The 57397-nt window shown below is 71.7% G+C and carries 50 protein-coding genes and 1 pseudogene (1 of these 51 cut by a window edge); 32 read left to right on the top strand and 19 right to left on the bottom strand.

The features are described from left to right. The 7 genes from Ato02nite_RS10985 to Ato02nite_RS10955 form a co-directional block, all read right to left on the bottom strand. Positions 1–383 carry the 5' portion of a peptidase inhibitor family I36 protein gene (locus Ato02nite_RS10985; protein ID WP_213006338.1) on the bottom strand. 202 nt of this gene lie to the left of the window's left edge, so only the first 383 of its 585 coding nucleotides appear in the window; its start codon is at positions 381–383; its stop codon lies beyond the left edge, outside the window. Between the two features lie 79 nt (positions 384–462). Further along, a complete protein-coding gene (locus tag Ato02nite_RS10980; RefSeq protein ID WP_213006337.1) occupies positions 463–3243 on the bottom strand; it encodes a M36 family metallopeptidase in 2781 nt (926 codons plus the stop codon). A gap of 258 nt (positions 3244–3501) precedes the next feature. Then, positions 3502–4971: a cellulose binding domain-containing protein gene (locus tag Ato02nite_RS10975; RefSeq protein WP_213006336.1), complete on the bottom strand. Its 1470-nt coding sequence runs from the start codon at positions 4969–4971 to the stop codon at positions 3502–3504. 51 nt (positions 4972–5022) lie between these two features. After that, positions 5023–7761 carry an ATP-binding protein gene (locus tag Ato02nite_RS10970; protein WP_246606444.1) on the bottom strand — a complete coding sequence of 913 codons (2739 nt, stop codon included), beginning with the start codon at positions 7759–7761 and terminating at the stop codon, positions 5023–5025. Next, on the bottom strand, positions 7728–7922 hold the full coding sequence (locus Ato02nite_RS10965; protein WP_213006335.1) for a hypothetical protein: 195 nt from the start codon (positions 7920–7922) through the stop codon (positions 7728–7730). Before Ato02nite_RS10965 ends, Ato02nite_RS10970 begins: the two co-directional genes overlap by 34 nt. A gap of 597 nt (positions 7923–8519) precedes the next feature. Beyond that, entirely contained in the window at positions 8520–9812 is a 1293-nt protein-coding gene (locus tag Ato02nite_RS10960) for a M1 family metallopeptidase (RefSeq protein ID WP_213006334.1), read from the bottom strand. After that, on the bottom strand, positions 9809–13621 hold the full coding sequence (locus Ato02nite_RS10955; RefSeq protein ID WP_213006333.1) for a Pls/PosA family non-ribosomal peptide synthetase: 3813 nt from the start codon (positions 13619–13621) through the stop codon (positions 9809–9811). Before Ato02nite_RS10955 ends, Ato02nite_RS10960 begins: the two co-directional genes overlap by 4 nt. Before the next feature lie 122 nt (positions 13622–13743). On the opposite strand from Ato02nite_RS10955, the gene Ato02nite_RS10950 reads away from it, so the two are divergent. Further along, on the top strand, positions 13744–14877 hold the full coding sequence (locus Ato02nite_RS10950; protein WP_246606501.1) for a glutamate--cysteine ligase: 1134 nt from the start codon (positions 13744–13746) through the stop codon (positions 14875–14877). Here the strand turns inward: Ato02nite_RS10950 and Ato02nite_RS10945 are convergent. Further along, positions 14874–16004, bottom strand: a complete 1131-nt coding sequence (locus Ato02nite_RS10945) for an LLM class flavin-dependent oxidoreductase (protein ID WP_213006331.1) — start codon at positions 16002–16004, stop codon at positions 14874–14876. The two genes, Ato02nite_RS10950 and Ato02nite_RS10945, sit on opposite strands and share 4 nt — an antisense overlap. A gap of 178 nt (positions 16005–16182) precedes the next feature. Between Ato02nite_RS10945 and Ato02nite_RS10940 the strand changes: the two genes are divergently transcribed. The 3 genes from Ato02nite_RS10940 to Ato02nite_RS10930 all read left to right on the top strand — a co-directional run bounded on the left by Ato02nite_RS10940 (position 16183) and on the right by Ato02nite_RS10930 (position 19039). Beyond that, the gene (locus tag Ato02nite_RS10940) at positions 16183–17751 is read left to right on the top strand and encodes a methyl-accepting chemotaxis protein (RefSeq protein WP_246606442.1); all 1569 of its coding nucleotides are present in this window, start codon (positions 16183–16185) and stop codon (positions 17749–17751) included. 150 nt (positions 17752–17901) lie between these two features. Further along, positions 17902–18468, top strand: a complete 567-nt coding sequence (locus tag Ato02nite_RS10935) for a hypothetical protein (RefSeq protein WP_213006329.1) — start codon at positions 17902–17904, stop codon at positions 18466–18468. A 7-nt stretch (positions 18469–18475) separates the two neighbouring features. After that, complete coding sequence (locus Ato02nite_RS10930) at positions 18476–19039, top strand: hypothetical protein (RefSeq protein ID WP_213006328.1); 564 nt, start codon at positions 18476–18478, stop codon at positions 19037–19039. Positions 19040–19071: 32 nt separating this feature from the next. Here the strand turns inward: Ato02nite_RS10930 and Ato02nite_RS10925 are convergent, their stop codons facing one another. Genes Ato02nite_RS10925 through Ato02nite_RS10915 form a run of 3 tightly spaced genes read right to left on the bottom strand, consistent with a single transcriptional unit; the run spans position 19072 to position 22033 of the window. Next, positions 19072–20259 carry an ABC transporter permease gene (locus tag Ato02nite_RS10925; protein ID WP_213006327.1) on the bottom strand — a complete coding sequence of 396 codons (1188 nt, stop codon included), beginning with the start codon at positions 20257–20259 and terminating at the stop codon, positions 19072–19074. Beyond that, on the bottom strand, positions 20256–20885 hold the full coding sequence (locus tag Ato02nite_RS10920) for an ABC transporter ATP-binding protein (RefSeq protein WP_213006357.1): 630 nt from the start codon (positions 20883–20885) through the stop codon (positions 20256–20258). The genes Ato02nite_RS10925 and Ato02nite_RS10920 overlap by 4 nt, the downstream gene beginning before the upstream one ends. A gap of 26 nt (positions 20886–20911) precedes the next feature. Continuing rightward, positions 20912–22033: an efflux RND transporter periplasmic adaptor subunit gene (locus Ato02nite_RS10915; protein WP_213006326.1), complete on the bottom strand. Its 1122-nt coding sequence runs from the start codon at positions 22031–22033 to the stop codon at positions 20912–20914. Between the two features lie 90 nt (positions 22034–22123). On the opposite strand from Ato02nite_RS10915, the gene Ato02nite_RS10910 reads away from it, so the two are divergent. The 4 genes from Ato02nite_RS10910 to Ato02nite_RS10895 all read left to right on the top strand — a co-directional run bounded on the left by Ato02nite_RS10910 (position 22124) and on the right by Ato02nite_RS10895 (position 28347). Further along, entirely contained in the window at positions 22124–22819 is a 696-nt protein-coding gene (locus Ato02nite_RS10910; RefSeq protein WP_213006325.1) for a response regulator transcription factor, read from the top strand. Next, the gene (locus Ato02nite_RS10905; RefSeq protein ID WP_246606440.1) at positions 22816–24612 is read left to right on the top strand and encodes a sensor histidine kinase; all 1797 of its coding nucleotides are present in this window, start codon (positions 22816–22818) and stop codon (positions 24610–24612) included. Before Ato02nite_RS10910 ends, Ato02nite_RS10905 begins: the two co-directional genes overlap by 4 nt. Positions 24613–24761: 149 nt before the next feature. Beyond that, positions 24762–25694 (top strand): glycosyltransferase family 2 protein, encoded by a 933-nt coding sequence (locus Ato02nite_RS10900; RefSeq protein WP_213006324.1) that lies wholly within the window; start codon positions 24762–24764, stop codon positions 25692–25694. A 232-nt stretch (positions 25695–25926) separates the two neighbouring features. Beyond that, complete coding sequence (locus Ato02nite_RS10895; RefSeq protein ID WP_213006355.1) at positions 25927–28347, top strand: immune inhibitor A domain-containing protein; 2421 nt, start codon at positions 25927–25929, stop codon at positions 28345–28347. Between the two features lie 18 nt (positions 28348–28365). Here the strand turns inward: Ato02nite_RS10895 and Ato02nite_RS10890 are convergent, their stop codons facing one another. Then, positions 28366–29169 (bottom strand): hypothetical protein, encoded by an 804-nt coding sequence (locus Ato02nite_RS10890; protein ID WP_213006323.1) that lies wholly within the window; start codon positions 29167–29169, stop codon positions 28366–28368. Next, positions 29166–29486: a PadR family transcriptional regulator gene (locus tag Ato02nite_RS10885; RefSeq protein ID WP_246606438.1), complete on the bottom strand. Its 321-nt coding sequence runs from the start codon at positions 29484–29486 to the stop codon at positions 29166–29168. The genes Ato02nite_RS10890 and Ato02nite_RS10885 overlap by 4 nt, the downstream gene beginning before the upstream one ends. Before the next feature lie 125 nt (positions 29487–29611). On the opposite strand from Ato02nite_RS10885, the gene Ato02nite_RS10880 reads away from it, so the two are divergent. From Ato02nite_RS10880 to Ato02nite_RS10855, 6 genes are all read left to right on the top strand, one after another. Further along, a complete protein-coding gene (locus tag Ato02nite_RS10880; RefSeq protein WP_213006322.1) occupies positions 29612–31150 on the top strand; it encodes an alpha/beta hydrolase in 1539 nt (512 codons plus the stop codon). Positions 31151–31249: 99 nt separating this feature from the next. Next, a complete protein-coding gene (locus tag Ato02nite_RS10875; protein WP_213006321.1) occupies positions 31250–31645 on the top strand; it encodes a YbaB/EbfC family nucleoid-associated protein in 396 nt (131 codons plus the stop codon). A 29-nt stretch (positions 31646–31674) separates the two neighbouring features. Next, positions 31675–32001, top strand: coding sequence for a WXG100 family type VII secretion target (locus tag Ato02nite_RS10870; RefSeq protein ID WP_213006320.1), 327 nt, complete (start codon positions 31675–31677; stop codon positions 31999–32001). A 3-nt stretch (positions 32002–32004) separates the two neighbouring features. Further along, on the top strand, positions 32005–32532 hold the full coding sequence (locus Ato02nite_RS10865) for a WXG100-like domain-containing protein (RefSeq protein WP_213006319.1): 528 nt from the start codon (positions 32005–32007) through the stop codon (positions 32530–32532). Beyond that, positions 32480–32851, top strand: coding sequence for an EndoU domain-containing protein (locus Ato02nite_RS10860; RefSeq protein ID WP_213006318.1), 372 nt, complete (start codon positions 32480–32482; stop codon positions 32849–32851). The genes Ato02nite_RS10865 and Ato02nite_RS10860 overlap by 53 nt, the downstream gene beginning before the upstream one ends. A gap of 18 nt (positions 32852–32869) precedes the next feature. Continuing rightward, positions 32870–33313, top strand: coding sequence for a hypothetical protein (locus Ato02nite_RS10855; RefSeq protein ID WP_213006317.1), 444 nt, complete (start codon positions 32870–32872; stop codon positions 33311–33313). An 8-nt stretch (positions 33314–33321) separates the two neighbouring features. Here the strand turns inward: Ato02nite_RS10855 and Ato02nite_RS10850 are convergent, their stop codons facing one another. Then, positions 33322–34320, bottom strand: a complete 999-nt coding sequence (locus tag Ato02nite_RS10850; protein WP_246606436.1) for a helix-turn-helix transcriptional regulator — start codon at positions 34318–34320, stop codon at positions 33322–33324. 85 nt (positions 34321–34405) lie between these two features. Here Ato02nite_RS10850 and Ato02nite_RS10845 point away from each other — a divergent pair, with 85 nt between their 5' ends. From Ato02nite_RS10845 to Ato02nite_RS10805, 9 genes are all read left to right on the top strand, one after another. Continuing rightward, on the top strand, positions 34406–34810 hold the full coding sequence (locus Ato02nite_RS10845) for a VOC family protein (RefSeq protein ID WP_213006315.1): 405 nt from the start codon (positions 34406–34408) through the stop codon (positions 34808–34810). A gap of 83 nt (positions 34811–34893) precedes the next feature. Continuing rightward, positions 34894–36669: a hypothetical protein gene (locus Ato02nite_RS10840; RefSeq protein ID WP_246606434.1), complete on the top strand. Its 1776-nt coding sequence runs from the start codon at positions 34894–34896 to the stop codon at positions 36667–36669. Positions 36670–36767: 98 nt separating this feature from the next. Then, positions 36768–38708, top strand: coding sequence for a peptidoglycan-binding domain-containing protein (locus Ato02nite_RS10835; protein ID WP_213006314.1), 1941 nt, complete (start codon positions 36768–36770; stop codon positions 38706–38708). Beyond that, a complete protein-coding gene (locus tag Ato02nite_RS10830) occupies positions 38705–39376 on the top strand; it encodes a hypothetical protein (RefSeq protein WP_213006313.1) in 672 nt (223 codons plus the stop codon). The genes Ato02nite_RS10835 and Ato02nite_RS10830 overlap by 4 nt, the downstream gene beginning before the upstream one ends. Further along, positions 39369–39806, top strand: coding sequence for a hypothetical protein (locus Ato02nite_RS10825; protein WP_213006312.1), 438 nt, complete (start codon positions 39369–39371; stop codon positions 39804–39806). The genes Ato02nite_RS10830 and Ato02nite_RS10825 overlap by 8 nt, the downstream gene beginning before the upstream one ends. A 202-nt stretch (positions 39807–40008) precedes the next feature. Further along, the gene (locus Ato02nite_RS10820) at positions 40009–42384 is read left to right on the top strand and encodes a sensor histidine kinase (protein ID WP_246606429.1); all 2376 of its coding nucleotides are present in this window, start codon (positions 40009–40011) and stop codon (positions 42382–42384) included. Next, positions 42381–42788, top strand: coding sequence for a roadblock/LC7 domain-containing protein (locus Ato02nite_RS10815; protein ID WP_213006311.1), 408 nt, complete (start codon positions 42381–42383; stop codon positions 42786–42788). The genes Ato02nite_RS10820 and Ato02nite_RS10815 overlap by 4 nt, the downstream gene beginning before the upstream one ends. Then, positions 42778–43143 (top strand): DUF742 domain-containing protein, encoded by a 366-nt coding sequence (locus Ato02nite_RS10810; RefSeq protein ID WP_213006310.1) that lies wholly within the window; start codon positions 42778–42780, stop codon positions 43141–43143. Before Ato02nite_RS10815 ends, Ato02nite_RS10810 begins: the two co-directional genes overlap by 11 nt. Before the next feature lie 9 nt (positions 43144–43152). Continuing rightward, the gene (locus Ato02nite_RS10805) at positions 43153–43713 is read left to right on the top strand and encodes a GTP-binding protein (RefSeq protein ID WP_213006309.1); all 561 of its coding nucleotides are present in this window, start codon (positions 43153–43155) and stop codon (positions 43711–43713) included. On the opposite strand, the gene Ato02nite_RS10800 is transcribed toward Ato02nite_RS10805, so the two are convergent. Continuing rightward, entirely contained in the window at positions 43691–45061 is a 1371-nt protein-coding gene (locus Ato02nite_RS10800; RefSeq protein WP_213006308.1) for a tryptophanase, read from the bottom strand. The two genes, Ato02nite_RS10805 and Ato02nite_RS10800, sit on opposite strands and share 23 nt — an antisense overlap. Positions 45062–45077: 16 nt before the next feature. Beyond that, positions 45078–46166 carry a tryptophan dimethylallyltransferase family protein gene (locus tag Ato02nite_RS10795; protein ID WP_213006307.1) on the bottom strand — a complete coding sequence of 363 codons (1089 nt, stop codon included), beginning with the start codon at positions 46164–46166 and terminating at the stop codon, positions 45078–45080. A 213-nt stretch (positions 46167–46379) separates the two neighbouring features. Here Ato02nite_RS10795 and idi point away from each other — a divergent pair, with 213 nt between their 5' ends. Both idi and Ato02nite_RS10785 read left to right on the top strand, forming a co-directional pair. Further along, the gene (gene idi, locus Ato02nite_RS10790) at positions 46380–46952 is read left to right on the top strand and encodes an isopentenyl-diphosphate Delta-isomerase (protein WP_213006306.1); all 573 of its coding nucleotides are present in this window, start codon (positions 46380–46382) and stop codon (positions 46950–46952) included. A 19-nt stretch (positions 46953–46971) separates the two neighbouring features. Then, entirely contained in the window at positions 46972–48297 is a 1326-nt protein-coding gene (locus Ato02nite_RS10785; RefSeq protein WP_213006305.1) for a cytochrome P450, read from the top strand. Between the two features lie 1386 nt (positions 48298–49683). Here Ato02nite_RS10785 and Ato02nite_RS10780 read toward each other — a convergent pair. Together Ato02nite_RS10780 and Ato02nite_RS52960 are read right to left on the bottom strand one after the other, a co-directional pair. Further along, on the bottom strand, positions 49684–50526 hold the full coding sequence (locus Ato02nite_RS10780) for a ricin-type beta-trefoil lectin domain protein (RefSeq protein WP_246606428.1): 843 nt from the start codon (positions 50524–50526) through the stop codon (positions 49684–49686). Between the two features lie 161 nt (positions 50527–50687). Continuing rightward, positions 50688–50927: pseudogene (locus tag Ato02nite_RS52960) on the bottom strand (discoidin domain-containing protein); the annotation flags it as partial. 388 nt (positions 50928–51315) lie between these two features. Between Ato02nite_RS52960 and Ato02nite_RS10770 the strand changes: the two are divergent. The 7 genes from Ato02nite_RS10770 (at position 51316) to Ato02nite_RS10740 (ending at position 56496) form a co-directional block, all read left to right on the top strand. Then, positions 51316–51648, top strand: a complete 333-nt coding sequence (locus tag Ato02nite_RS10770; RefSeq protein ID WP_213006304.1) for a PadR family transcriptional regulator — start codon at positions 51316–51318, stop codon at positions 51646–51648. Continuing rightward, entirely contained in the window at positions 51645–52424 is a 780-nt protein-coding gene (locus Ato02nite_RS10765; RefSeq protein ID WP_213006303.1) for a hypothetical protein, read from the top strand. The genes Ato02nite_RS10770 and Ato02nite_RS10765 overlap by 4 nt, the downstream gene beginning before the upstream one ends. A 92-nt stretch (positions 52425–52516) precedes the next feature. Continuing rightward, on the top strand, positions 52517–53065 hold the full coding sequence (locus Ato02nite_RS10760) for an RNA polymerase sigma factor (RefSeq protein WP_213006302.1): 549 nt from the start codon (positions 52517–52519) through the stop codon (positions 53063–53065). Beyond that, positions 53062–53838, top strand: coding sequence for an anti-sigma factor family protein (locus Ato02nite_RS10755; protein ID WP_213006301.1), 777 nt, complete (start codon positions 53062–53064; stop codon positions 53836–53838). The genes Ato02nite_RS10760 and Ato02nite_RS10755 overlap by 4 nt, the downstream gene beginning before the upstream one ends. A 2-nt stretch (positions 53839–53840) precedes the next feature. Then, on the top strand, positions 53841–54641 hold the full coding sequence (locus tag Ato02nite_RS10750; RefSeq protein ID WP_213006300.1) for an ATP-binding cassette domain-containing protein: 801 nt from the start codon (positions 53841–53843) through the stop codon (positions 54639–54641). Further along, positions 54638–55903 carry a hypothetical protein gene (locus Ato02nite_RS10745; RefSeq protein WP_213006299.1) on the top strand — a complete coding sequence of 422 codons (1266 nt, stop codon included), beginning with the start codon at positions 54638–54640 and terminating at the stop codon, positions 55901–55903. The genes Ato02nite_RS10750 and Ato02nite_RS10745 overlap by 4 nt, the downstream gene beginning before the upstream one ends. Then, on the top strand, positions 55900–56496 hold the full coding sequence (locus Ato02nite_RS10740) for a hypothetical protein (protein ID WP_213006298.1): 597 nt from the start codon (positions 55900–55902) through the stop codon (positions 56494–56496). The genes Ato02nite_RS10745 and Ato02nite_RS10740 overlap by 4 nt, the downstream gene beginning before the upstream one ends. Here the strand turns inward: Ato02nite_RS10740 and Ato02nite_RS10735 are convergent. Beyond that, positions 56493–57397, bottom strand: a 905-nt coding sequence (locus Ato02nite_RS10735; RefSeq protein ID WP_213006297.1) for an FhaA domain-containing protein, incomplete at its 5' end; no start/stop codon positions are given. The genes Ato02nite_RS10740 and Ato02nite_RS10735 overlap by 4 nt on opposite strands.

Raw genomic sequence — 57397 nt, 5'->3', positions numbered from 1 at the left:
CCGCCGCGCGGGAACGCCATGTTCCCGAGGTTCTCCACGCCGAGGCCGCACCGGGTGAAGTGGATTTTCGCGCCGACGAAGTCGGAGTGCTCCCACATGCACAGGTAGTAGAAGGCGCAGTCGGCGATGCCGCCGGCCGCGGCCGCCTTGGCCCCGACCTTGCGGACCGCTGCCGGGTCCTCGAGCGTGACGAACACGCCCGGCTTCATCTCGATGGTGAGCCGGTCGATCCGCTTGGCGCCGGGCGTGCGGTCGAGCACGCTGGCAACCTGCTTCTCGATGGTGCCCGCGTCGGCCAGGGCGGCCGACGCGGGCTGAGCACCGGCCGCGACGATGATGCCGCTGACCGCCACCGCGATCAATACTTGGAATGCCTTACGCATCTGCTTCAGCTCCCCGTGTTCGTGCTTACGGTTGTGCGGGAAGCGTCACAGCGCGGGTTTGCACATTGTTTGCACGGGCTCAGGCGCTCGCGCCGTACACCCCCACCTCGACGGTGTCGACGTACGAGCAGCCGCTGTAATCGCCGGGGCAGGAACCGCCCTCGTCGGCCACCTGGGTGCCGAGCATCGTGTACCGCACGAATCGCACACCGGTCGTTCCGGCGGTCAGCGGCACCGCGTTGGCCCGGTCCCGGTCGGCCGGCCCGAAGTGCCCGCTCGCCGCCACCGTCCAGGCGGTGCCGTCGGGCGAGGTCTCCACCCGGTAGTCGCCGGTCGACGCGCTCGGGTCGTCACCACAGTTGCCGGTCGGGTTGACCTCGATCGACGACACGTCGATCGCCCCCGGCAGCTGGACCGTGATGAACCGGGGCCCGGCCGCGTCGGTGCTCCAGCCGGTGCCCTGGGACATGTCGATCGCCTGGTTCGGACCGCAGCCGAAGTCGCTGTAGTCGTCGCCGTTGAAGTCGACGAGCTGCGCCCCGCCCTGCGACGCGGCCCAGTCCCGCCGGACCGTCCAGTCCACCGTGCTCGGCTTCGCGGTCACGGTGACCGTCTTGACCTGTCGTTCGTAACCGGCACCGCTGGCCGCGACCTTCGGATACGTACCCAGGAAGATGTTCTTGATCTCGTAGTGGCCCTTCGCGTCGGTCACGGCGGCGTAGGAACCAGCGAAACCGGAGCTGTGCCCGCCGAACGTCACCGCCACCCCGGCGGCCGGCTGCCCGGAGCCCTGGTCGGTGACCGTGCCGGCGATCGAGCCCCGGGCCGAGCCGGGCGCCGGCGGCGTCGAGAAGTCCTCGATCGGCGCGGTGTCCGAACCGTCCACCGTGGCGGCGAAGAAGCCCATGCCGCGCTTCGCGAACACCTTCCAGATGTCCTTCTGGTGCCGGCCGCCGGCCACCACACGGTCGGCGATCAGGATCGCGTTGCGCATGTCCAGGTAGGACGGATCGGCGGGGGAGAGCTCCATGGCCCGGGTCACCAGCGACTCGGACAGCCGGTAACCGAGCTTGGTGCGCAGGTCCCACAGGGTCTGCGCCCAGATCTCGCCGTCCGCGTGCACCTCGGCGCCGCGCCGGGAGATCTTGCCGAAGTCGCCGTACGTGTACCCGCCGGAACCCGCGGTCGCCGTGCCCGGGCAAACCGCGGCCGGGGCGCCGACCGCGCAGTCCAGCGGCGCGGTGCGGATGGTGTTCGCCCCGCCCGTGGAGTATTCGAAGACCACCAGCTCGCCGGGGGCCCTCGTGTCCTTCTCCAGGCCCTCCTTCTGCAGGTAGTCGTAGGCGTACCAGTCGCTCCAGGCCTCACCCATCGCGCCGGACTGCGGACCGTTCAGGGTGGAGACGCCGGAGGCGTCGACGACCAGGCGGTTGGACAGGCCGTGGGTGTACTCGTGGTAGACCGAGGAGGCCTCGTTGCCGGTGTCGGACGGCACCCACGGGTCCTCGTCCGGCGTCGTGTTCGCGGCCGGCTGCAGGTACATCTGCATGGTCGGCGGGGTGCCGTCCGGCGGGGTCGCCATGTTGGCGTTGTCGACGTGGTTGGCGTCCGGGAAACCGTTGTCGGTGTTCGCACCGTCCAGGTCGTTGGCCTCGACCTGGTCGCCGTCGCGGGCCTCGAAGTTGCCGGCCGCGCGGGTGAAACCGATCGGCGCGGCCAGCAGGTGGTCGTGGAACACCGAGTTGAAGTACAGCAGCTGGGTGGCGGCCATCGCCCGGTTGTCCTGCCACGAGTACGCCACCGCCGGGTCCCACGTGCACTGGAACTGCGCCGAGCACATCGGACCGGTGAACTGCTTCAGCGGGTAGACGAAGCGACCCGGCGAACTGGGCCCGACCTCCTCGCCCGGGTCGGCGGCGTCGTTGTCGTTCAGGTCGGAGAACACGTGCGTCGAGTTGCCGCGCAGCGTCGTCGCGGCAGGGCTGAGCCACCTACCGAGCGAGACCCGCCGCTGCTTGCCGCCGGCCGGTGCGCCCGGGTAGTTGTCCCACACCAGCGCGTCCGGGCCGGCCTCGTGGTCGACGAGGCTCTGCCGGTAGAGGATGCGGCCGGTCGCGGCGTCCACGACGTGCAGGTAGCCGGTCTGCATGGTGAGCGTCTGGTAGCCCAGGCGCAGCCCGCCCGCCGTCGGCATGGCGACCAGCTTCGCACTGTCGCGGGCGGTCGACCCGGTCTCCTGGACGTCCTTGCGGGCGGTGTCCAGCGCCTGGCCGCCGGTCAGTTTGGCCGCACCCAGATCGGCGGGCACCTGCCGCACCGGCGAACCGGTCACCTGGATGAGCGAGCCGTCCTTGGCCACGTCGGCCCGGATGCCGTTGCCGAACACCGGCACATCACCGACCTGCTGCAGGAAGCTCAGGTGGTGGGTGCCCTCGATGTCCCGGTAGTCGCGGCCGAGCTTCAGCGTCGCCGGGTCCACCCCGAACAGGTCGGCGTGCGCCTTCAGGTAGTCGCGGGCGATCCGCTCGGCCGGTTTCCGCGACGGCCCGGTGAGGAAGCCGTCGAGGCGGGCCACCTGCCGGGGCGTGCCGGTCAGCGAGTCGATGTCGACGATGCCCTGCTGGCCGAGCGCGGCGCGCATGCCGCTGACCGCCGCCGACGGCTTGGCCGCCAACAGGGTTGCCCGGGTGCCGGCGGTGGCCGGGTCGTGCCGAGCGTCGTAGTTGTCCGGAGCGGGGTTGACCCGGTGGGATGCAGCCGGTGCCGCCGTCGCCGGCCCGGTGCCCGCGGCGGCCGGGACCAGCCCGACGGCGAACACCGAGACACCGGCGAGGAGCGTACGTCTGAGGTCTGTCTTCACCCGGCCAGCCTGGCAAAGCCATCGACTCAGATCAACAGCTCAATCGACTCATATCGACACGACTGTGATGCGCGGGCGCTGCGGGGGCCGGCCCACTGCGCCCCGAGGCCTGGCTTGACCGGAACGAACCCTCGGATGTTTTGTGCCGACCGCGGGGGAGACGTGACGGCACGGCGAGCTTTCCGCGTCCGAGCGTAGGAGGCAGAGCCGGACACTGCACCGATGTCGGCGGTATCCCGTGGGCCGGCGGTGCGAGGGTTACCAGGTCAGGGGCAGGCCGGCCAGGTGCTGGGTCAGAGTGTCGGCGAGGATTCGGTGGTCGTGCTGGGACGGGTGCCAGTCGCAGCCGAGGAGGTCCAGGCCGAGGGCGTTGTTGTCGTAGTAGAGGGCGGACACCCGGGTGTCGCCGGCGCTGGTGCGGGCCGCGACGAGCTGCTGCACCGAGTCGGCGAACGCGGTGGTCTGGTAGGACAGGTCGGGGTAGGTCAGGACGATGAACGTGTCGCTGCCGTAACGGGCGCGCAGCTTGTCGAGGAACGCCGCGTAGGCGGTGCGGTAGTCGGCGGCCAGCTGGTCGATGGTCGTCCACCTCTCGCCGGCGTTGAGCGCCGTGGAGAAGTCGTTGATGCCGAGCCCGATCACCACCACCTGCGGGCGCCAGGTGCTCGGCACCGGCCAGGTCTGGCTGTTGTAGACGGCCTGCAGGTCGGTGTCGTAGTAGGTGCGGAAGTTGTCGGTGCCGCCGCCGTTGTAGTTGCGCACCATGCCCAGGCCCGACCACGCGTTGATCTGGTAGTCCGCGTTCAGGCCCTGGGCGGTCAGCGCGCCGAAGGTGACGTCCGCATTGGAGTTGCGGGTGACGCCGCCGTTGCCGGTGCAGTCGCGGGTGGTGGACATGTCGCCGTAGCCGGCGGTCCACGAGTCGCCGATGAACTCCATCTGCCGGGCCCGCGGGGTGGCCTTGGCCAGGATCGCGCCGCCGGTGTCGGCGACGAGACCGCCGAACTCTCCGGCGGCGTACGGGCTTTCGGTGCGCTTGGCCAGCCGTACGGTGTGGTCGCCGGCGGCCAGGTTGCGCACCCAGTACGTCTGCTGGCCCGGCGTCACCAGGGTGGCGACGGTGACGCCGTCGACCTGGACGACGTAGTCGTTGTTGGCGTCGTTGAGGACCAGTCCGACGCCGGTGCCCCGGAACCGTCCCTCGAAGTACGTGCCCGGCCAGGTGTACTGCACCGCGTTGCCGGCCGCCCGGACCCGCCCGACCGTGCCGACCTGGTCGAGGGCGCCGGCCGGCGGCGTGCTGGGGGTGTTGCCGGTGCACGGAACGCCGTTGAGCGCGAAGTCGCTCGGTGCGGGATTGGCGCCGGTCCACGCGCCGGTGAAGCCGACCGAGGCCGTGCCACCGCTGCCGAGACCCCCGTTCCAGCCGGCGTTGGTCACGGTGACCTGCGATCCGGTCTGGGTGATCACGCCGTTCCACAGCTGCCCGACCGTCTGCCCGGCGCCGAACGACCAGGTCAGCCGCCAGCCGGTGAGGGGATCGCCGAGGTTGGTCACGTCGACGGTCGCGCCGAAGCCGCCCGGCCACTGGCTCGTCACCTGATAAACGGCGCGGCAGCCGGCCGCGGCGTGCGCGGCGAGGGCGGTGGTCAGTACGCCGCCGCCGGCGACGGCAAGGGCGACGGTGGCCGCGAGCACCGGCCGGTACGAGGAGCGCGCGTGCCGCATAGGTATCCCTCCCGGAGAAAGCAGATCGAGATGTATCGATCTCTTAACCGGTTAAGATACACCGCCGACGAAGCGGGCGACCTCGGTGCGGGAGGAGACGCCCAGTTTTCGCAGGATGTTGGAGACGTGCACGGCGGCGGTCTTCGGGGAGATGTAGAGGCGGCGGGCCAGCTCGGTGTTGGTCAGGCCGTCGCTGATCAGGACCGCCACCTCGCGCTCGCGCGGGGTCAGCGCGGCCGGGCCGATGACCGCGTCGGCCGCTCCGGCCGGCGCCATCCCCAGCTGGGCGCGGACCTGGGCGAGCTGAGTGACCCGCCAGCCGCCCCACTGCGCCAGTCGGGACGCGGCCACCTCGGCCTCGGCGGTGGCCTCCGCGCGCCGGTCGGCGGCGAGCAGGCAACGGGCGGCGCCCACCCGCACGGTGCCGCGGACCGACGGGGACAGGATGTGGGCCTCGGCGATGGACGTGTAACCGGCCAGCGCCTCGGCCGGCCGGCCGTGCGCCTCCGCGAGCTGGGCATCGACGAGCGTCCGGTAGGCGTCCCAGACGTCGGCGTCGAGCAGCGTGGTGGCGAACCGGTCCAGCCGGTCGGCCGGCAGGCCGATCTCCAGGGCGGCGGAGACCAGGTCGTGGGCCTGTTCGCCGCTGCGCCAGGGCTGGTCGGCCAGGGCCTCGACGAACTCGTCCATGGCCGCCTCGGCGCGCGGGAGATCGCCGCGGCGGCAGGCGAGGTGGAACGTGAGACTGGGGATGACGGGCGGCGGGTTGCTGGGCAGCGCAGCCAGGTCGGCGATGAGCTGCTCGACCCGGTCCAGCTCGCCGGCCTCCAGGTAGAGACCGGCCAGGAACACGCCGTGGTAGTCGGCCCAGCGGCCCCGGCGTTGATAGCCGCGGTCCAGCGTGCGGCCCTCCTCCAGCGCGTCGATCGCGGCGCGCAGGTCACCGGCCCGCACCGCCAGCCGGGCCCGGCCCTGGAACCAGGTGGCCACCGCGAGCGACTCGAAACCGGCCCGCTCGGCGTCGACCCGCATCCGCTCCAGGATCTCGGCGTACTCGGCCGGTGCGGTGGGCGGTTCCGACATCAGGATGTTGAGGGCCCGGGCGGCGAGGACCCACTCGCCGGCCTTCTCGGTCTCGTCGACCAGGGCGGACAGGATCTCCCGGCCCTCGGCGGCGGTCTGCGAGCGTTCGGCGAGCGTCGCGCCCTTCTCCAGCAGCGCGGTCATCCGGACGTCCGGCAGGTCGAACTCGGTCGCCATGGCCAGCGCGCGGTCGGCCCAGAGCAGCGCGGCGTCGAGGTCGTCGCGCAGGTAGGCCGACTGGGCGATCGCGGTCATCGCCCGCGCCTGCCCGGCACCCGGCGGGAGCTGCGCGATCAGCGTCTCGATGTCCTGCGTCGCGGCGCGCATCTCGTCGGTGACCCGGGTCTCCCAGGCCAGACGGACCAGCAGGTAGAGCGCCTCGGCCCGGTCGGCTGCGGTGCCGGCGAGGTCCCGCCAGCGCCGGGCGTAGCGCAGGGCGTCGTCGAGCAGGCCGGCCAGCCAGGCCGACCGGGCGGCGGCGGCGAGCAGCTCGGTGTCGTCGGGGACCTCGTCGAGGCCGATCTCGGCCAGTTGGAGGGCCTGGTAGGCGGAGCCGATCGACAGGTAGAGTGCGGCGCCGCTGCGGGCGGCGGCGACCATGTCGTCGTACCGCCCGGCGCCACGCGCGTGGTGCGCCACCATCGCCGGGTCCGAAGCTCCCGCACGCAGCAGCACGTCTAGCGCCGCCTCGTGCAGGCGACGGCGTTGGCGGCCGAGCATCTGGTCGTTGATCGCCTCGCGGACCAGGGCGTGCCGGAACGCGAACTCGTCCTCGCCCGACTCGACCAGCACGCCCCGGGTGACCAGGTCGCGCAGCACGGCGATCAACTCGTCCTCGCCGGCCCCGGTCACGTCGGCGAGCAGGTCGAACGGGATGCGGTGGCCGAGCACGGTGGCCGCCTCGACGATGCGGTGGCTGACCGGTTCGAGGTCGTCGACCTGGCGGCGCAGCACGTCGGCGAGGCTCCACGGGAGCGGCTGCTCGACGAGCGCCTCCACGTCGTACCCGGGAAGGGCGCGCAGCAATTCCTCCAGGAAGAAGGGATTTCCGCCGGTGCGGTGGTGCAGCGCCGTCGCGGCGCGCAGCGCCACCGGCGCGCCGGTGGCCGCGGCCAGCAGCGCCGCGGTCTGTGCGGGGGTGAGGCGATCGAGGCGTACGTGGGTGACCACGTGCCGGCGTTCCATCCGGGCCAGCAGACCGGCGACCGGTTGCCGGCGGCTCACCTCGTCCGGCCGGTACGTGCCGATGAGCAGCCGCTGCCCGTGCTGGTCGGCGATCCGCTCGAACAGCGCCGCGCTCTCCGAGTCGGCCCAGTGCAGGTCCTCGAAGACGACGACGGCCCGGGAGTCGCCGATCAGGTCGGACAGGATGGCCAGGCCGGTGTGCAGGCGTTCGACCGGGCTGCGCCGCGCGTCGGCCAGGGCGGCCAACTGCTCCTCGTCGACCTCGGGCCGGCCGTCGATGGCGTCCAGCAGCACCTCGTAGGGGCGGGACAGCGAGCCCGGTTCGGCCTGGCCGACCAGCACCACGGTGCCGGCCGGCACGGTGGCGAGCAGCTCGTGCACGAGGCGGGTCTTGCCGATGCCGGGCTCGCCGGCGATCAGCGCGACGGCCGGCTCACGCGCGGAAGCGAGCCGCGCCAACCGGCGCAGCTCGCTCTCCCGCCCGATCATCACCGGGCTGGCACCGCCACGGAGGGTTCGCACGGTGCCAGGCTACCGGTGGGCTGCCCGCGCACCGCCGGGACTTTCCTGGCCCGGCGGGCCTCGCGGGCGCTGGTGAGGACGCGGCGCCGGTCGGCCTCGGCGATCAGTTCACGGTGCCGCTCGTTCGCCAGAACCAGCATCAGATCCGCGTGCATCAACATGGCCCTTCTCCTTGTCGCCGTCGATGTATTGATCCTCGTTCGGCGGGAGAGCTGTCACATCGGGAGCACTTGCGTATCTTCGCTGGTCACCGTGGTTCAGACGGGGCGCAGAGGTGGCCTAGGTATACCTAGACCAGCGCACTGCGGAGGGCGGATAGGGGCCGTCGGTATCCGGATAGCGGTGCGGCGATCTGCGATGGGCGTCGGAGTCTGTCGCTACGGTGAGGTCGTGGGGCCCGAGCTCGTATATCTGGACGGTCTGATCTTCTACGCGCCGGGCGGTGCGGTCGCCTTGCGCTGTATCGCCAGGCTGAGTAACGGTCAGCGATGCCGGGGGAAAGTTTGTGGCGGTCTACGTGGCCGGTGGGTACCGGTCCGCACTCCGCTGGGGGAGATAGCGGTGTACCGGCCTACCGCGGACGCCGCCACCGTCTCCCGATGGCTGAGTCAGCACTGCAAGATGCACAGCCGCGCCGGCATCGTCGACGCCGTCCCGCGAGAGTGGGACCGGTTCTCTCCGCGGGACCGGCACGCCTGGCTGGTCGCGTCCCCGACAACCGCAGCTGAACTGTCACGGAAAGCGGTCCTCGGATCCCTCTAGAGTGGAGGTAGTTGCGGGCGGTCGAGCCACGCGGTCAGCAGGTCGTCCTGGTCGGCGTGGGCGCGGAACTGGCCGGTGGTCACGGTCGAGTGCCGGTGCTCGGCCACCCAGGAGCGCAGCAGCGCGAAGAACGCGGCGTCGCCCACCTTCGTGCGCAGGGCGTGCAGGGTCAGCGCGCCGCGCTTGTAGACCATCGGATCGAACATTCGGTCCACGCCCGGGTCCGCGACCACGATCTGCACCCGGTGGGTCGCCAGCCAGGCGTGCCACTGGGCCGCGTGGGCGGCCGCCGGCGGACCGCCGGAAACCTCGGACCACAACCATTCGGCGTACGTCGCGAAGCCCTCGTTGAGCCAGATGTGCCGCCAGTCGGCGACCGTCAGGCTGTTGCCGAACCACTGGTGGGCGAGTTCGTGCGCGACCAGCCGCTCGTGGGTGCGCCGGCCGTCGACGTGGTTGCGGCCGAAGACGGCCATGCCCTGCGCCTCGATCGGGTCGTCCAGGTCGTCGTCGGCGACCACCACGACGTACTCGAGGAACGGGTACGGCCCGAAGAACCGTTCCATCGCCGTCATGATCTCGCCGTGCCGGCCGAAGTCGTGCCGGAACAGCGTCCGCAGCCGGGGCGGGATCGCGGCCCGCTGGATCACCCCGCCCGCGGCCAGCTCGACCAGGTCGTACCGTCCGACCTGGACACTCATCAGATACGCCGGGGTGGGCTCGTTCCGCTCGTACACCCAGGTGCGGGTGCCGGCACCGCGGCGGCGGGCCACGAGGTCGCCGGTGACCAGCGCGGTGTACGGCGCCGGCGCGGTGATGGTGACCAGGTAGGTGGCCTTGTCGTCGGGCCGGTCGTTGCACGGGAACCAGGACGGCGCCCCGTTCGGCTGGCTGGCGACGAGCGCCCCGTCGGTCAGCTCGTCCCAGCCGATGTCCCCCCACCGGCCGGAGATCGGTACCGGCGTCCCGGCGTACCGGATCTCGGTGGTGAAGGACGCGCCGTACCCGATCGGCTTCTCCGGTTTGATCCGCAGCTTGCCGTTCTGGTGGGTGTATTTGGCCGGCCGCCCGTCGACCCGCACGTCGGAGATCCGGAAGCGGCCGAGGTCGAGGCTGAACCGGGACAACCACTGCCCGGCCCGCGCCGTCACGACCGCCCGGCCGGCGAGCCGGTTCGAGGTGACCCGGTAATCGAGGTCGAGGTCGTAGTGGAGCACCCGGTAGCCGCCGTTGCCGTGTTCGGGAAGGTACGAATCGGTCGAACGGTCAGCTCCGGGTGTTGCCGTCATACCCAATTCGCGATCGGGTTGCCCAGCCACCGGCTGTCCGCCGGCACCGCGTCGCCGCGGGTGACCAGCGAGCCGGGCCCGACCGTGGTGCGGGCGCCGATGCTCGCACCGGGCAGCACGATGCCGTGCGGGCCGAGCGTGGCGCCCGCGCCCAGAGTGACCTCATCCATGCTCATGATCCGATCATGGAACAGGTGAGTTTGCACTACGCAGCCCCGGTTGACGGTGGCGCCCGCGCCGAGCCGCACCAGGTCGTACTCCGGCAGCCAGAACGTCTCCAGCCAGGCACCCCGGCCGATCTTCGCGCCGAGCGTCCGCAGCCACACGTTCAGCAGCGGCGTGCCGGTGGCGAAGCGGAACAGCCACGGTGCGGCGAGCACCTCGACGAACGTGTCGGCGAGCTCGTTGCGCCAGACGAACGACGTCCACAGCGCGTGCTCGGTGACCCGGAACCGGCCGACCAGCAGCCACTTCGCGGCGGTCGCCAGCAGCGCGGCGGAGATCGCGGCGGCGAACAGCACCGGACCGGCGGCGAGCGCGGCGGCCCAGACGCCGGCCGCCTGCCAGATCGCGGCCAGCGCGGCCAGCATCCCGACGGCGAGGACGCCGGCGACCATCACCGGGACGATGCGGCACAGCTCGATCGCGGCCCGGGCCGCCTTCAGCCGCAGCGGCGGGGCGTAGGTGCGGGCCGCGTCGCCGGACGAGGCGGTGCGGCGCAGCGGCATCGGCGGCGAGCCGAGCCACGACGAGCCCTTCTTCGCCTTGCGCGGCGCCGAGGAGAGCACCCCGACCAGGCCGCGCTTGGGCACCGACCGGCCGGGCGCGGCCATCCCGGAGTTGCCGAGGAACGCCTGCTTGCCGATCCGGGCCGGGGCCACCCGCAGCCAGCCGTGGCTCAGCTCGTAGGTGGCGACCATGGTGTCGTCGGCCAGGAACGCGCCGTCGTCGACCGTGGTCATCGCCGGGAGGGCGAGCACCGTCGACACCTCGGCGTTGCGGCCGATCTTCGCGCCGAGCAGGCGCAGCCACACCGGGGTGAACAGGCTTGCATACATCGGGAAGAGCGCGATCCGGGCCATCCCCATCAGCCGCTCGGTGGTCCAGACCTGCCAGGCCACCCGGCCGCGGACCGGGTGGAAACCGGCTCGCAGGCCGGCGCTGAGCAGCCGGACGGCGGCCAGGACGAGCAGCGCGTAGCTCACGAAGTAGGCGACCGCCGCCACCGGGGCCGCGAGCAGCGCGGCGCCGAGGGTGGGCCGCCCGGCGAGGATGGCGAGGGCCGGGAGCACGGCCACCACCGGCAGCAGGCCCAGCAACTGTGCGGTCAGGCTGTACAGGGCCACCCAGAGCCGGGAGCGGTGCGGGGGACGCTCGGCCGGCCAGGTCGTGCCGTCCCGGCCGCGCTTGTTCGCCCGTACGGCGCCGGTGACGGTGGTGCCGGCGTCGATCCGCGCGCCCTTGCCGATCCGGGCGCCGGGCATCAGCGTGCTGCGGGAGCCGACCCGGGCGCCGGCGCCGATCCGCACCTTGCCGACCCGGACGACATCGCCGTCGACCCAGTAGCCGGACAGGTCGACCTCCGGCTCGATCGCGGCACCGCGGCCGAGTTTGAGCAGGCCGGTGACCGGCGGCGCCGAGTGCAGGTCGACGTCCGGGCCGATCTGGGCGCCGAGCGCCTTCGCGTAGGTGATCATCCAGCCCGCCCCGGCCACGCCGGTCGCGCCGGTCAGGTCGGCCAGCCGCTCGGCCGCCCACAGCCGCACGTGCACGCCGCCGCCGCGCGGATGGTCGCCCGGGCGGACACCCTTCAGCAGCAGCCGCGCTCCGGCCGCCGCGGTGGCGATCCGGCCGGGCGGGCTGAACAGCAGCGCCCAGCCGGCCGCGATCCACCACCAGGACACCTGCGTCACGGGCAGGGCCACGATCTTGGCGAAAGCCGCGAGGACGGTCAGCCAGCGCAGCCCGACCAGGGCCAGCATCGGCAGCATCAGCAGACCCTGGAACAGCCCGGCCCGGCGCGGCGTGGGCCGCACCTCCCGGCGCACCGCCGACGTCGTGACCAGCGCGTCGAGTACCGCGGCCAGCTGCGACAGCCGGGGGTGCTGGTAGACGTCGGCCACCGACACCTGCGGGTGCTCGCGGCGGATCCAGGCCACCAACTGGGCGGCGTTGAGGCTGCTGCCACCGCTGGAGAAGAAGTCGGCGTCGGCGGCCTTCGGCCGTACGCCGAGGATCTCCTCCCAGCCGCCGGCCAGCCATTCCTCGGTGACCGACAGCTCGCCGATCCCGCCGCCGGAGGCGAGCGGCCAGGGCAGCGCGGCCCGGTCGACCTTGCCCGAGGTGCGGGTGGGCAGCGCGTCGACCTCGGCCAGCAGCGGGACCAGCGCGGCCGGCAACTGCTCGCGGATGCGCAGCGCCGCCGCCGCGGCGTCGAAGCCCTCGCGCGGCACGACGTAGCCGACCAGGAGCTGATTGCCCGCGGCGGTCCGCTTCACGGCGGCGGCCGCACCGGCGACGTCCGGCAGGGCCTGCAGGGCGGCGTCCACCTCACCCAGCTCGATCCGGCGCCCGCCCAGCTTGACCTGCTCGTCGCCCCGGCCGAGGAACAGCAACCCCGCGGGCTCGGCGCGGACGATGTCGCCGCTGCGGTAGGCGCGCGCCCAGCCCAGGGACTCCAGCGGCGCGAACTTCTCGGCGTCCTTGGCGGCGTCCAGGTAACGGGCCAGTCCGACCCCGCCGATGACCAGCTCGCCGGTCTCGCCCATGGCGACCGGATCGCCGGCCGCGTCGACCACCGCCAGCTCCCAGCCGGCCAGCGGCAGCCCGATGCGCACCGGGCCCTCACCGGTCATCCGCGCGGCGCAGGCCACCACGGTCGCCTCGGTGGGGCCGTACGTGTTCCACACCTCGCGGCCCTCGACCGCGAGGCGTTCGGCCAGCTCGGGCGGGCACGCCTCGCCGCCGAAGATCAGCAGCCGGACGTCGTCGAGCGCCTCGACCGGCCACAGCGCGGCCAGGGTCGGCACCGTGGACACCACGGTGATGCGCTGCTCGGCCAGCCACGGACCCAGATCGACGCCGCTGCGCACCAGCGAGCGCTCGGCCGGCACCAGGCAGGCGCCGTGCCGCCAGGCCAGCCACATCTCCTCGCAGGAGGCGTCGAAGGCCACCGACAGGCCGGCCAGGACGCGGTCGTGCGGGCCGATGTTCTCGTCCTCGAGGAACAGCTGGGCCTCGGCGTCCACGAACGCGGCCGCGGCGCCGTGCGAGACGGCCACCCCCTTCGGGGTGCCGGTGGATCCGGAGGTGAAGATGATCCAGGCGTCGTCGGCCGGTCCGGGCCGTCCGGGACGGCCCTCGGGGGTACGCCGTAGCGACACGGTCAGGTCGTCGGTGATGACGGCACTGACGCCGGCCTCGGCGAAGACCAGCTCGGCGCGTTCCTCGGGGTCGTCCGCGTCGACCGGGACGTACGCGGCGCCGGCGGCGAGGACACCGAGGATGGCCAGGTAGAGCTCGGCCGTACCGGAGGAGACGCGGATGCCGACCCGGTCGCCGGCACCCACGCCGTGCCCGCTCAGCGTGGCGCGCACCGCCTCGACCTCGTCGGCCAGCTCACGGTAGGTCAGCCGGGTGGCACCGGCGTCGATCGCGCGGGCTCCGGGATGGGCCAGCACGGTCGCGTCCAGGATGTCGAGCAGGGTGCGGCGCACTGGCGCGGATCGGGAGCGGAACAGTGCCGGCGCCTCGGGAGCTGAGGTGACCTCGGGAAGATCGATCAGTTGCAGATCAGTCGTCACGGTCACCTGGCGTGCTCCATTTCCACCTCACGGGTCGAGTGCAGCCCTCAAAGTTACGGGCCGGCAACGGGAAACAACGGTTCTATTACCGATAGGTGTCGACTGACACACTCTCGGCGACCGGCATAATGGGACGAGTGCACATCGACTTCGCCGGGTCGGCGCGATCACGGCTGGGGATCGAATGGGAAATAGCCTGCGTCGACCGGCGTAGCGGCGAGTTGACCGCCGCCGCCCCGGAGCTCCTGTCGAAGATCGGTGCCGTGGAGGGTTTTCCGCACGTCACCAACGAGTTGCTCACCAACACCCTGGAGATCGTCAGCGCCCCGCACCACCGGGTGCGCGACGCGGTCGCCGATCTCACCGGCCTGGTCGAGCGGGTCGCCGGGTTCGCCGAGCCGATGGGTGTCGACCTCATCTCGTCCGGTACCCACCCGTTCAGCCAGTGGTTCCAGCAGCAGGTGACCCCGGACAAGCCGCGCTACGCCACCCTCATCGACCGCACCCGCTGGTGGGGCCGGCAGATGATGATCTGGGGCGTGCATGTCCACGTGGCGGTCGAGGACCGCCGCAAGGTGTTCCCGATCATCGACGGCCTGCTCACCTACCTGCCGCACTTCCAGGCGCTCAGTGCGTCGAGCCCGTTCTGGTCGGGGGAGAACACCGGGTACGCATCCAACCGGGCGCTGATGTTCCAGCAGTTGCCGACCGCCGGCCTGCCGCCGCAGTTCACCGACTGGGCGCAGTACGAGGCGATGGTCGCCGACCTGAAGCACATCGGCGTCATCGAGGACCTGACCGAGCTGCGCTGGGACATCCGCCCCTCGCCGAAGTGGGGCACGATCGAGGTGCGCACGTTCGACGGCATCCCCACCACCCGGGAGATCGGCGCGATCGCGGCCCTCACGCAGTGCCTGGCCGAGCACCTGTCGGCCGAGCTCGACGCCGGCCGGGAGGTGCCGACCATGCAGCCGTGGTACGTCCGGGAGAACAAGTGGCGGTCGGCCCGCTACGGCATGGACGCCATCATCATCCGTAACTCGGCCGGCGACGAACGGCTGGTCACCGAGGACCTCGGCGAGCTGCTGCCGGCCCTGGCCCCGATCGCCGACGCGCTCGGCTGCGCGGTGGAGCTGGAGCAGGTGCGGGACATCATCACCGGCGGAGCCAGCTACCAGCGGCAGCTCCGGGTGGCCGCGGACAACGACGGAAGCCTCAAGGCCGTCGTCTCGTCCCTGGTGCGGGAGCTGCGCGAGGGCTAGGCCTTCTCGATCTCGGCGGCCGCGTCGGCGACCGTGCGACCGGCGGCCGCGGGCCGGCCGCCGTACGGGTCCTGGTCGCTCCAGAGCGTGGTCGGCGCGGCCTTGCGGACCACCGGGATCACCTCGGTGGGGAGCCGTTCGAGCATGTGCAGCTGTTGCTCGTGCGGGATCATCGTGGGCAGGCTGAACGACTGGAGGTCGTGCCCGAACGCCTCGTGGAACCAGAGGATCTTCTCGGTGACCTGCTGCGGCGACCCGACCAGGACCGGCCCGCGGGCGATGGCGTCGTCGATGCTCCCGAAGGTCATCTCGTTGCCCGGGGTGTGGTTGCCCGGCTGGTTGAAGTAGGCGACGAGGCGCTCGTAGGTCGGCCCGAACGCCTCCCGCGCCTGCTGCGTGGTGTCGGCCAGGTAGAGGAAGCCGGCCCCGGCCGCGACGTAGGCGAACCGCGGATCGTGGCCGTTCTCGGCGTACCGCCGCCGGTAGTGGTCGATGAGGACGGTGTAGTTGTCGCGCGGCTGGATCGCGTTGGCCGAGAACAGCGGGTCCCCCCACTTGGCCGCGAGTTCCGCCGAGGTCAGGGTGGTCGCCGAGCCGTGCCAGACGCGAGGACTTCCGGCGTACGGCCGGGGCAGGCTGGTCACCGCGTCGAGCGGCCCGCGGAACCGGCCCTGCCAGGTGACGTCCTCCTCCCGCCACAGCCGGCGCAGCAGCTCGTACTTCTCGGCCAGGGCGTCCCACTGATCGCCGTTCTCGATGCCGAACATCGGCAGCTGGCGCAGCTCGTTGCCCTTGCCGATGACCAGCTCGAGCCGCCCTCGGGAGAGCTGGTCGACCGTGGCGTAGTCCTCGGCGACGCGCAGCGGGTCGTGGATCGACAGCACCGAGACGCCGGTCTGGATGCGCACCCGGCTGGTGGTGGCGGCGATCGCCCCGAGCAGCACGGTGACCCCGCTGGACAGGAACTGGCCCGCGTGCCGCTCGCCGAGCGCGACGGCGTCGAAGCCGAACTCCTCGGCGTAGCGGGCGGCGGTCAGGGCCTGGGAGAACCGCTCGTCCACCCGGATCGCGCGGCCGGTGACCGGGTTCGTCAGGTGCGGCAGGATGTCGAGAACCTGGAATCTCACCCCTCCACCCTAGTCATTCCTATGACGCCTACGGAACTAGTGGGTTTTGGAAAGTCTGACGTTCCCAAGACCGCAAATCGGGTACCGGCCGCCCTTCTCACCTTTTATCGTGAGATCTCAATCGCCGTGAAAGGTCCTGGTGACGGGCATGGTGTCCATCGGCAAGCGCGTGAGTTCGATGAGCATCCGCTCGAACCTGCTGGTAGCGGCGGCGATCGGCCTGGTCGTGGCGATCGCGGTCGGCGTCGTCGGGATCACCCGGATGTCGGCCATCGCCGACAAGGCCGACGCGATCTACCGCCAGGCGCTCCAGCCGCTCGCCGTGGTGCAGGACATCCAGCAGATGATCTGGCACTCGCGGTGGGCCGGTGTGTCCGGCTCGACCTCGACCGACCCCACCAAGGCGAAGGCCTACAACGCCGAGGCCGCCGAGTACATCGAGTCGGTCACCCAGCGGATCACCGACTACGACAGCCTCGACGTCAGCGCGGCCGAGAAGGCGGGGATGACCCAGGTCAAGACGTCCTGGGAGTCGTACCTGACCTATCGCGCCCAGGCCGTCGCCCTGCAACAGGCCGGCAAGTTCGACGAGTGGCAGGCCCTGCGCACCAGCAAGCTGAACCCCGCGATCGTCGAGGCCGTCGGGCACATCGAGGACCTGAAGACCCTCACCCAGGACAAGGCGGCGGCGGCCGCGGTCGCGGCACGCTCGGCCGCCTCCTCCGCCCGCACCACCATCATCCTGACGCTGATCGCCGGCGTCCTGCTGGCCGGCCTGCTCGCGCTCATGGCGGCGCGGGCGCTGTCGCGCCGGCTGGCCGACCTCGAGGCGGTGATGGCCGCGATGGCCGACGGTGACCTGCGGGCCCGCACGGTGGACAGCGGCACCGACGAGATCGGCCGGATGTCCCGCTCGGCGTCCGCCGCGGTCGGCCACATGCGCGACGCGATGCAGACGCTCTCCGAGGCCAGCGCCGGTGTGGCGCAGCGTTCCGAGGAGATGCAGCAGGCCAGCCGGAACCTGGCCGGCGGCGTGGAGCAGACCTCCAGCCGGGTCAGCTCGATCGACCAGGCCGCCGAGGCGGTCACGGCGGGCGTGCAGGCGGTCGCCGGTGGCGCCGAGGAGATGGGCGCGGCGATCCGGGAGATCGCGATCAGCGCCGGCGAGGCGGCGAACGTGGCGTCCAGCGCGGTCGGCGTCGCCGCCGAGGCGGAGACCCTGATGACCAAGCTCGGGGCCTCGTCGGCCGAGATCGACAGCGTGGTCAAGACGATCACCGCGATCGCCGAGCAGACCAACCTGCTGGCCCTCAACGCCACCATCGAGGCGGCCCGCGCGGGGGAGACCGGCAAGGGCTTCGCGGTCGTCGCCGGCGAGGTCAAGGACTTGGCCCAGGAGACCGCGAAGGCCACCGAGGAGATCAGCCGGCGGATCGAGGCGATCCAGCGGGACGCCAAGGAGGCGGTCGAGTCGATCTCCGGCATCGGCCAGATCATCGGCAACATCAACGACTTCCAGACCACCATCGCCTCGGCGGTGGAACAGCAGAGTGCCACCACCAAGGGGATGACCGACGACCTGGGCCGGGCGGCCGGCGGCACGTCCGACATCAGCTCCCAGCTGGCCGACGTCGTGCACGTCACGGCGACCACCCGGGAGGCCGCGGACGCCACCGAGACCGCCGCCACCGACCTGGCCCAGATCTCGACCCGCCTCCAGCACGTCATCGGCACCTTCCGCTACTGATGTCACCCGGTGCGGCCGGCGCCACCGCCGGACCCAGCCGCGAGTGCCGGCCGATTCCTTGTCCGGCGAACCTGACACGTTCCTCACGTCCGGCCGGGAGGCTGTCCGACGCCCGGGATCGGCCCGGGCACCGGACAGAGAGGCAACTCCATGCGGAGAAGTCAGGTGCTGGTGGTGGCCACGGTGGCGCTCGGCCTGCTGTCGGCCTGTGGATCCCCGAAAGAGAAAGAGGCTTCGCAAGGTACGAAGGTGGCGACCCTGGCCAGCAGCGCGGCCACACCCTCGGCCGCGGCCACCGCGCAGCGCCCGCGGGAGCGGCTGGACACCACGCCCGAGGAGTTCGAGGCGATGCTGGGCCCCTACAACAAGTGCATGAAGGAGCACGGCTTCACGTCGAAGGGTCAGGTGGCCGGCTCCGAGGCCCGGCCCGCCACCGAGAAGGAGAAGTCGGCCGCCGACGAGGCGAACCGGATCTGCGAGCCGCAGTTCTACCCCCTGCCGCCGTGGGAGAAGGACCCGGCCAACCCGGAGGCCCGCGACTTCGCCCGGGACGTGGTCAAGTGCCTGAAGAACAAGGGCATCAAGTACGTCGAGGTGGCCGACGACGGCATCAGCCTCTCCCTGGGTGGCGAGCAGAACGACCCGACGTCGATCCGCCGGGGCCTGGACCTGGCGCCGGAGTGCGAGCGCACCGTCGCCGCGGCGATGAAGAAGTAGCCGGGCCATGCGGAGAATCCACCTGGTGCTGCTGGTCGCCGTGATCGCGCTGTCGGCCTGCGACTCACCCGAGCCCGAGCCCGACCAGGGCGGCGGCAAGGTGGCGAGCCTGACCAGCAGCGCACCGAAGGCATCGGCCAAGCCGGAACGCCCGCGCGAGCGGCTGGACGGCACGCCCGAGGAGTACGAGGCGATGCTGGGCCCGTACAACAAATGCCTGAAGGAGCACGGCGCCCTGCCGAAGAGCGAGTGGTACCAGGGCGATCAGGTCCCGGAGAAGAGCAAGCTGGTCGAGCTGGCCGAGAAGGCGACGGAGGCGGACCGGATCTGCGGGCCGCTGTATTCCCCGCTGCCGCCGTGGGAGAAGGACCCGGCCAACCCGGAGGCCCGCGACTTCGCCCGCGACGTGGTGAAGTGCCTGAAAGGCAAGGGCATCAAGTACGTCGAGGTCGGCGATGACGGCGTCGAGGTCGAGCTCGGCGGCGCGAAGAACGACGTGCCGTCGATCCGCAACGGCCTGGACCTCATGCCGGAGTGCGAACGTCAGGCCGCCGCGAACCTGAAGAAGTAGCGGCCGGGGAGGCGGCGGCCCGGCCGCCGCCTTCACACCGTGGCGAGCGCCTGCGTCGGGGTCAGGCGGGCCGCCCGTATGCACGGGTAGACGCCGGCCAGCACCCCGATCACGATCGCGCCGCCCACCCCGAGGCCCGCCGACTGCCCGGGAATCACCAGTGGCCAGTGCTGCCAGGCCGCGTAACCGACGGTGGCGAGCAGGCCCAGGGCGGTGCCGCCGAGCCCGCCGATCGTGGCCAGCAGCACCGACTCGGTGAGGAACTGGCCGCGGATCTGGCCTCGGGTGGCGCCCAGGGCCCGCCGCAGGCCGATCTCGGAACGCCGCTCCAGCACCGACACGACCATCGTGTTGGCCACCCCGATCCCGCCGACTGCGAGCGCGACCCCGGCCAGCGCCAGGAACAGCACCGAGAAGCTGCTCTCGGTGGCCCGCTTGGCGGCCAGCGCGTCGGACGGCCGGGTGACCATCACCGCCCCGGGCCGTTCCGGCGAGACGGTCTCGGCCAGCACGCCGCGCACCGCCTCGATCTGCGACTCGTCGCTCTGCACGTAGAGGACCGTCGGGTGGCCGTCGAAGCCCAGCTCGGACTTCGCCGCCGGCCAGCCGACCAGCACCGACCGGTCGATGTCCGGGGCGAGCGGGGTGGTGGCCAGGATGCCGACCACGGTGAACCGCCGGTCGCCGATCACCACCTGGGGTGCGGGCACGCCGGCCGGCAGTCCGGTCACGCCGAGGCGGCCGGCCGCGACCGAGCCGAGCACCACGGCCGGGAACCGCTCGGTCGCCGCGGTCAGCCAGGCGCCGGCCCGGATCCGCGCGTTGATGGTGGGCAGCAGGTCGGTGCGGGCGGCCAGCACGGTCAGGCCGGAGCCGTCGCCCGGGTCGGTGCGGTCGTTACGGCGTACCAGGGTGTGGGTGTTGGCGACCGCGCTGGCCGCGGTGACCGGGCCGATCCGCCGGACCATGTCGACTGCCGACTCCGGCAGCTGGGCCGGCGGGTTCACGTCGGGCAGGGCCACAGCCTGCAGGGTGTTGGTGCCGAGCGCGCTGAGCTTCTCGACCAGCGCCGCCTGGCTGGACGACGGGATGCCGGTCACCACGATCATGGTGGCGATGCCGATCGCGATGCCCAGGGCGGACAACGCGGCGCGAGCCGGCCGGGTGCGCAGGCCCAGCAGGCCGAGCGACAGGAAGTCGGCGAACGACAGGTGGATCACCGGACCAGCCGCCCGTCCCGGATCTCGATCCGCCGGGGCAGCGACGCCGCGATGTCCCGGTCGTGGGTGATCAGCGCGATCGTGGTGCCCTGCTCGTTGAGCCGCCGCAGCAGGTTGAGCACGACCTGGCCGGTGGCGGTGTCCAGGGCACCGGTCGGCTCGTCGGCCAGCACCAGCGACGGCCGGTTGACCAGCGCGCGGGCGATGGCCACCCGTTGCCGTTCGCCGCCGGACAGCTGCTGCGGGCGGTGCCCGGCGCGGTGCGCGAGACCGACCCGGGCCAGCGCGTGCAGGGCGCGGTCCCGCCGGTGCCGGCGCGGCACCCCGGCGTAGAGCAGGCCGGTGGCCACGTTCTCCACCGCGGTCAGCCCGTCGGTGAGGTGGAACTGCTGGAAGACGAAGCCGATCTGGCGGGCCCGCAGCGCGGACAGGCGGCGGTCGCTGAGCGTGGCCACGTCCTGCCCGGCGATCCGGACCGTGCCCGAGGTGGGCCGGTCCAGCGTGCCGATGATGTTCAGCAGGGTGGACTTGCCGGAGCCGGACGGGCCGACGATCGCCACCAGCTCACCCTCGGCGATGTCCAGGTCGACGGCGCTCAGTGCGGCCACCCCGCCGGGATAGCGCATGCTCACGTCGCGCAGGGAGAGGACGGTCACGACGCGACCACCACGTCCACGCCCTCGGCCAGGCCGTCGCCGGTGATCTGGACCCAGCCGTCGGCGAACATCCCGGTCTTGACCGCCACCAGCCCGTTCGGGCCCTGCACCGCGTAGCCGCCCTCGGTCAGCGCGATCAGCGCCTCGATCGGCGCGGCCAGCACGTCCTTCGCGGTCTTCCCGGCCACGTTCACCGCGACGTTCGCCGAGTCCAGCTTGGCGATGGTCTTCGGGTCGTCGACGGTCACCGACACGGTCAGTTTGGGCGGGCCGTCGGCGACGCCGCCGTCCGCCGCCGCGAGGGTGCGGCCGACCGACAGGATCCGGGCCTTGACCGTACGGTCGTCGGGCAGCGTCACGGTCACCGCGTCCCCGCGGTCCAGGGCGGCGGCGTCGCTCAGCTCGGCCGACACGGTGATCACCTTGCGGGTGGAGGTGACCGACATCAGCGGGGCGTTCGCGGGGGAGCCGGGCTGCACCGCGATCGAGTCGACCCGGACCGCGCCGGCCAGCACCTCGACGTCGCCCACCGCGATGGTGCCGGTGACCGGGAGGCCGACGTCGTCCTGCCACCGCTTGATCGCCGCGATCAGCCCGTCGGTGAGCGTGCTCGCGCCGTCCTTCACCGGCAACCGGCCGAAGTCGTACCCGAGCGCCCGCAGGTTGTCCGCGATGATCCGCACGTCCCGGCCGGCCAGGTTCTTGCCCGCGATCGCCCGATACAGCGGCATGCTGCCGTAGAACAGCACGACCGGCTTGTCGTCCGCCCGGAACAGCTGTCTGCCCCGCTTGATGGTGGCGCCGACGGCGGGCAGCCAGGTCACGGTGGCCGCGGTGTGCCCGGCGAGCGGGCGCGGCGGGCCGAAGCCGATGGTGCCGTCCAGCTTCCGGGTGGTGGACAGGTCGCGGCGCTCGAGCGGCACGGTCTCGACCGCGGTCGTCTGGTCGGCCACCGGCTCGGCGGACGCCCGGTGCCGGGTGACCGCCACCGCCGCGCCGGCCCCTAGCGCCGCCACGACCACGAACCCGGCCAGCCACTTCGCCCAGGTCCGCCGGCGCGGCGGTGGGTCCGGTTCGAGCGGGATCACTTCGGTCGGGGGATCAGCCGTCGGGTGCATGGCGACGAGCGTGGCCGGGGGCCGTTAGAAAGCTGTTAGGTATCCCGGAAGTTCTCATCGCGGGTGCGTGGCGCACCTATCATCGCCGCCATGTGTGCTCAGGTCCTGGTCGCGGAGGACGAACCCCGCCAAGCCGAAGTGGTGCGGCGGTACCTGGCCGCGGCCGGTCACGAGGTCCTCGTCGTGCACGACGGCCGGGCCGCGCTGGACGAGGCCCGCCGGTGGCGCCCCGACCTGGTGGTGCTCGACGTGATGATGCCCGGCCTGGACGGCCTGCACGTGTGCCGGACGCTGCGCCAGGAGTCGGACGTGCTGGTGCTGATGCTCACCGCCCGGACCACCGAGGACGACCTGCTGCGCGGCCTGGAGCTGGGCGCCGACGACTACCTGACCAAGCCGTACAGCCCTCGGGAGCTGATGGCCCGGGTGCGTACCCTGCTGCGGCGGGTGTCCCGCGGTGCCGCGCCGGCCGGTCCGGGGCCGCGGCGGGTCGGCCGGATCGGGGTGGACCCGGCCCGGCACCAGATCACCGTGGACGGCGTCCCGGTCGAGTGCACCCGCGGCGAGTTCGCCATCCTGGCCGCGATGTCCGAGCAGCCCGACCGGGTGTTCACCCGGGCTCAGCTGCTGCACCACACCCGCGGGATCGACCGGAGCTCGACGGAACGGACGATCGACGTACACGTGATGAACCTGCGCCGGAAGATCGAGGCCGACCCGCAGCGGCCGGCCCAGCTGATCACGGTGCACGGCGTCGGCTACAAGCTGGCGGCGGAGACGCCGTGACCGGCGGCCGGGTGGCGGTGCGGCACAGCCTGGTGACCCGGCTGCTGGTCACCTCGGTGCTGATCGCGATCGCCGCGATCGTGTCGACCGCCTGGCTGGCGGCCAGCACCGCGACCCGGGCCATCCGGCAGGAGCAGGGCCGGTCGCTCACCGAGGACAAGGGCGTGTACGACATGCTCGTCGGGTACGCGGCCGGCCACGCCGACTGGTCCGGCGTCTCGGCCCTGATCCAGCAGCGGGCCGCCAAGCTGGGCCGCCGGATCACCCTGACCACCCCGGACCGGGCGGTGATCGCCGACTCCGGTCCGGGTCCGTCGCTGGCGGCCGCCCGTCCGTCCGCCACCGTCGACCCGCTCAACCTGGACCTCGCCCTGACCGGTGGCACCGAGCGGATCGACGCGCGGGTCACCGGCCCGTTCCGGATCCCGCCGGACCAGCGCGACTCGTTGCGGAAGATCGCCGCCGACGAGGTGTCGTGCCTGCGCAAGAACGGCGCGGACGGCAAGGTCACCGAGCAGCCGAGCGGCCGGCCGGTGGTCACCGTGATCGGCGCGGACGCCGGCAAGATCGAGCTGTACTGCGATCGGCGGGTGCCGTTCGAGATCACCAGGTCCGAGGTCAAGCCGCTGCGGAACCTGAGCACCCTGGTCTCGCGCTGCGTCGGCATGCCGGCGAACTACGAGGTGGGAGTGTGGCCGGACTTCTCAACGTACTTCGCCAAGGTCGACGCGGCCAACGGGACGGCTGCGGAGATCCCGGCCGCGGCGCCGATGCCCGACACCGGCATCCCGGCGACCGCCTCCCGCGTGCGAGGCTGCGTGGAGAAGTCCCGGCGGACCATGCTCCAGCCGTACGTCGCTCCGGCCGCCCTGCTATTCGTCACCGACCCGGGCACCGGCGCCGACCAGACCCGGTTCACCCTGTCCCGGCCGAACACGATCCGGATCGTGGCCACCACGGGTGCGGTTCTGCTCGCCACCATCCTGGTCACAGTGCTGGTCGGCCGCCGCCTGGTGCGGCCGCTGCGGGCGCTCACCGACGCCGCCGACCGGCACCACCCGGCCCCGGTGTCCACCCAGGACGAGATCGGCCGGCTGGCCCGCGCGCTCAACGACTCCACCGAGCGGCGGGACCGGGCCGAGGCGCAGCGCCGGGCCATGGTCAGCGACGTGGCGCACGAGTTGCGCACCCCGCTGACCAACATCCGCAGCTGGCTGGAGGCGGCCCAGGACGATCTGGCCCCCACCGACGCCCAGTTGCTCGGCCTCCTGCACGAGGAGGCGGTGCTGCTGCAGCACATCATCGACGACCTGAGCGATCTGGCCGAAGCGGACGCCGGCACGCTGCGCATCCACGCCGAGCCGGTGCACCTGCGAGACGTGCTCACCCAGGTGGTGGACGGGCACCGCGCCCCCGCGCACGCGGCCGGCGTGCACCTGAGCGTGGCGGTCGACGGCGATCCGGTGGTGGCGGCCGACGCGGTGCGGCTGCGCCAGCTGGTGGGCAACCTGGTGTCCAACGGCATCCGGTACACCCCGCGGGGCGGTTCGGTCACGGTCGGCGCGGACGGTTCGGAGATCACCGTACGGGACACCGGGGTGGGTATCGTCCCGGCCGACCTGCCGCGGATCTTCGACCGTTTCTGGCGGGCCGACGAATCGCGCAGCCGGTCGACCGGCGGCAGCGGCCTGGGGTTGGCGATCGCCCGCAAGCTGGCCGAGGCGCACGGCGGCACCATCGAGGTGGCGAGCACCCCCGGCGAGGGCACCGTCTTCACGATTCGGCTGCCCTGAGGGGCTGGTGTGACCGGTGGGCCGAGGCTCTGACCAGGCGTATCGGCCAATTCCAACCTTTCGGTCATGTCATGAATTATCGCGTCTTGTTAGGTTTGTAGTCGGCCCGCGCCCCCTTGATCGTCGGCGCCAACGACGAAGGACCCCCCATGACGCAGGATCGCCGCAGCACTCTCCGCTCGACGCCGGACCGCCGGAGCACCCCACCCGGCCACCCGCGCCGCCCACCCAAGGTCAGCGTCGTCATCCCGACGCTGAACGAGGAGCTGAACCTGCCGCACGTGTTCGAGGCGCTGCCGGCCGGCCTGCACGAGGTCGTCCTGGTCGACGGCGGTTCGGTCGACAACACCGTGGCGGTCGCCCGCCAGTTGCGCCCCGACGTCGTCGTGGTGCAGCAGACCCGTACGGGAAAAGGAAATGCTCTGGCCAGCGGTTTTGCCGCCTGCACCGGGGACGCCATCGTGATGATCGACGCGGACGGCTCCACCGACCCGGCCGAGATCCACCGCTTCGTCGAGGCGCTGATCGAGGGCGCCGAGTTCGCCAAGGGCTCGCGCTTCGGCAAGGGTGGCCACAGCGACGACATCACCCCGCTGCGCCGGGCCGGCAACATGGGCCTCAACCTGTTCGTCAACACGCTCTTCAAGACCAAGTTCACCGACCTGTGCTACGGCTACAACGCGTTCTGGCGCCGCGCCGTACCGGTGATGGACCTGCCCTCGACCGACCTGCCGGCCCCCGCCGACGGTCGCAAGCTGTGGGGCGACGGCTTCGAGATCGAAACCCTGATCAACATCCGGGTCGCGGCCGGTGGCCTGCGGATCAAAGAGGTGTCCAGCATCGAGCACCTGCGCATCCACGGGATGAGCAACCTCAACACCTTCCGGGACGGCACCCGGGTGCTGCGGACCATCCTCAGCGAGTACCGCCGGCTCGGTGCCCAGCGCCGCGCGGCGGCCAAGGCCGCGGCCGCCGCCCAGCGCGGCAAGGTCGTCCCGGTGCTGGCGGTTCCCGGCGGCAACTGGTACGGCAAGGTCGACGCTCTGCTGGCCGCGGAGACCCAGGCTCAGCACACTCCCTGACGGCTACCCGATCGGCACCGCCGACCCGGCTCATTCTGCCGGGTCGGCGGTTTTGTCATGTCCGGTCGGATGGAAAATTGGATCGATATCGGTCTACGTCTTTCGCTCATGACGCATCGATGCCTACGTTCCTAGGCGGGCCCGAACGGTCCACAGTGCATCCGGGTCGCGCCCGCACCACCGGCGGGTGTGGCACCACCGCTCCGGAGGTAAATCGATGCGAAAAGTCGTAGTGGGATTGCTGGGCTTGAGCCTGGCGTCCGGATTGGGTGTTTCGCTCAGTCCGGCCGCCGTGGCCGCCCCATCGGCGGAAACGCCGGCCGCGGTCCCCTCGGACAAGAATGCGGCCAGCGATGAGCTGGTCGGTCCGCTCGAACAGAAGCGGAGGGCGCTGCGGGAAAAGGCCGTCAGCGATGTCGCCTCCGGCCGTGCGAAATTGGAGAATCGCAACGGCAGCACGGTCGTCAAGGTCGGCCAGTCGGCCGGCGGTGGCGCGTTCGGCGGCAAGTCGCGCAGCCGCGGCGGAGGCCGGGACAACCGCGACCAATATGTGGAGCTCGCCCGGGAAAAGACCGACCGGATCTTCGTGATCCTCGCCGAGTTCGGTAACGAGCGCGATCCGCGCTTCCCCGACCGGGACACCGACCCCACCACGGCCGGGCCGCAGCGGTTCGACGGACCGCTGCACAACCAGATCCCGGCGCCGAATCGGGCGGTCGACAACACCACCGTCTGGCAGTCCGACTACAACCAGCAGCACTTCCAGAACCTGTACTTCGGCAAGGGCAAGAACGTCGAGTCGGTCAAGACGTACTACGAGACGCAGTCGTCCGGGCGCTACAGCGTCGACGGCACCGTCACCGACTGGGTCAAGGTCAACTACAACGAGGCCCGGTACGGCCGGTCCGGCGACGACCCGACCGACGAGAACGGCGACGACCCGAACGTCTGCGGCAGCAACGTCTGTAACACCACGTACGACCTGGTGCGCGACGCCGCCAACCAGTGGGTCACCGACCAGCTGGCCCGCGGCCGCACCAAGGCCGAGGTGGTCGCCGAGCTCAAGACGTTCGACCAGTGGGACCGGTACGACTTCGACGGTGACGGCAACTTCAACGAGCCGGACGGGTACCTCGACCACTTCCAGATCGTGCACGCCGGCGGCGACGAGGCGGACGGCGACCCGTACCAGGGTGAGGACGCCATCTGGAGCCACCGCGCGTTCGCGTACGGCGACGACGAGGGCGACCGCGGCCCGACCGGCAACCTGCTCGGCGGCACCGAGATCGCCGACACCGGCCTGTGGATCGGCGACTACACGATCCAGCCGGAGAACGGCGGCCTGAGCGTCTTCGTCCACGAGTACGGCCACGACCTGGGCCTGCCCGACGACTACAACGTGCTGGCCGGCGGCACCGGGAACAACGAGTACTGGACGCTGATGGCGCAGAGCCGCCTCAACGCGGCCGGTGAACCGCTCGGCACCCGGCCGGGCGACCTCGGCGCGTGGAACAAGCTGCAGCTCGGCTGGCTCGACTACGAGACGGTGGTGGCGAAACAGAAACGCACCATCACCCTCGGCCCACAGGAGTACAACAGCAAGAAGGCACAGGCCGCCGTCGTGGTGCTGCCGAAGAAAACGGTGACCACGCAGTTCGGTGCGCCGTTCTCCGGCACCAAGCAGTATTTCTCCGGTAACGCCGACGACCTGCGCAACTCGATGACGCGCCAGTTCGACCTGGCCGGCACGACCGCGCCGACCCTGTCCCTGAAGGCGCGCTACAACATCGAGGAGGGCTTCGACTATCTGTACGTGCGGGCGTCGCTCGACGGTCAGAAGTGGACGGCTCTCGACGGCACGGTCAACGGACAGCCGTTCATCCGGGACGGGGCCAATCCGCCCCGGCCGGCGATCGGTGGCAGCACCGAGGACCAGTGGGTGGACGTTTCCGTGCCGCTCAATGCGTACGCGGGGAAGAACGTCTATCTGCAGTTCTATTACCGCACCGACGGCGGTTTCGCGGCCGGTGGTTTCTTCTCCGACAACATCCAGGTCACCGACGGCGCCACGGTGCTGTTCAGCGACGACGCCGAGAGCGCCACGCCGTGGACGCTGAAGGGCTTCACGGTGGTGGGCACCAGCTCGACCGGCCAGTACGACAACTACTACATCGCCGGCCACCGGACGTACGTCTCCTACGACAAGTATCTGAAGACCGGCCCGTACAATTTCGGTTTCCTCAACACCAAGCCCGACTGGGTCGAGCACTACTCGTACCAGCAAGGGGTGTTGATTTCCTATTGGGACCGGTCCCAGGTCGACAATGACACGAACTGGCATCCGGGTGTGGGCCGCAACCTTTACATCGACTCGCATCCCCGCCCGTTCTACCGGATGGACGGCCTGCCGTTCAGCTCCCGCATCCAGGTCTATGACGCCCCGTTCGGGCTGCGTAAGGCCGACTCGATGACGCTGCACATCAACGGCCAGGCCTCTTATGTACGGGGTCAGCCGGGTCAGCCGCTGTTCGACGACACCCAGAAGTACTTCTACGACGAGTTGCCGAACCAGGGGGTCAAACTCCCCGCGGTCGGCGTGAAGATCCGGGTCCTTTCGGAGAACGGCACCTCCGCGAAGATTCGCATCTCGTGAACGATCGCCCGCCGCCGGTCAGATACGTGCCCGGCGGCGGGCGACCACCGAGCCGGCCACGAGCATGGCGCCCGGCCACCCCACCCACATCGCGACGTAGGTGGTCTCGAACCCGAGACCGGACAGGGCGGCCACGCCCTGATCGGCCAGGCCGAGCGTCAGCATGAGGCCGAACGCGAGCGCGGCCCGCTCGTCCAGCACGGTCCAGGCGAGCACCGCGGCCAGCAGAACGATCCAGCCGGTCTGCAACGGCGACGGCACCAGCGACGGCTCGAGCAACGCGAGCGGCAGGACGAGCAGATAGGCCTGGCGCCACGGCGGGCGTCCGCCGCGCACCGCCGCCGGGATCAGCAGGACCGCGGCCAGCAGCCATTCGACCGACCAGGAGTAGGTCAGCCGCCCGTCGCTGAGCATCGGAAAGAGATAGGCCGCGACGGCACAGCCGATCGCGGCCGGGAGCCACCCGCGGAACGCGACCAGGATGCCGGCCAGGCCCAGCGCGGCGGCCACGCACTCCCGCCAGTCCGGGCCGGCCGGCCAGGCGATCTCGCGGGCCACGGTGGACACCGCGCCGAAGGCCATCAGCATGCACGCGGCCAGGGCGGCCGACTGCCGCCAGGTGGTGCCGAGGTCACGCCGGCCGGTCGCACCGGCCCGGCAGCGCAGCGCGCCGAGGATCAGGGCCCGTCGTTCCCGCAGCGAGAGCCGGGTGGCGCCGGACGCCAGCAGCACGTCGAGCATCTCGTCGCCGCGCTCGCGCCGGTAACCGGCCGGATAGAGGCGCAGCAGCCGGGTGTACGACCGTTCCAGTTCCGCTGTCATGCCACACCGCCCGCGAAGCGCAGGACCAGCCGGGCCGCCCCGGCCATGATCTGGGCCTCGGCCCGCAGCGCCGTGCCGCCGTCGCGGGTGAGCGCGTAGTAGCGCCGGGCCCGCCCGTTGACGATCTCGGTCCGCACGACCTCGATGAAGCCCTCGGCGGTGAGCCGGTCGAGCGCCGCGTAGAGCGTGCCGGTGGCCAGCCGGACCCGGCCGCCGGAGAGCTCGGCGGCCCGGCCGATGATCGCGTAACCGTGCAGCGGCTCGTCCAGCAGCGCGGTGAGAAGGAAGTACGTGGGTTCACGCATCCGCTGAGTCATGCCGCCACCATATGTCGATGATCTACGTATGTAAATGATCTATTTACGGGATCACGATCAACTTCGATACGTGTAACGATGACGGCTGGTCCGCACCCTCCGACCCGCAACCGGAAGGACGTGACATGAGACGGTTCCTGGCCACACTGGCCGGTGTCACCCTCGCCCTCACCGCGGTGGCTGCCGCACCGAGCCCCGCCACCGCCACCGCCACCACCCGCGTGCAGTGGGCCGCCTGCACCGAGGTGGCTCTGGCCGGCTTCGACTGCGCCACCCGCGAGGTGCCGCTCGACTACGACAAACCGCGCGGCGCCACCACCACGATCGCGCTCGCCCGCCGCCCCGCCGACGACCCCGCTCACAAGATCGGCACCATCTTCGTGAACCCCGGCGGCCCGGGCGGTGCCGGACGCGGCATGGTCGTCGCCGCGGCGGCCGGCCGGATCGTCGCACCCGACGTGCTCGCCCGCTTCGACATCGTCGGCTTCGACCCACGCGGCATCGGCGCCAGCGATCCGGTCCAGTGCTTCCCGACCGACGCGGAAGCCGAAGCGCTCTTCGCACAGATGAAACTGGTTCCGCTGAGCCGGGCCGAGATCAGCAGCACGATCCGCGCCAACCTGGCCTACACCGAGGGTTGCGTCCGTAACGCCGGGCCGCTGCTCAAGCACATGAGCACGCTGAACGTCGCGAAAGACCTCGACCAGCTGCGCCAGGCGGTCGGCGACAGCAAGCTCAGCTACATCGGCTACTCCTACGGCACGCTGATCGGCGCCACCTACGCCAACCTGTTCCCCGGTAAGGTCCGGGCCGTGATCATCGACGGCAACGTCGACCCCGACCAGCGCACCAACCACCGCCTCGACAACAAGTTCGAGCGGGCCGGCGGCTTCGAGATCGTGCTGAGCGGATTCCTGTCCGAGTGCGACAAGGCCGGCCCGAACTGCGCGTTCGCCGGCAACGCCCGGGCCAAGTTCGACGCCCTGCGCGACCGGCTCCGCCAGGGCCCGGCCGAGGTGCCCGACCTCGGCGGCACGGTGACCATCGACGACCTGACCGACTTCATCTCCGGCGTCCTCTACAACATCGCGGGCTGGCCGGACGCCGCGGCCACCCTGCAACTGGCTTACGACGCGATCCTCGGCGACGGCACGGCGCCGTCCACCCTGGCCGCCCGCCCGTTCCCGAAGGCCAAGCCCGGCCCCGGCTGGTCGGCCGACGACTACCTCTACAACGGCAACGACTCGTTCCTGGCGGTGAACTGCGCGGACGCGCCGCTGCCCCGCAACCCGGCGCGCTACCCCGGCATCGCCGACCGCTTCGAACGGGCCAACCCGACGTTCGGCCGCGCCGAGGCGTTCGGCGAGGTGGCCTGCGCGAACTGGCCGCGAATCACCGAGCGCTACGCCGGCCCGTGGAACCGCCGCACGGCGAACACCGTGCTCGTGGTCAACCCGACCTACGACCCGGCCACCCGCTACGACTTCGCCAAGCGCATGACACGGGAGCTGGGCAACGCCCGGCTGCTGACCCTCGACGGCTACGGCCACACGACCCGCTACAGCGCGTGCATAACCGGTTGGTACAGCCGCTACCTGATCGACGGCGCCCTGCCGCCGACCGGCACCCGCTGCAAGCAGGACCTGCCACCCTTCCCCGGTTAACCCAGCGAGCCACCCGGTGGCCGGCGCGCACCCCGCGCCGGCCACCGCCGCCGCTCCTTACGCGGTTCGGGCGAAGCTGCCCGCGCGAGGAGGTTGAAGATGACCGGCCCGTTCGATCCGTCCGGCCTGGCCGGCACGCTGGCCGACGTGGTAGCCGCGCACGGCCGGGCCCAGACGCCCTCCGGCGACCAGGACGAGCAGGAACCGCCCATCGGCACGGGCGAGGCCGCCGATGGCCGGATCCGGGTCCGGGCGGCTCTGCCCGGGCGGATCGAGAACCTCGAGCTGGAACCCTCCCTGCTGGGGCTGAGCGTGGAAGAGCTGGCGCGAGAGATCGAGTCGGCGGTCAACACCGCGCTCGCCGACCTGCAGACCCGCGCCGTCGCCGCCGCCGGTCCGACTGACCTCGGCGCGCTCACCGACCAGCTCAAGGACATCCAGTTCGACGCCGAGCGCCAGTTCACGAAGCTGACCGCGTCGCTGGTCGAAGCGTAGGAGCAGCTCACCCGCCGGGCCGGTGACCGATGACCGGCTTCATGATCGATCCCGAGCGGCTCTCGGCGTCCGGGTCGGCCCTGCAGAGCGTCGCCGCCCGGCTCTCCTCGGAGCTGGCGTCGTTCCGGTCCGAGCTGGCCGGTTTCGGCGCGCCCTGGGGGAGCGACGATATCGGGTCGCTGATCGGCGCCGCCCATGACGAGGTGTCGTCGTGGGCGTTCGAGTCCTACCAGGACGCCCTGGACGAGATGGCCTCGGCCGGTGCCGACGTGGTGGACATCAGCGCGCAGCACACGGAGGTGGACGAGAACGTCAGCCGCCGGTTCCGTGGGCTGCTGACCGAGCTGGGGCACTGACGCGTGGGCCTGGAGATCCCGGGCGAGTTCCGATCGCTGCTCGGCATCCTCGGTTACAACTGGCCGGAGGCCGACGAGACCGCGCTGGTCGAGATGGGGCAGGCATGGATGTCGTTCGCCGGCCGGCTGGAGGCGATCGTGTCGGACGCGACGTCGACCGCCGCGGAGGTGTGGACCGAGCACGAGGGTGCGGCCGTCGCGGCGTTCCAGGCCTGGTGGGCCCGAGAGGACAGTCCGGCCAAGGCGCTCCTGGACGGCGCGAACGCGGCCACGCTGACCGGTACCGGCCTGATGATCTGCGGCGGCATCGTGCTCGCCCTCAAGGTAGCGGTCATCGCCCAGCTCGCGATCCTGGCGGTGGAGATCGCGCAGGCGGTCGCGACGGCGGCGCCCACGTTCGGCGCGAGCCTGCTCGAGATTCCGATCTTCCAGCAGCTGACCCGGACGATCGTCGGCAACCTCGTGCAGGAGTGGTCACGTGCGGCCGGGCCGGCCCAAGGGCTCCGGCTACCACTACCGGCCCGGTGGTGAGGACTTCCCCGACCGCCGGATCCTGCCCGGCTCGAAGGTCACCTACCCGAATGGCGTGTACAAAGCGGAACCCGAGTTCTTCGACCCGACCCTGAACCCACCGGCCGGCGCCTGGAAGCCGAAGGCCGGCAACGGCGGCGTCAGCACGTTCTTCCCCGACGACTGGACGCCGGCGCAGGTGGACAACGCGGTGTCCGGCGCCTTCAAGAACTCGACGCAGGTGTCCGGCAACAAGTGGATCGGTACCTACCATGGCGTCACGATCGAAGGTTTCTACAACCAGTCCGGCGGCTTCACGCACGGCTGGCCCGTTCCCTAGCGCATCGGGAGGCCTGCGGTGAGTGTTGTCAGTGTGCGGATCGATCCCACGTTCCGCCGGCCCGTCTACCAGGTCGAGGACCAGCGATACGACCTTCTGGGCGAGTGGCTGACCACCGACCTCGGAACGTTCTTCCTGGTCACCCTGGACGCCCTGGCGATGGCCGACGAGGTGGCCCGGGGCGAGCCTCCGTTCGAGGAGTGGAGCAGCGAGAACTACGCGGTGTCGTTCACGCCGTCGGCACTGCTGATCACCAACTTGTGGGTGCCCGGCGCCGAGGGGGAGTTGCCGGCCGACGTCGCCCGGGTGGCGATCGAGGACTACTGGCGTTTCCTGGTTTCCCAGCCGGAAGGGCCGGCTGTCCGGGAGTACCGCCCCGACCTTCCGGAATGGCAGGCCGACCTGCTGCGGTGGGAGGAGAAGTGGGGTCGCACTCATCCGTACCGGGGGCGGCTCTTCTAGCACGGTGGTCACTCTGTTTTCCACGCGTCGAGTGCCTGCGCCGGTGATGTCGCTGTCGCGCAGCCGGTCAGGCGGGAGGCCCACGCGCGGATGAGCTCGCGTAGTTCCGTGGGCTCTCGCACCACGAACGGCATGCCCACGCCGGCCAGGACGGCGGGGAGCCAGTCGAGGCGTTCGGCCCGCAGCCGCGCCAGCACCCAGCCGTCGTGGTCCGGCTCGACGGTGGCGATACCGCGCGGCAGCCGGGCGGTCACCTCTTCGGCCCTTCCGCGGATCGCGATGACCACCTCGTACCGCCAGGGCGTGCCGGCCAGGCTGGTCAGGACCGTGTCGGCGGGCTCGAAGCCGGCGGGCACGGTGAAGGTGCCGGCCACGAGCTGGACCTGCTCGATCCGGTCGAGCCGGAACGTGCGGGTCTCGCCCGAGGCGGAGTCGGGGCCGGTCACATACCAGCGGCCGGAGTGGGCGACCAGCCCGTACGGATGAAGGGTTCGCCGGCTCGGCCGGCCGGTGCGGTCGCGGTAGCTGATCGCCGCGGGCCGGCGCTGCCGGGTCGCCTCGGCGAGCCGCAGCATGACCGCGGCCTCGGGAGCCGGCATCTCGCGCTCGGGTGCGGTGAAGGCGGTGCTGGCGAACAGCGCGTCGAGCCGGGCGGCGAGCGCTTTCGGGAGCACCCGGCGCACCTTCGCGGCCGCGCTGCCGGTGGCCTCGGCCGACATCGCGATCGAGCCGGTGCGCTGGCCGGCGACCAGGCCGAGCAGGACGGCGAGTGCCTCCTCGTCGGTCAGCATCAGCGGCGGCATCCGGAATCCGGGGGCCAGCCGGTAGCCGCCGTAGCGGCCACGCACCGCCTCGACCGGCACCTCGAGGTCGGCCAGGTGATCGACGTAGCGGCGGACGGTCCGCTCGTCCACGCCGAGGCGCTCGGCCAGGCCGGCGGCGGTGTGGGTGCCGCCGCCCTGCAGGAGTTCGAGGAGGGCGAGCACGCGCGCGGTGGGCCGGGTCACGTCGATCATTCTCCTCGATACCGGGCCGATCCTGTCCGGTATCGCGCCTAGCGTGGGGGAGCCAACACCACCGAAGGAGAACGTCGTGAACCTCGCCTCCGTGCGCATCATCACCGACCAGGTCGGCCACCTCACCGACTTCTACGAGCGGGTCACCGGCACGCCCGCCCGCCGGCACACGCCCGACTTCGCGGAGATCGTCCTGCCCGGGCCCGGCGCCACGCTCGCGATCGGCGGCACCGCCACGGTCAAGCTGTTCGGCGAAGGGTCGGCCGAGGCCGCGGCCAACCGGACGCTCATCGTCGAGTTCCGGGTCGATGACGTCGACGCCGAGTTCGCCCGCCTGCGCGACACGATCGACGAGGTCGTGCAGGAACCGACGACGATGCCCTGGGGCAACCGGTCGCTGCTGTTCCGCGACCCGGACGGGACGCTGGTAAACCTCTTCACGCCGGTCGGCGCCGCGGCGATCGCCCGGCAGCAGCGCTAGTTTGCATCGACGCACACCTATCGACTTGCAGAGCGTTATGTTAGCGTCACTCGCGTTTGCCGGTCCGGCGTGCGGGGGTACGCGTGTTGTCCGATGTCACCACCGCCACGGTGACCGAGCCGTCCGCGGCCGAGCCGAAAGCGCCCGTCCGGACGCACCGGCTCGAGTTCGCGGTCGCCACCGCCGGGTCCGTACTTCTCGCGATCGCCATGGTCTGGCTGATCCCGCCGTACGCGAAGGACCTGATCGTCGGTGGCGTCAAGCCGGCCACCCTGGCCGATCCGGCGCACACCATCGTCGGCGACGGCGGTGACACCACCGCGCAGGCCTGGCTGGTCGCCTGGGACGGGCACGCCCTGCTGCACGGACTGCGCGGCCTGTGGGCCACCAACGCCTTCTACCCGGAGAAGTACGGCCTGGCGCTCAACGACAGCCTTTTCGGGTACGTCCCGGCCGGGCTGATCGGCAACGGAGTGACGGCCGCGGTCCTGCGGTACAACATCCTGTTCGTACTGGCATTCGCGCTCGCCTTCCTCGGCGGGTGGGCACTGCTGCGCCAGCTCGGTGCCGGCCGGGTGGCGGCCGCGGTGGCCGGCGCCGCCCTCGCCTACGCGCCCTGGCGGTACGGCCACGTCGGCCACCTGAACATCCTGTCCACCGGCGGCATCACCCTCGCCTTCGCGATGCTGGCCCGCGGCCACGGCTGGTCGCTGACCCACGGCTACCGCCGGGAGCGGGTGCGGCCGGGCTGGGCGGTGGCCGGCTGGCTGGTCGCGGCCTGGCAGGTCAGCCTGGGCTTCGGCATCGGGCTCGGCTTCGTCTACGTGCTGGCTCTGGTGTTCCTGTGCGCGGCGGTCGGCTGGCTGGTGCGCGGCCGTCCACCGCTGACTCGCCGGCTGGTCCTCGGCGACCTGGCCGGCGGCCTGATCTTCACCGCGGTCACCGGCTATTTCGCGTACGCGTACCAGCAGGTCCGCACCACCTACCCGGACGTGTCCCGGTCCTGGGACTACGTGGCGGCGTTCTCCCCGACGCCGCGGAGCCTGCTCGTCGCCCCGGCGTTCTCGCTGCCGCTGGGTGAGCTGCACGAACAGGCCCGGACCGCGCTGGGCAACGCCGCCAACGAGAAGGTGATGCTCTGCGGGTACGTGCTGTACCTGCTCGCCTTCGCCGGCCTCTTCGTGTCCGTGTGGTCGGTGCGGCAACGGCTCCTGCTGCTGGGCGGCACGCTGGTCGGGGTGCTGTGCGCGCTCGGCACCAACGGCCCGCTCTACCGGCTGATCTACCTGTACGTTCCGGGCTTCGACGGCAGCCGTACCCCGGGCCGGCTGATCCTCTGGCCGACCGTGCTGATGGCGATCCTGGCGGCCGGTTTCGTCACCGAGCTCGCCCGCACGGCCCACCGCGCCACCCTGCCGGAGTGGCGGGTGACCGCCGCCCGGGCGGTGACCGTCCCGCTGCTGCTCCTGGTGCTGGCCGAGGGCATTCCGGATCTGGCCCACGTGCGGCTGCCGGCCCAGCCGGCCGCGATGGCGCAGGCCGCCGCGCCGATGATCGTGCTGCCGTCCGACGACGGCATCGACAGCAACGTCCTGCTCTGGTCGACGGCCGGCTTCCCGACCATGGTGAACGGGGTGGCCAGCTACAACCCGCCGCAGCGCCAGGCGATCCGGGACGTGATGCAGACCTTCCCCGGCCCGGCCAGCCTGGACATGTTGCGCCAGCACGGGATCCGAAGTGTGGTGGTGCTCCGCGACCGGGTCGTCGGCACGCCGTTCGAGGCCGCCCTCAACGTGCCGTCCGTGCCCGGCCTCACCCGCCGGGACGTCGGCCTGGACATCATCTTCGACGTCGGCTGAGCCGAGGACTGCTCGAAAGGCCGCCCGAAAGTCCTTGGCACCCGGTGGGGCGGCGGTCGATTCTCGCTGTATCGCCGGAATGGACGGGGGAGTGTGCCGTGGCGTCCGCAAATCAGCGCACTCCCGAGTTCGAGCCGCCCGAGCCGGTCGGTGTCCGCCGGCCCGACTCCGGCCCGACCGGCCCGGTCATGCTGCCGGGGGCGGGCAACGCCGCCACGGCCCGGATGCTCCAGGGCGCTCCGGCCGGTCCGGCCGGCCTGGCCGAGCTGAGCCGGCTCGCCGGCAACTCCCAGTTCGCCCGGTTCGTCGCCCAGCCGCCGGCCCCGGGCGGGGGAGCGCCGCCGACGCCGGGCGGTGTCGGGGCGGGCGCGCACGGCGGCCCGGTCCAGGAGCTGCAGGTCAAGCTCAGCCGGTTGCAGGCGTCGGCGCTGCCGCTGACCGAGGACGGGCGGTACGGCCCGCTGACCGAGGCGGCCGTCCGCAATTTCCAGACCAGCGCGGGGATCGTGCCGGTGACCGGCGTCGCCGACCCGGTCACCAAGGCCGCGATCGACGCGGCGTTCGCCGCCCTGCCGGCCCCGGTCCGGGTGCAGCTCGCGCTCGGCGCCACCGGGCCCGACGTCGGGTTCGCCCAGCAGAAGCTCAACGCCGTCGGGGCCAACCCCCGGCTGGTCATCAACGCCGTGTTCGACGCGGCCATGATGGTCGCGGTCATCGCGTACGAGATCGCTGCGCTGCACCGGTTCCCGAACGGCACGGTCGACGCCGCCCTGTGGACGGCTCTGGACGCGGGGGTCAAGGGCGGTTTCGTCGCGTCCGAGGGCGCCAGTGCCACCCCGGTCGAGCAGAACACCCCGAGCGGCACGGCCGACTCGCTGGGCGCCCAGGTCGCCGGCACCTCGCTGCACCCGGTGACCGGCGTCGGCGGGCTGATCCAGGGCCCCGCCGTGCACGAGCTCCAGCAGAAACTCAACACCGCCGGCGCCTCCCCGAAACTCAAGGACGACGGGTCGTTCGGGCCGCTTACCCGTACGGCGTTGCAGGCGTTCCAGAGCGGGCGGGTTCCGCCGTTGCCCGCGACCGGCACCGCCGACAAGGCGACCTGGGACGCGCTGGACGTGGCGGCCCCCGCGTCGATGACCGGTGCGGTCGAGCGGCAGTGGACCGAGGTGGTCGGCGGCGCGACGTACAGCATGGTCGGGGCGGGCGCGTCGCACTACTCGTGGGAGATCCAGAAGACCCGGATGCTGGTCACCGCGAAGGTCAACTTCGTCGGGCTGGCCGCGCCGGGCGCCTGGTTCGGGCACGTCGAGGCGATGTGGAACCAGTACCAGGGTGTCGACGCCGCGTCCGGCCGGTCGCTGCCGATCGACTTCAAGATGAGCAGCGGTGGCGGTGGTGACGCCAACACGGTGCAGGTGAAACCGGGCACCGGCCGGGCCAATGCGGGCGAGTGGTTCGTGGCCGACCCGAACGCCGCCAAGACCGTCCCGCACGAGTTCGGCCACCTGATCGGCCTGCAGGACGAATATCAGCTGCACCCCGGCGACTACGTGCGGGTCACCGGTCACGAGCCGCCGGTCGGCGACGCGGCCGGCCCGGCCGTGGCACCGAACGTGATCGCCACCAACCTGCAGAACGCCATGGTGGCCCGCAACTCGGCGAACGCCCACGCCGCGAGCGTCGGCGCCGGGGTGAAGGGCGGCGCGTTCGCCCAGCGGGTGGTGCAGGAGTACGCGAAACTGGCCACGGTGACCGTGCCGGCGGTGGCCGCGGTCGCCGGGCCGCCCCCGGTGCCGGCCCAGCCCGCGGTGCCGCTGACCGGTGACCTGCTCTTCGACCTGAACGCCGCGCTGCCGAGCGACAACAACAGCTACGAGACGATCCAGACGTTCAGCTATTCGAGTGGTTCCATCATGGGCGACCCGGGCCGGGTGTCCGATCCGCACGACCACGGCGCGCAGCCGCGCCATCTGGGGGAGTTCGTGGCTATCCTCGGCCGGGCACTGGGCGGCACCTGGGAGGCGAAGCGTCGATGATCCTGCGATTGGTGATCGCGGACGGCAGTCAGTCACCGGCCGTGGCGGAGAGCGTCGAGGTCGCCGAGGACGGCGCGCTGACCGGCTGGCGCAGTGTGAGCGACGGCGGCGTGGGCTGGTTCGCCGGCCGGTTGCCGGCCGCCGAGCTGGCCGAGATCCAGGCGCTGATCGGGGCGGCCGGGGCGGCACCGCCGCCGGCCCGGCCCCGGCCGGAGGCGGCCGAGGAGGTGCTGGAGCTGACCGCGACCGGCCCGGTGCGGATCGCCGGCCTCACCGACGGCCCCGGCGACTGGCCGCGGCTGGCCGCCGCGTCGCGCCGGCTGCTCGATCGGCTGACCGACTTCCCCCGGGCCGCCGTGGGCGTCAGCCGTACGCCCGGCGGCGGCGCCCGGCTGGAACACCGCGGCACCGACCCGGTTCGCGTCGACCTCGGCACCGTCGCGGTGACAGCGACCGCGTGGCGGGGCTACTACGAGCCGGCCGGCGACTGGGCCGGTGAGGTCACCGGCCCGGGTGAGGTCGAGGCCGGGCCGGAGTGGACGTACGACCTGCCGATCGGGTTCGAGCCGGCCGGACCGGACGTCACCGTCCACCTGACCGCCGACTTCGTGATCCTGAGCGGGCCGACCCGGATCCCGGTGCGGGCGAAGTACACGCCCGATGCCTGACGAGCACACGCTGCGGGAGGCTCTTCCCGGGCAGTGGCGGGTGCTGGCCACCACTTTTCCCATGTGGCTGTCCGGGCGGCGCCTGCGGCCCACCTTCGCCTACGAGCTGCGGGCCGGCTCGCCGCTCACCCTGGGCGACGTGGTCAGCTACCGCACCCGGTCGGGAGCCGGCCGGCGGATCACCGGCGTCGACCGGTTCGACGCCCGCACCGGCGTCTTCACCTGGCGCGGCCGCGGCGTCCTGGGCGTCCTGTCCAGCCGGTGGCGGGTTACGCATCTGAGCGATGACCGCGATCTCATCGTGCTCACCTTCGAGCGTTCCCTGCTCACCCCGGCCGGGATCGACGTCATCGGCCGCGGCCCGGACGAGCGGCCGGACGCCCGCGACCGGGTTCCGCTCCAGCCGGATTCGGTGACCTGGCTGGAATAGGTCGGATCATTTTGTGATCTACTTTGGATCCGCTCTGACCAGGGAAAACGCGATCCCGATCGAGAGAATGGCGAGCTACGACTGGTGCCGGAACGGGCGCGGCGCTAGGGTTTGCAAGCTCGTTCGGGTGGCGGGCCGGTGCGGGGTTTCCGCCGGCTTCGGGGGCGTTGGTAAATCGATTTCTCTCCGGATTGGATGAACGTTGACGTCCATATCGGCCGGTCCGGCGATAGAGCAAACTTCCCGGCAGCAGTCCATCTCCCGGCGGGTCGTGCGGCTCGTCCTGGTGCCCAGTGTGGTGGCCCTGCTCCTCTGGTTCGCCGCCTCGGGCTACCTGGTCTTCCAGGGCTTCTACAACCGGGCGGTCGCCAACTCGGTGCGCCAGGTCTCCATCCCCGCCGTGGCCGCGCTCTCCTCGCTGCAGCAGGAGCGCCGGCTCAGCGTGGCCTACCTGGCCCGCCCGTCCAACGGGCTGAACCCGCTGCTCGACCGCCGCCGGCAGACCGACGAGCAGGTGACCGCGCTGCGCGGCGCGGCCGACGGCGCGCTCGGCCAGGCCCCGAAGTCGATCAAGACGCGGTGGGCGTCCCTGTCCGACTACCTCGACCGGCTGGCCACCACCCGCAGCGCGATCGACGCCCGGTCGATGAGCGGCCAGACCGCGTCCTCGTTCTACAACGACCTGCTCGACGCGGCCACCGACCTGTTCGACAACCAGGCCCGCGTGGTGCCCGACGTGACCGCGACCCAGGGCGGCATCCTCGCCACCGAGCTGTTCCGGGCCAGCGACCTGATGTCCCGGGCCGGCTCGATCATCGACGGCGCGCTCGCCTCCGGACCGCTGAGCCAGGCCAACTACCTCGAGTTCGTGCGGCTCGTGGGGGCCTACCACGCCGGGCTCACCACCGCCGCCGCCCACCTCGAGCCGGACGCCCGCGCGCGGTACACCGTGGTCGAGGCGAGCGACAACTGGAAACAGCTGGTCCGGGTGGAAAACGGCATCACCGCCGGCGGCCCGTGGGCCAAACGCGTGCCGCCCGGCCTGTCGATCGGCGTGGACCGGTGGTCCCAGCTGACCGCCGCGGTCTCGGCCGACCTGATCGACCTGACCGTCCGGCAGGCCGACCAGGTGTCGGCCAAGGCCCTGCGCACCGGTAACAACCAGCTGCTCACCGCGTCACTGGGGTCGCTGCTGGCCCTCGCGGTGGCGGTGGCGGCGATCCTGTGGGCGGTGCGCCAGTCGCGTGTCCTGGTCGACCGGGCCCTCTCGGTCCGCCTGGCCCGCCTCGGTAGCGACGCGGACGCGCTGGTCGACCAGCGCCTGCCGGCCGTCATGGAGCGGCTGCGCCGCCGCGAGTCCGTCGACCTGACCACCGAGTTCGCCGCGCCGGACTACGGCGGCGACGAGATCGGCCAGGTCGCCCGGGTCATCAACCGGTCGCTGCAGGCGGCGGCCGGCGCGGCGGTCGACGAGGCCAAGGCCCGCGCGGCCGGTACGGCGATGCTGATGGGTGTCGCCCGCCGTCCGCAGCGCCCGCTGCAGCGCGGCCTCAAGGTGGTCGAGGACCTGCAGGAACAGGTCGGCGACGAGAAACTGCTGACCGACCTGTTCGACATCCACCACCAGCTCAACCAGACCCGGCGGTTCCTGGAAAATCTGGTGATCCTGGCCGGAGGGCAGATCGGCCGGCGCTTCCAGAACCCGGTGCCGTTGCGCCGGGTGCTGCTGGCCGCGTTCGCCGAGGCCCGCAACTACCAGCGGATCACCCTGCGCAGCGCCAACGACGTGGCGCTGGTCGGGCACGCGGTCGCCGAGGTCATCCACCTGCTGGCCGAGCTGCTGGACAACGCGCTGGCGTTCTCGCCGCCGGAGACCACGGTGTGGGTCACCTCGAGCCGGGTGCAGCACGGTGTGGCGGTGGAGATCGAGGACGCCGGGGTGGGCATGTCGGCCGAGGCGGTGGAGCGGGCCAACACGCTGCTCGCCACCGCACCGACGCCGGACGTGACCGAGCTGCGCGACGGCGCCCAGATCGGTCTGCACGTGGTCGCCGAGCTGGCCAAGCGGGAGGGCGTGCAGATCAGCCTGCGGCGCTCGGCGTACGGCGGCCTGCTGGCGATCGTGCTGCTGCCGGAACGGATCCTGGTCGGCGGTGACGCCGACGGCGTGGCGGACACCCGGGCCATGCCGGTCGTCCCGGCCGCCCAGCGCACCGAGGCGCGGTCCGGCCCGGCCGATTCCGCGCCGCTGACCGCCCGGTCCGCGGTGGGTGTCCTGGAACCGGACCCGGGCCCGGCCATGGCTCCTCCCCAGCCGGAGGCCGCCCGGCCACCGGCCGACACCACGGCGGCGCGGCCCGAGCGGCCACCGCTGCCGCACCGCCGCCCGCAGCAGCACCTTGCGCCGGAGCTGCTGGACAGCGGCAAGAAGGAGAGTGCCGAGGCGCCGGCCACCCCGGCCCGTTCGCCCGAGGAGGCCCGTAACCGGTTCTCCCGTTACCAGCGGGGCTGGGCCGAAGGTGCGGCGGCGGACCGTGACGACACCACCATCAACCCTGAGCAAGGCGGGAACTCGTGACCAATCCGACTGCCTCCACCGACCTGCCCTGGATGCTGGACGACCTCGTCGAGGTCCCGCACGTCGTGTCGGTCGTGGTGCTCTCCACCGACGGCCTGATCATCCAGAAGTCGACGTTCATGTCCCAGGACCTGGCCGAGATCCTCGCCGCCGGTGCGTCCTCGATGTACAGCGTGGCCGCCGGCACCGGGCGCCGCTTCGATAGCGGCCCGGTCCACCAGGTCGTCATCGAGTACGGCGACCGCACCCTGTTCATCGCGGCGGCCGGGCAGAACGCGCGACTGGCCGTCCTGTGCGAGGAGGACGTCGACATGGGCCTGGTGGCGTACGAGGTGAGCCGCCTCGTCACCCGCATCGGCGAATATCTGGGCACCGGTGCCCGGGTGGCGGCCCATGACGTTTGATACCTGGGACGGCGACGACGAGTCAGCCGCGGGCCGGTTCGTGCCGTTGTACGTCCTGGTGAACGGCCGCACCGCACCGCGTGACTCCACTCTCGACCTGGCCACCCAGGTGGTGGCGCTGGCGGTGGACACCCGCCGGCTCGAACCGGAGTACGTCGAGATCGTGAACCGGTGCGCGAACTGGATGTCGGTCGCCGAGATCGGCGCCTACCTGCACCTGCCGCTGGCGATCACCAAGGTGATGGTCGACGTACTGGTCGAGCAGGGTTATCTCGGCGTTGGCTCGCCGGCACAGCAGAAAATCATCGACCTGCACCTGCTCGACTCGGTGCTCGCCGGCCTGGAACGGTTGTAAGGAGGACACGTGGACCGTACATCGGTCAAGATCGTCGTGGCCGGCGGCTTCGGCACCGGCAAGACGACGCTGGTGGCCTCGGTGAGCGAGATCCCGCCGCTGACCACGGAGGAGATCCTGACCGAGGCCAGCATCGGGGTGGACGACATCACCGGGGTGGAGGGCAAGACGACCACCACCGTGGCGCTGGACTTCGGGCGCATCACGATCAGCCCGGACGTGGTGCTGTACCTGTTCGGCACGCCCGGGCAGGACCGGTTCTGGTTCATGTGGGACGAGCTGGCCCAGGGCGCGGTCGGCGCGATCGTGCTGGTCGACACCCGCCGGCTGGACTCCAGCTTCCCCGCCGTCGACTACTTCGAGCGGCGGGGCATCCCGTTCGTCACCGCGGTCAACCGGTTCTTCGGCGAGTGTGCCTACACCGAGGAGGAGATCCGCGGCGCGCTGGAGCTCGACCCGCGGGTGCCGCTGGTCTGGTGCGACGCGCGGGACCGGCCGTCCAGCAAGCTCGCGCTGGTCACCCTGGTCCGGCACGCCATGTCCCGGATCACCGCAAAGGCTCCAGCCTGACCTTGAAGTGCCGCAGGATGGGCGGGGTCGACACGATCCGGTAACCGGTGATCCGCTCCGGGTCCTTGGCGATCCCGGCCAGCGTCTCCGCCACGTACTCGAAGTGCTCCTGGCTGTAGACCCGGCGCGGGATGGCCAGCCGGACCAGTTCGAACGGCGCCGGCGTGACCAGCCGGTGCTGTTCGTCCATGGTGCCCAGGTAGAGCGAGCCGAGCTCGGCGCAGCGCACCCCGCCGTCCAGGAAGAGCTGGCAGCCGAGCGAGTGCCCGGGGAACTCGGCCGGGGACAGGTGCGGCAGCAGGCGACCGGCGTTGAGGTACAGCGCGTGGATGCCGGCCGGCTGGACGGTGTCCACCCCGGCCTCGTTGATCAGTTGCGCCAGGTGGGTGGTCGCGGCGGCACGAGCCGAGAGGTACGCCGGATCGACCACCTCGCGCAGCCCGACGGCGAGCCGTTCCAGGTCGTGCCCGGCCAGTCCGCCGTACGTCGAGAAGCCCTCGGTGGCGATGAGGTTGGCCTCGCAGCGGGCGTGCAGGTCGTCGTCGCGCAGGCCGATGCACCCGCCGATGCTGGCCAGGCCGTCCTTCTTGAGGCTGATCACGCAGCCGTCGGCCAGGTCGAACGCCTCCCGGGCGATCTCCCGTGGCGTCCGGTCGTGGTATTCCGGCTCGCGCTCACGGACCAGCCACGCGTTCTCCGCGAAGCGGGCCGCGTCCAGGAAGAACGGGACACCGTGCTGCCGGCAGAGCGCGTGCACGGCCTGGAGGTTGGCCATCGAGACCGGCTGGGCGCCGAGCCCGTTGTTGGTGATGGTCATCAGCACCAGGCCGACGCGTTCCCCGTCCGGCCCGGCCAGCAGCTCGGCCAGGGCGGCCACGTCGATGTTGCCCTTGAACGGCTCGTGGCTGTCCAGGTCGAGCGCCTCGGCGCAGGGCAGGTCGCGGGCCTCGGCGCCGGATAGCTCCACATTGGCGTGGGTGGTGTCGAAGTGGGTGTTGCTGACGCAGATCTGGCCCGGCCGCAGCAGCGTGCCGAACAGGATGCGCTCGCCGGCCCGGCCCTGGTGCACCGGCAGGATGTGCGGGTAACCGGTCAGGGCGGCCGCCTCGTCGAGGAACCGGAACCAGGAACGGGCGCCGGCGTACGACTCGTCGCCGACCGCGGCGGCCGCCTCCTGGGCCGCCGAGGTGGCCCCGGTGCCCGAGTCGGAGAGCAGGTCGATGGTGATCTGGTCGGCCCGCAGGTTGAACGGGTTGTAACCGGCGGCGCCGAGCGCGGCGGCCCGCTCCTCGGGGCTGAGGAACGGGATGGGCTCGACCACCTTGATTCGGTACGGGGGCAGCGACACGGTGACTCCTAACGGTTCAGGCGGCGGGGATCCAGACCGAGCGGGGCTGGGCAACCTCGTACGCCTCGGCGGACAGGTAGACCGTGACGCCCGGCCGGGGCGGCCCGAGGCGTAGCGACACGTGCGCGATCAGCCCGACGCCGGCGGCGAGCGGGCGGCGGGACACCGCGGCGATGGACCGGTGCAGCGGCGCGGTGCTGAACCCGTGCCGGGCGAGCAGGGCCGCCACCCGCTCGCGGGCCTGCAGGTCGTCGTCGACGTAGTCGCGGATCGGCACGTAGACGCTGTAGCCGACCGGCCGGTCGGCACCGCCGGCCAGCGTGTAGCTGCCGACCAGCGGCCGTCCACCGAACCGGCTCCCGCCGCCGGCGGCCAGGCAGAACTCGGCGACCTCGTCCGGGTCGACACCGTCCACCACGGTGGCGGCGCGGGCCGCGTCGGCCGCGTCGGCGTCGTAATGGCTGACGTACAGCTTCACCCGGGCCTGCGGGCCGTCGTGCAGGTCGAGGGCGAAGAACGCCAGCCGGTCGCGGCGGCCCAGCTCGCCGGGGCGGATCGAGCGGGCCAGCATCGTTCGGTACGAGTCGCCGAGACCGAGCCGGCCCAGCGCCTCCTCGACCAGTTCCGGGGCCCGGTCGACGCCGGCCACCTCGGGGTTGAAGTACACCTTGAACTCGGGATCCCGCCCGTGCCGGAACACCAGCGAGCACCACAGCGCGAAATTGCCGGCCGGCTGGGTCGTGGCGAACACGTCCCGGACCGCGTCGAGTCGTTCGGTGGCGAGACCGAACCGGGCAGCATTGTCGGCCAGGAACGCGTACGCCGCCCGGGTGTTGGTGTCGATCCCGGGCGGAACGCCCGGCACCTCGGCGAGCAGGCGCAGGGCCGGGGGTTCGGTGTGGTTGAAGGCGATGGAGAACTCGACCGGTGAGTGGTCGTCGGCGATGTCCGAGGGCCAGGCCGGCGGGTCGGCGAGCGAGCGTGCGCCGTGCGGCCCGAGCAGTCCGGCCAGGAGGTCCAGGGGAGTGGTCGGGTCCAGGTCGAGGACCCGACACAGTGGATTCAGCTGCCCGGCCAGATGCTCCAGGACCGAGAAGTGGCGCATTGAGTTTTCCTGTTCTGCGGCGGGGGGACCGCTGCCAGGTGTGGATCACATGGGACTCACCTATCGTGAGTGGACCATCACGCTTAGTCGAGTGAGACATGGATCACAATGCATTTTGCATTGATAGACGCTTACGTTTCGTGGTGATCGACAGCTACTGACCACGGCGAGTCAGTCACTCATCGCAACGGTCTGCGGAAACGGGAAAATGCCATGGAACACGTCATCCTGCTCGATGAGGACGGCCACGCCCGGGGACGCCAGGACAAACGCACCGTCCACACCGACACCACCCCGCTGCATCTCGCCTTCTCCTGCTACGTCTTCGACACCGCCGGGCGGTTCCTGCTGACCCAGCGGGCGATCAGTAAACACACCTGGCCGGGCATCTGGACCAACAGCGTCTGCGGGCACCCGCAGGAGGGCGAGTCGATGAGCGCCGCGGTCGCCCGGCGCGCCTCGTACGAACTGGGCCTGGAACTTGACGAAATCCGCCTCGTGCTGCCCGCCTTCCGCTACCGCGCCGAGCTGGACGGTGTGGTGGAGAACGAGATGTGCCCGGTCTTCTACGCCATCGCGTCCGTGCAGCCGCGGCCCAACCCCGCCGAGGTGGCCGCCGTCCGGTGGATCCCCTGGGACGGTTTCCTGACCACCGTGCACGCCGACAATCCCGCCTACTCCCCGTGGTGCCGCCTGCAGTCCCGGGCCCTGATCGGGCTCGGCCCGCTCCCGCGGAACTGGCCGGCCGCCGCGATCGCCGATCTCCCACCCGCCGCCCGCCTCTGACAGGGTCCAGAATGGACGCATGACTCCGAGTCCGCCGGCCGCACCCGGCCTCCCCGTGCTGGGCAACGCCCTGCGGATGATGGGCGACGTCCAGCAGTTCCTGGTCGACACCCACCGCGAGATGGGCCCGGTCTTCCGGGTCCGGGCGCTCAACCAGGCGTTCGTCATCATGGCCGGCGAACAGGCCAACCGATTCCTGCTCGAACACGGCGACGAGGTGTTCTCCAGCGAGGAGAGCTTCGGCGGCCTCAACCGCGAGTTCGGGATGCGGGTGCACGTGCTGCGTGGCCGCCCGCACCGGCACCTGCGCAAGGTCCTGGCCACCGGCCTGTCGAGGGACCTGCTGGCCGCCCGGTGGGACGAGGTCGCCGCCGAGACCGAACGCCGGCTGGGAGAGTGGGCCGGGCAGGCGGCGCTGCCGGTGGTCGACCGTTTCCAGCGGCTGGCCGCCGCCCAGCTGTCCATCGCCTTCACCGGCGCCAGCTCCGCGGCCCGGTTCGAGACCCTCCGGTCGGCGTTCGAGCTGGTCCTCGACGTCACCATCGCCGGCAAATGGCCGGCCGTGGCTCTGAAACGGCCGGCCTACCGCCGCGCCCGCGCCGAGATCCACGCGTTCGCCCGCGCCGCGCTCGAACAACGCGCCACCCACCCTCAGGCCGGCCCGGCCGACCTGCTCGACAAGGCCCTCGCGGCGACCGACGAGAACGGCAACCCCTACCCCATCGAGGTACGGGCGGGAATGGCGCTGCAGGGCTACTTCGCCGGCATCAACACCGTCGCGTACCTCTACAGCTTCATGCTGTACGCGCTGCTGAAGCACCCCGAGGTGCACGCGAGGGTGACCGCCGAGGTGGACAGTGCCTACGGCGGCGACCGGCTCGACTTCGCGAGGCTGCGAGACATGCCGGCGCTACGAGGCCTGGTCCTGGAGACGCTCCGGGTGTACCCGCCGGCGCCCGGCTCAGCCCGTACGGTGATCGAGGATTTTGACTTCGCGGGTTTCCGCATCGAAACCGGCCACCGCGTCCTGGTAGCCACATCGGTGCCGCACCAACTGCCCGAGCACTTCCCCGACCCGGGCCGCTTCGACATCGACCGGGATTTCGCGCCCGGCCGCCGAGCATCGGTCTACGCCCCGTTCTCGGTGGGCAGCCACACGTGCCTGGGCGCCGGCATGACCGAGGTCCTGGCCGTAGCCACCATGGCCATGCTGGTCCGCCACCTGACCATCACCCCGCCAACCCGCCCACTGCGGATAACCGCCACCCCCGGCCCGAACCCGGGCAGGCGTTTCAAGGTGGCGGTCGCGAGCCGCCACCAGCAGCAGCCCCGAGCCGCCGACTGAACCGGGCGGCGCCCCGGCCCGCCGCCCGCCCGACTGTGCGCGGCGATGACCCAGATGCCGACCGAGTAAATGGGCCAGGAGCACCCCTTTTAAGGCCGATGTGAACGCGTCAGAAAATGCTTACGCGAGGGCATTTCCGGCTGCCACCTGATATCAGGCTCCTGCACGATGCTGCGCCGGGGGGATTCTTCCGCTTTCCTCCTTTCCGGGCGAGCTAAACCCTCCGCCTTCGGGCGCAGCGCCAGCCGATTCAACAGCAAATTTATTCGGCCTTTCGACGGCGCTCGCTGATGCTCCGGTGAACGTTTCCTGGATGATGTCCTGGCCCTAGGTCAACCGCGGCGAGGTCGCTGCCAGTGACACGGCGATGCCACCGCCAGTGATGCCGCGGCCAGTGATGCCGCGGCCAGCGATGCTGCTGCGGGCGATGCTGCCGCCAGCGATGCTGCCGCGGGCGATGCGGCCGCCGGCGGATCTCGCCGGCCGGGCAAGCGCCGTGCCGCGACCGGACCCGGACCGCGCGACGGCACCTGGCGGCCGGCCTTGTTTGTTCTGCCTCGCCGATCCATGCCGCCCGGCGGCTCGATGCGGCGCGCCGACTCAACGCGGCCTGCACCGTCCATCCGGCCGGTCGCGTGCGCCCGGCACCCGGGGCGAGATCGGCGGCCGGGCAGGCCGAGCTCCGCTGCCCCGACCTGCCGAACAGGCCTACTTTGAGCAGCATCTGCCCCACTTGTGGGCTCGGTCCGAACGCCGGTGTCTGCGCTATCGGCGGGCCCGGCCCGAACGCCAGCATCTGCCCCACTTGCGGGCGCGGTCCGAACAGCCACTTGTTCGGTTTCGGTCCGGTCTGCGCGGGCCGCCTGCTCGGTGCGGGCGGACCGGTCGGCCCGCTGCGGGTCGTGTGACGACCCGTCGCCGTCGGCCGCGGCATCGTGGCTGGGCTTCGCCGGTGATGGTCGCCGGGTGCAGGTTGCCTCGGCCGGCCAGATCAGTGGCGGGACGGATTCGGCCTCATCGTGCAGGCCCAGCTCGGCGCACTGGCGCGAGCAGCCCCGCGACCGGCACAGCTTGCGTGCGTGGCGTCGCTCGAGTCCCCACCGCCGGCGACGCGCATGGTCGCGGCGGAACTGCTCTTTGTCCGGCGAATAGTTACGTGCTTTGGTGCGATCACGCATGGCAGCAGTTGCCGGCCGGCCGAAAAGCTGAAGCTGCTGGTAGCGCATGGAGATATTCTCCCGCGCCCCGAACCGCGTCGGCCAATAATCGATCATGCCAATATCAAAAGGGCCGAACAATCAACTCAAAGTAGCAATTCCGCGCCCCTGCCAAAAAAGCACCGGCGATATGGAGGGGGCCGGTCGTGGTGCACCGGCCCCCGGGAACTCAGGCCAGGGCGAACTCCTGGGCCGCAGCGCCGTTGCAGTCCCAGATCTGCAGGCGGGTGCCGTTCGTGGTGGCGCCGTTGGGGGAGTCGATGCAGCGGCCCGTGGTGGGGTTGGACATCGAGCCGTTCGTGTCGGCCACCCAGTTCTGGTAGCCGCTTCCGTTGCAGGTGGCCAGTTGGAGCTTGGTGCCGGCCGCGCTGGCGCCACCCGCGATGTCCAGGCACTTGCTCAGCGTGCGCAGGGTCTGGCCGTTCCAGGTCCACTTCTGGTCGGCCGATGTCGCCTGCTGGCAGTCCCACAGCTGGATCGCCGTGCCGTCGCCGCCGTTGTCGTCGCCGGCCACGTCGACGCACTTGCCGCCGGGGCCGTAGATCGGGGTGCCGATCGCGAATTTCTGGGCCGCGGCGCCGTTGCAGTCCCAGATCTGCAGGCGGATGCCGTTGGCGGTGGCGCCGTTCGGTGAGTCCATGCAGCGGCCGCTCGTGGGATTGCGCAGCGAGCCGTCGGACTGTCGCACCCACGCCTGATAGCCGCCGCTGTTGCAGGTGACCAGCTGCAACTTCGTGCCGCCGGCGCTGTTTCCGCCGGCGATGTCCAGGCACTTGCCGAGGGTCTGCAGGGCCTGGCCGTTCCAGGTCCAGTGCTGGTCCTTCGCTCCGGACTGGCAGTCCCAGAGCTGGACCGCGCTGCCGTCGCCGCCGTTGTCGTCGCCGGCCACGTCCACGCATTTGCCGCCGGGGCCGCTGATGGTCTGGCCGGTGACCGAACCGCCGCCGCCGGAGGAGCCGGAACCCTTGTTGTAGACCGCCACCGAGTCGATGACCAGCTTGCCGCCGGACACCGTTGCGCCGTTCGGGCCGCCGCGAACGCGTCCGGGAAACCGCCGCCGATGGCCAGGTCGTAGATGATGTAGAACGGGTGGTCCACCGCGTCGGCCCAGGTGGTGGCGTCGACCTGGTTGGCGTTGATCGTGTAGTAGTTGTTGCCGTCCAGGTAGAAGCGGATCTGCTCCGGCGACGTCGAGCGGTCGATCTCCACCGCGTAGTTGTGGAAACCGGTCTGGCAGCCGCCGCAGGCCCGCTCGCCGGAGGTGATGCCGGTGGACTCGTTGCACGGGCCGCCCGGGTTGACGCCGCAGTGCAGGGCGCCGAAGACCGAGCTGCGGCCGTTGATGTCCTCCATGATGTCGATCTCGCCGGACTTCGGCCAGGTGACCCCGGACCGCAGCGGCGCGCCGAGCATCCAGAACGCCGGCCAGTAGCCGGCGCCGTTGGCGGTGGTGACGTTGGGCTGTTGCAGGACCGATTCCATGCGTACGACGCCGCCCGCGGCCGCGCCGAACGTGGCCGCCTGGGTCTCCACCCGGCCGGACGTCCAGCCGGCCCGGGGGTCGGAACCGGAGTGCAACGCCTGGAGTACGAGGTGCCCCTGACCGTCGTAGTAGACGTTCGAGGTGCTGTTGGTCATGGTCTCGATCTCGCCGGTGCCGAAGCTGCTGCCGGGGAGGGGTCTCCCATGCTTCGCATCGGTCCGACATTCAACAAGGTTTACCGAATCGGGCTGCCCGCAAATGCCCTCTTCGGTGCGCGTCCATTGACGCCTAGCTTTTCTATGCCTAGGTTCCCTGGGTATGGAAATCCGTGGTCATCTCGACCTCCTCCTCTTGTCGGTGCTGGACAGCACCGGCCCGGTGCACGGATACGCCGTGATCACCGCTCTGCGCGACCGTTCGGAAGGCACCTTCGACCTTCCGGAGGGCACGGTCTACCCGGCGTTGCAGCGCCTCGAGCGGGCCGGTCTGGTGGCCAGTCGCTGGGACGATACGACGCCGCGCCGGCGCCGGGTCTACGAGCTGACCGACGACGGCCACCGCGCCCGGGCCGCCAAGAAGCGGGAGTGGGGCGGCTTCGTCGTCGGCGTCCAGGCCATCATCGGGCCGATGGCCGCTGCGGGCCCCGCGTGACGGCCGCATCCGGGCGCGACGGAGGACCCGTCGACCGCTACCTCGACGAAATGTTCAACCGGCTGGTCGGCACCGGCGCGAACGGACGGCGACTCCTGATCGAGGCCGAGGAACATCTCACCGAGGCCGCCGCCGAGGGGCGTGCCCGGGGCCTGGACGCCGAGGCCGCCGAGCGCGAGGCGGTCGACCGCTTCGGCGCGGCGGCCACCGTCGCTCGCCGCCTGCCGGCGAGCTCGCTCACCGTGCGGGTCTTTCTGCGCCGGCTGGCGACCGGGGCGTGGGCTCTCACCGGCACCGTCCTGGCGTGGTACGGGTTGACCGGCGCCCTCACCTGGCTGCTGAGCGGGCCGTGGGCCCGGCTGCTCATCGCGACGGACCGGTTCGGTGCCCACCCGATGTGCGAGCGCCCGTGGATACCGGAGGTGCCGATCGATTGCGTGAGCTACTACCGGCTCGACGTCAGCTTCCTTCCCGGCGCCGACAACGACTTCCCCTACCTGTTGACCGCCGGTCTCGGAGTGCTGGTGATCGTCGCGCTGCTGTTCGCCCGGCGCACCACACCGCTCGGCGCGCCGTCCTGGACGCCGACCCGCACGGCGGCCGGCTGGCCGTTCGCCGTCCTGTTCGGCCTGGGTGGTGCGGCCCTTCTCGTCGAGGCGGTCGACGGTATCGGCAAGGACGTCCAGTACTACGTGCTGACCGACATCGTCGCCGGGCTGCTCGCCCTCGTCATCGGTGCGGTCGCGCTCTGGTGGGCCAGCCGGCGGGATCGCTGACTTGCCGCCCGGCGCCCTCGGCGACGAACGCCTGTGACCCAGGTCACTGTCCCCGGCGAACCCGGGGCGGCGATGCTGTCGTCTTGCTGAACGTGAGACGAAGTCAGGACGAGGACGAGGGCGAGCTCGTGCGCCGCATCGCCGCCGGGGACCGGCGGGCGTTCGACGAGCTCTACCGGCGTACGTCGCCGTGGCTGCTGGCCCGGCTGCGCCGCCGCTGCGCCGACGACGACGTGGTCGCCGACGTCATGCAGGAGACCTACCTGGCAGTCTGGCGGGCGGCCGGCAGCTTCGCCGGGGCGGCGGTGGCCGGCAGCGCGGTCGGCTGGCTGTGGACCATCGCCGCGCACCGGCTCGTCGACGCGTTCCGGCGGCGGGCCCGGCTCAACGACCTGCCGGCGGTGCCGCTGGCCGAGACCGTCGCCCCGGCCGCCGAGGACGAGGTGCTGGCCGGGCGGGTCGGGCAGGAGCTGGAACAGGCCCTGCTCGTGCTGCCGCCGGAGGCCCGGCAGGTGCTGCGGGCGATGGTTCTCGACGGATTGTCGGTGCGGGAGACCTCGGTACTGCTGGGCGTCCCGGAGAACACCGTCAAAACCCGGGCCCGGCGGGCCCGGATCGCGCTGCGGGAGGCGCTGTCATGAGCACCCATCTGAGCCGTACGATCCTCGCCCGCTACGCCGACCGGGAAGCGGTCCTCGACGAGGTCACCATGTGGTCGGTCGAGACGCACCTGGAGGAGTGCCCCGACTGCCGCGCCCACCTGGCTGGCGGTGACCCCCTGCTCGACCGGGTCGCCGCCGCCGTCGACCAGGGCATCGCGGCCGGACCGGACCCGGCTCCCCGCCGCCGCTCGTGGGCGATGCGGAACCGCTGGCTGGTCTGGCACCTGGGGCCTTGGCTCGCCATGACGGTGGCGGTGCTCGGCTGCGCGGTCCTGCTCCAGGCGCTGCAACCCCGGTTGCCGCTGGTGCTGCTGCTGGCCCCGGTGGCGCCACTGCCCGGGGTGGCGATCGCCTGGAGCCGGCGCCACGACCCCGCCTGGGAACTGATCGCCGGCACCCCGGCGGCCGGACTGGCGATGCTGCTGCGGCGTACGGCCGCGGTGCTCGCCGTCATCGTGCCGGCGCTCGCCCTGGCCAGCAGCCGTACCGGAGTCTCGCTGGCCCTGGCCCTCCTGCCCTGCCTGGCCTTCTCGGCCGCCACCATCCTGCTGGGTGCCTTCATCGGCGTGCACCGCGCCGCCGTCGGCCTCGGCATCGCCTGGACCCTCGCCGTGCTGCTGCCGGCGGTGGTCACGATCCATCCCCCCGCGGTGCTCCAGCCGGGCACCACCGGCGGCTGGGCTCTGCTCACCCTGATCCTGGGCGCTCTCGCCGCGACCCGGGCCACCAGCTTCCGCTTTTCGAAGGAGTGACGATGCGTACGGTGAGCGCGGCCGAATCGGCCCCCACCACCTATCCGTGGGCGGTCGACGCCCAGGAGCTGCGGGTCCACGCCGGCCGGCATCTGGCCGTCGACCGGCTCGATCTGGCTCTCGACACCGGCGTGCACGGTCTGCTCGGCCCGAACGGGGCCGGCAAGACCACGCTGATGCGGGCCCTGGCCACCGTGGTGAAACCGGCCGGCGGCCGGCTGACCCTGCTCGGTGTGCAGGTCGACGGCCGCGCCGACCTGCGCCGGGTCCGGCGCGGGCTGGGCTACCTGCCGCAGCAGTTCGGCTTCTACCCGCGCTTCACGCTGCGCGAGTTCGTCGAGTACATGGCCTGGCTCAAGGAGATGCCGAAGACCGAGATCCCCGGTGCGGTGCAGCGGGCGATCGACCGGGTCGGGCTCACCGCCAAGGCGGGCGCGCGGATGAAGACGCTGTCCGGCGGCATGCTGCGCCGGGCCGGCATCGCGCAGGCCATCGTCAACGACCCGGCCGTGCTGCTGCTCGACGAACCCACCGTGGGTCTCGACCCCGAGCAGCGCCTCGACTTCCGCGACCTGCTGCGCGCCGTCGGCGTCGACACCTGCGTGCTGGTCTCCACCCACCTGGTCGAGGACGTGGTGGCCGCGTGCACCGACGTCGTCGTGCTGAACGAGGGCCGCCTCGTCCACCAGGGCACCGTCGACGACCTGGTCGCCCAGGGCGGCGAGGGCGACGCCGGCGACAGCCCGGCCGAGCGGGGCTACTCCGCCCTGCTGCGCCGGCACCGGGCGGAGGCGGCCCGATGAGCCGCGTCCTCGGCATCGAACTGCGCCGCTCGGCGGCGCTCGGCACGGCCGTGATCCTGCTGGTGATCGGCGTCGTGGCGCTCTACTTCGCCGAAGGCATCGCCTTCGCCACCGGCTGGATGCAGCTGGCCATGTCGCAGCGGCTCTACCTGGCCTTGCTGTGGCCGCTGGCGCTGGCCGCCGGCGCCTGGCAGGGGAGCCGCGAACGCCGGTCGAACGTGACCGAACTGTTCGCCAGCACCCCGCGGACGCGGGCGCACCGGACGATGCCGACGCTCGGCGCGATGGCCGTCGCGGTGGTGGGCGGCTATCTGTTGATGGGGATCGCGGGCGGCGTCTACATCATCGGCACCGCCCGGTACTTCCCGATCGCGGCCGTTGTCGTCACGGTCGTCGGCGCGCTCGCGCTGATCGCGGCGGTCTGGCTCGGCCAGGCGGCCGGCCGATTGCTGCCCTCCCTCGCGACCGCACCGGCGCTCGGCATCGCCGGTCTGGCGCTGCTGCTGCTCATCCCCGGCGCGACGCGTCCGCACGGCTGGCTGGCCCTGGTGTTCTCGCCGATCTACGAAATGAACATGCCGGGCGCCTACGCGGACGTGCCCGGCCGGGCCAGCCTGTCCCAGGCCGTCTGGCTGGCCGCCCTGGCCGGCACCGCGGTGATGCTGGTCGTCTCCGGCGGCTGGCGGCTGCGCGTCGCGGCGCTGCTGCCGGTGGTGCTCGGCGCCGCCCTCGCCGTCGCCGTGATGCCGCGCGACAACCGGTACGTCACCGACGCGGTCGACCCGGTCGCGCAGGAACTGGTGTGTGCGGCCGGCGAACCGCGGGTGTGCGTCAGCCGGGTCCACTCCGGACTGCTCGGCGACGTGACGCCGCCGGCCCGGGAGGCGCTGACCATCCTGGCGAAGCTGCCCGGCGGCCCGACCGCCGTGCACGAGGACACCACCACGTACTTCCCCGATGTGTTCCCGGCCTGGCACGACGACGTCGTCCTGGTCCGCGTCGAGACCGGCGAGCCAGTGCTGACGGTGGACGTGGTGGCCGAGGCGTTCGCCACCCCACCGCAGTGCGACCGGCCCACCGCCCCCGCCGACAAGCTGGCTGCCGCGTCCTGGCTGACCGGCCGGCAACCGGCCGACGCGGAGGCGGCGGCGCGCTGGCAGGCCTTGCGCGCGCAGTCGGCCGACGAGGCGCTGGCCCATCTGCTGGCCCTGCGCAAGGCCGCCCTGACCTGCACGGTCGACAGCGACATCCTCACCCGATGAGGTGGCTCGCGCTCTACCTACGCTCCCGGCAGGCCCCGGCGGCCCTGGCCGCGGCCGGTTTCTGCGCCGCGCTGATGTGGGGCCTCTGGTCGGTGTTCTCGAACAGCCGCGAGGTGGACTGGCAGATGGTCGTCCTGACCGTCCTGCTGCTGGTCGCCGCCCTGACCGGCACCCTCGGCGGCCCCGACGACGCCCTGGAGAAGACGGCCGCGCTGCGCTGGCCACCGCGCCGGGCCGCGCACCTGCTGGTGGCCCTGGTGGTCGTCGCGGCGCCGTTGCTGGTCACCCTGGCCACCGGGGCCCGGTTCGGGCCGGGCTGGCTGGTGGTCCGCGACGCGGCCGGGCTGCTCGGCCTGACCGCCCTCGGCGCCGCGACCATCGGCACCGCACGGGCGTGGTTCCTGCCGCTGGGCTGGACGTTCGGCGCGGTCCTGTTCACCCGGCCGGACCCGGCCATCGGCCGGATCCTGACCTGGCAGGCGCAGCCACCGGCGAGCACGGCCGCGGCGGTCACGGCGGGACTGCTGGCTTGCGGCGGGCTGATCGCGTACGCGATGGCCGGTCCCGCCCGGCGTGCGCCCGCCGAAGCCTAGGCGGTGATTTCGGCGAAGACGTGGAACTGCGGGGTTTTGTACCGGCTGTCGGCCACGAACTCGACTCGGACGGCGGGGGTGTACCAGCCGCGTTGCGTGAAGACCTGTCGGAGTAGGTCCGGAAAGGTGTACTGAACGGACGGATACCAGGACAGGAACCGCTGATGGTCGCTCGGCGCGAGGGATACGACGAGGCGATTCGGGGGAGCGGCGGAGGATCGCTGCTCGGCCGACGTCATTTGTTCCGCGGTGCGAATCATCTCCCGGAAGACGGTGACCGCCGTCAAGCTCCGCCGGAACAGCCGGCGCGGCGGCGGTGGGTACATTCTTTCGACCTCGTGCTCGATGTCCTGCACCCCGAGGCGTTCCGGCGCCACATAGGCCGGCGACACGGCGGCGGGCACCGCGCCGACGGGTCTGGCCGACGCCACCGGATCGTAGAACTCGTGGTCAGGACCGGAAGGCGGCTGGCCCGGTGACAGCGCCGCCGCGGCTTGCCGGGCCACCGCGGCCATCGCCGAGGCGGACGGCCAGCGGGCACCCGGGTCCTTGGCCAGCGCGCGGTCCACGATGGCGCGCACCGAGGGCGGGATGTCGGCGGGCAGCGGCCGCGGCGTCTCCCGGACGTGCTTCATGGCGATCTCGATCGGGGTGGCGCCGTCGAACGGCAAATGACCGGACAGGCACTGGTAGGCGACCACACCCAGCGCATAGATGTCCGAAGCCGCGGTGATGACATTGCCGGAGACCTGCTCCGGTGACATATATGCGGGGACGCCGATCACCGATTTGGCCGCGGTTTCCGGCCCGACCAGCGCCGATCGGGCGATGCCGAAGTCGGTGAGCACCAGCGTGCCGTTCGGGCGGACCAGCAGGTTGGCGGGTTTCACGTCGCGGTGCA

Source organism: Paractinoplanes toevensis (assembly GCF_018332695.1).
Taxonomy (GTDB): domain Bacteria; phylum Actinomycetota; class Actinomycetes; order Mycobacteriales; family Micromonosporaceae; genus Actinoplanes; species Actinoplanes toevensis.
The sequence above is the reverse complement of the archived record's forward strand: the minus strand, read 5'-3'. Positions and strand labels throughout refer to the sequence as shown.

Excerpts from the sequence above, each read along its gene's own strand:
- Ato02nite_RS10950 (WP_246606501.1), top strand. The coding sequence starts at position 13,744 with ATGGGACGAGTGCACATCGACTTCGCCGGGTCGGCGCGATCACGGCTG.
- idi (WP_213006306.1), top strand. The coding sequence starts at position 46,380 with ATGGAACACGTCATCCTGCTCGATGAGGACGGCCACGCCCGGGGACGC.
- Ato02nite_RS10935 (WP_213006329.1), top strand. The coding sequence starts at position 17,902 with ATGCGGAGAAGTCAGGTGCTGGTGGTGGCCACGGTGGCGCTCGGCCTG.
- Ato02nite_RS10830 (WP_213006313.1), top strand. The coding sequence starts at position 38,705 with ATGATCCTGCGATTGGTGATCGCGGACGGCAGTCAGTCACCGGCCGTG.
- Ato02nite_RS10930 (WP_213006328.1), top strand. The coding sequence starts at position 18,476 with ATGCGGAGAATCCACCTGGTGCTGCTGGTCGCCGTGATCGCGCTGTCG.
- Ato02nite_RS10940 (WP_246606442.1), top strand. The coding sequence starts at position 16,183 with ATGAGCATCCGCTCGAACCTGCTGGTAGCGGCGGCGATCGGCCTGGTC.
- Ato02nite_RS10750 (WP_213006300.1), top strand. The coding sequence starts at position 53,841 with ATGCGTACGGTGAGCGCGGCCGAATCGGCCCCCACCACCTATCCGTGG.
- Ato02nite_RS10810 (WP_213006310.1), top strand. The coding sequence starts at position 42,778 with ATGACGTTTGATACCTGGGACGGCGACGACGAGTCAGCCGCGGGCCGG.
- Ato02nite_RS10875 (WP_213006321.1), top strand. The coding sequence starts at position 31,250 with ATGACCGGCCCGTTCGATCCGTCCGGCCTGGCCGGCACGCTGGCCGAC.
- Ato02nite_RS10900 (WP_213006324.1), top strand. The coding sequence starts at position 24,762 with ATGACGCAGGATCGCCGCAGCACTCTCCGCTCGACGCCGGACCGCCGG.
- Ato02nite_RS10795 (WP_213006307.1), bottom strand. The coding sequence starts at position 46,166 with ATGCGCCACTTCTCGGTCCTGGAGCATCTGGCCGGGCAGCTGAATCCA.
- Ato02nite_RS10880 (WP_213006322.1), top strand. The coding sequence starts at position 29,612 with ATGAGACGGTTCCTGGCCACACTGGCCGGTGTCACCCTCGCCCTCACC.
- Ato02nite_RS10920 (WP_213006357.1), bottom strand. The coding sequence starts at position 20,885 with ATGCGCTATCCCGGCGGGGTGGCCGCACTGAGCGCCGTCGACCTGGAC.
- Ato02nite_RS10890 (WP_213006323.1), bottom strand. The coding sequence starts at position 29,169 with ATGACAGCGGAACTGGAACGGTCGTACACCCGGCTGCTGCGCCTCTAT.
- Ato02nite_RS10755 (WP_213006301.1), top strand. The coding sequence starts at position 53,062 with ATGAGCACCCATCTGAGCCGTACGATCCTCGCCCGCTACGCCGACCGG.
- Ato02nite_RS10885 (WP_246606438.1), bottom strand. The coding sequence starts at position 29,486 with ATGACTCAGCGGATGCGTGAACCCACGTACTTCCTTCTCACCGCGCTG.
- Ato02nite_RS10870 (WP_213006320.1), top strand. The coding sequence starts at position 31,675 with ATGACCGGCTTCATGATCGATCCCGAGCGGCTCTCGGCGTCCGGGTCG.
- Ato02nite_RS10960 (WP_213006334.1), bottom strand. The coding sequence starts at position 9,812 with ATGACGGCAACACCCGGAGCTGACCGTTCGACCGATTCGTACCTTCCC.
- Ato02nite_RS10745 (WP_213006299.1), top strand. The coding sequence starts at position 54,638 with ATGAGCCGCGTCCTCGGCATCGAACTGCGCCGCTCGGCGGCGCTCGGC.
- Ato02nite_RS10740 (WP_213006298.1), top strand. The coding sequence starts at position 55,900 with ATGAGGTGGCTCGCGCTCTACCTACGCTCCCGGCAGGCCCCGGCGGCC.
- Ato02nite_RS10915 (WP_213006326.1), bottom strand. The coding sequence starts at position 22,033 with ATGCACCCGACGGCTGATCCCCCGACCGAAGTGATCCCGCTCGAACCG.
- Ato02nite_RS10910 (WP_213006325.1), top strand. The coding sequence starts at position 22,124 with ATGTGTGCTCAGGTCCTGGTCGCGGAGGACGAACCCCGCCAAGCCGAA.
- Ato02nite_RS10825 (WP_213006312.1), top strand. The coding sequence starts at position 39,369 with ATGCCTGACGAGCACACGCTGCGGGAGGCTCTTCCCGGGCAGTGGCGG.
- Ato02nite_RS10770 (WP_213006304.1), top strand. The coding sequence starts at position 51,316 with ATGGAAATCCGTGGTCATCTCGACCTCCTCCTCTTGTCGGTGCTGGAC.
- Ato02nite_RS10965 (WP_213006335.1), bottom strand. The coding sequence starts at position 7,922 with ATGTTGATGCACGCGGATCTGATGCTGGTTCTGGCGAACGAGCGGCAC.
- Ato02nite_RS10975 (WP_213006336.1), bottom strand. The coding sequence starts at position 4,971 with ATGCGGCACGCGCGCTCCTCGTACCGGCCGGTGCTCGCGGCCACCGTC.
- Ato02nite_RS10785 (WP_213006305.1), top strand. The coding sequence starts at position 46,972 with ATGACTCCGAGTCCGCCGGCCGCACCCGGCCTCCCCGTGCTGGGCAAC.